General features: G+C 37.7%; 53 protein-coding genes and 2 tRNA genes (2 of these 55 running past the window's edge). 27 read left to right on the plus strand and 28 right to left on the minus strand.

The features are described from left to right. Positions 1-603 carry the 5' portion of an alpha-ketoglutarate-dependent dioxygenase AlkB family protein gene (locus tag G440_RS0107390; protein WP_026450725.1) on the minus strand. It extends 6 nt beyond the left edge of the window, so 603 of the gene's 609 nt are visible here — the first part of the coding sequence; it begins with the start codon at positions 601-603; the stop codon falls past the left edge of the window. 270 nt (positions 604-873) lie between these two features. Between G440_RS0107390 and G440_RS0107395 the strand changes: the two genes are divergently transcribed. Both G440_RS0107395 and G440_RS0107400 read left to right on the plus strand, forming a co-directional pair. Then, positions 874-1,434, plus strand: a complete 561-nt coding sequence (locus tag G440_RS0107395; RefSeq protein WP_026450726.1) for a LemA family protein — start codon at positions 874-876, stop codon at positions 1,432-1,434. Between the two features lie 66 nt (positions 1,435-1,500). Beyond that, entirely contained in the window at positions 1,501-3,240 is a 1,740-nt protein-coding gene (locus G440_RS0107400; protein ID WP_026450727.1) for a DUF2207 domain-containing protein, read from the plus strand. Positions 3,241-3,308: 68 nt separating this feature from the next. On the opposite strand, the gene G440_RS20615 is transcribed toward G440_RS0107400, so the two are convergent. From G440_RS20615 to G440_RS0107415, 3 genes are all read right to left on the minus strand, one after another. Then, the gene (locus G440_RS20615) at positions 3,309-5,735 is read right to left on the minus strand and encodes a T9SS type B sorting domain-containing protein (RefSeq protein WP_169718948.1); all 2,427 of its coding nucleotides are present in this window, start codon (positions 5,733-5,735) and stop codon (positions 3,309-3,311) included. 205 nt (positions 5,736-5,940) lie between these two features. Then, on the minus strand, positions 5,941-6,777 hold the full coding sequence (locus G440_RS0107410) for an ABC transporter permease (protein WP_026450728.1): 837 nt from the start codon (positions 6,775-6,777) through the stop codon (positions 5,941-5,943). Between the two features lie 6 nt (positions 6,778-6,783). Further along, entirely contained in the window at positions 6,784-7,680 is an 897-nt protein-coding gene (locus G440_RS0107415; protein ID WP_026450729.1) for an ABC transporter ATP-binding protein, read from the minus strand. Positions 7,681-7,800: 120 nt separating this feature from the next. Between G440_RS0107415 and G440_RS0107420 the strand changes: the two genes are divergently transcribed. Then, on the plus strand, positions 7,801-8,733 hold the full coding sequence (locus tag G440_RS0107420) for a peptidylprolyl isomerase (RefSeq protein ID WP_026450730.1): 933 nt from the start codon (positions 7,801-7,803) through the stop codon (positions 8,731-8,733). Positions 8,734-8,838: 105 nt separating this feature from the next. Here G440_RS0107420 and G440_RS0107425 read toward each other — a convergent pair whose 3' ends face one another. Beyond that, positions 8,839-9,645 (minus strand): SDR family oxidoreductase, encoded by an 807-nt coding sequence (locus G440_RS0107425; protein ID WP_026450731.1) that lies wholly within the window; start codon positions 9,643-9,645, stop codon positions 8,839-8,841. A 73-nt stretch (positions 9,646-9,718) separates the two neighbouring features. Continuing rightward, positions 9,719-10,309, minus strand: a complete 591-nt coding sequence (locus G440_RS19625) for a thioredoxin family protein (RefSeq protein ID WP_051285209.1) — start codon at positions 10,307-10,309, stop codon at positions 9,719-9,721. Between the two features lie 457 nt (positions 10,310-10,766). Here G440_RS19625 and G440_RS0107435 point away from each other — a divergent pair, with 457 nt between their 5' ends. Both G440_RS0107435 and G440_RS0107440 read left to right on the plus strand, forming a co-directional pair. Continuing rightward, positions 10,767-11,078, plus strand: a complete 312-nt coding sequence (locus G440_RS0107435) for a hypothetical protein (RefSeq protein WP_026450732.1) — start codon at positions 10,767-10,769, stop codon at positions 11,076-11,078. After that, positions 11,068-11,406, plus strand: a complete 339-nt coding sequence (locus G440_RS0107440; RefSeq protein WP_026450733.1) for a tRNA-binding protein — start codon at positions 11,068-11,070, stop codon at positions 11,404-11,406. Before G440_RS0107435 ends, G440_RS0107440 begins: the two co-directional genes overlap by 11 nt. A gap of 68 nt (positions 11,407-11,474) precedes the next feature. Here G440_RS0107440 and G440_RS0107445 read toward each other — a convergent pair whose 3' ends face one another. Beyond that, positions 11,475-11,861 carry a hypothetical protein gene (locus G440_RS0107445; protein ID WP_034259160.1) on the minus strand — a complete coding sequence of 129 codons (387 nt, stop codon included), beginning with the start codon at positions 11,859-11,861 and terminating at the stop codon, positions 11,475-11,477. 2 nt (positions 11,862-11,863) lie between these two features. Beyond that, positions 11,864-12,727 (minus strand): TIGR02587 family membrane protein, encoded by an 864-nt coding sequence (locus tag G440_RS0107450; protein ID WP_051285211.1) that lies wholly within the window; start codon positions 12,725-12,727, stop codon positions 11,864-11,866. Positions 12,728-12,887: 160 nt separating this feature from the next. Here G440_RS0107450 and G440_RS20620 point away from each other — a divergent pair, with 160 nt between their 5' ends. Next, positions 12,888-13,397: a DUF6265 family protein gene (locus tag G440_RS20620; RefSeq protein WP_157417886.1), complete on the plus strand. Its 510-nt coding sequence runs from the start codon at positions 12,888-12,890 to the stop codon at positions 13,395-13,397. A 3-nt stretch (positions 13,398-13,400) separates the two neighbouring features. On the opposite strand, the gene G440_RS0107460 is transcribed toward G440_RS20620, so the two are convergent. The 5 genes from G440_RS0107460 to G440_RS0107485 all read right to left on the minus strand — a co-directional run bounded on the left by G440_RS0107460 (position 13,401) and on the right by G440_RS0107485 (position 21,681). Beyond that, positions 13,401-15,020 (minus strand): SulP family inorganic anion transporter, encoded by a 1,620-nt coding sequence (locus G440_RS0107460; protein WP_026450736.1) that lies wholly within the window; start codon positions 15,018-15,020, stop codon positions 13,401-13,403. Between the two features lie 206 nt (positions 15,021-15,226). Further along, positions 15,227-17,116 carry a glycoside hydrolase family 183 protein gene (locus tag G440_RS0107465; RefSeq protein ID WP_026450737.1) on the minus strand — a complete coding sequence of 630 codons (1,890 nt, stop codon included), beginning with the start codon at positions 17,114-17,116 and terminating at the stop codon, positions 15,227-15,229. A gap of 610 nt (positions 17,117-17,726) precedes the next feature. Then, a complete protein-coding gene (locus G440_RS0107475; RefSeq protein WP_026450738.1) occupies positions 17,727-19,328 on the minus strand; it encodes a phytoene desaturase family protein in 1,602 nt (533 codons plus the stop codon). A 133-nt stretch (positions 19,329-19,461) separates the two neighbouring features. Beyond that, a complete protein-coding gene (locus G440_RS0107480) occupies positions 19,462-19,857 on the minus strand; it encodes a PUR family DNA/RNA-binding protein (protein WP_026450739.1) in 396 nt (131 codons plus the stop codon). A 66-nt stretch (positions 19,858-19,923) separates the two neighbouring features. Next, complete coding sequence (locus tag G440_RS0107485; RefSeq protein ID WP_026450740.1) at positions 19,924-21,681, minus strand: ABC transporter ATP-binding protein; 1,758 nt, start codon at positions 21,679-21,681, stop codon at positions 19,924-19,926. A gap of 210 nt (positions 21,682-21,891) precedes the next feature. Between G440_RS0107485 and G440_RS0107490 the strand changes: the two genes are divergently transcribed. The 4 genes from G440_RS0107490 to yajC all read left to right on the plus strand — a co-directional run bounded on the left by G440_RS0107490 (position 21,892) and on the right by yajC (position 24,871). After that, positions 21,892-22,989, plus strand: coding sequence for a Glu/Leu/Phe/Val family dehydrogenase (locus G440_RS0107490; protein ID WP_026450741.1), 1,098 nt, complete (start codon positions 21,892-21,894; stop codon positions 22,987-22,989). Between the two features lie 85 nt (positions 22,990-23,074). Next, positions 23,075-24,019, plus strand: coding sequence for a transcription antitermination factor NusB (nusB, locus tag G440_RS0107495; protein ID WP_026450742.1), 945 nt, complete (start codon positions 23,075-23,077; stop codon positions 24,017-24,019). A 54-nt stretch (positions 24,020-24,073) separates the two neighbouring features. Next, on the plus strand, positions 24,074-24,553 hold the full coding sequence (locus G440_RS0107500) for a DUF1573 domain-containing protein (RefSeq protein WP_034259163.1): 480 nt from the start codon (positions 24,074-24,076) through the stop codon (positions 24,551-24,553). 27 nt (positions 24,554-24,580) lie between these two features. Further along, positions 24,581-24,871 (plus strand): preprotein translocase subunit YajC, encoded by a 291-nt coding sequence (gene yajC / locus G440_RS0107505; protein WP_026450744.1) that lies wholly within the window; start codon positions 24,581-24,583, stop codon positions 24,869-24,871. A gap of 260 nt (positions 24,872-25,131) precedes the next feature. On the opposite strand, the gene pepT is transcribed toward yajC, so the two are convergent. Further along, the gene (pepT, locus tag G440_RS0107515; RefSeq protein ID WP_026450745.1) at positions 25,132-26,394 is read right to left on the minus strand and encodes a peptidase T; all 1,263 of its coding nucleotides are present in this window, start codon (positions 26,392-26,394) and stop codon (positions 25,132-25,134) included. Positions 26,395-26,820: 426 nt separating this feature from the next. Between pepT and G440_RS0107530 the strand changes: the two genes are divergently transcribed. The 7 genes from G440_RS0107530 to guaB all read left to right on the plus strand — a co-directional run bounded on the left by G440_RS0107530 (position 26,821) and on the right by guaB (position 36,095). Beyond that, positions 26,821-29,685 carry a TonB-dependent receptor gene (locus G440_RS0107530; protein ID WP_026450746.1) on the plus strand — a complete coding sequence of 955 codons (2,865 nt, stop codon included), beginning with the start codon at positions 26,821-26,823 and terminating at the stop codon, positions 29,683-29,685. Between the two features lie 70 nt (positions 29,686-29,755). After that, complete coding sequence (locus tag G440_RS0107535; RefSeq protein WP_026450747.1) at positions 29,756-30,790, plus strand: quinone-dependent dihydroorotate dehydrogenase; 1,035 nt, start codon at positions 29,756-29,758, stop codon at positions 30,788-30,790. Between the two features lie 130 nt (positions 30,791-30,920). Next, positions 30,921-31,535, plus strand: a complete 615-nt coding sequence (locus G440_RS0107540) for a LysE family translocator (RefSeq protein ID WP_026450748.1) — start codon at positions 30,921-30,923, stop codon at positions 31,533-31,535. 61 nt (positions 31,536-31,596) lie between these two features. Continuing rightward, on the plus strand, positions 31,597-32,460 hold the full coding sequence (locus tag G440_RS0107545; protein ID WP_026450749.1) for a hydroxymethylglutaryl-CoA lyase: 864 nt from the start codon (positions 31,597-31,599) through the stop codon (positions 32,458-32,460). Continuing rightward, positions 32,461-33,999 carry a bifunctional metallophosphatase/5'-nucleotidase gene (locus G440_RS0107550; protein ID WP_026450750.1) on the plus strand — a complete coding sequence of 513 codons (1,539 nt, stop codon included), beginning with the start codon at positions 32,461-32,463 and terminating at the stop codon, positions 33,997-33,999. Then, positions 33,999-34,481, plus strand: a complete 483-nt coding sequence (locus tag G440_RS0107555) for a heme-binding domain-containing protein (RefSeq protein WP_026450751.1) — start codon at positions 33,999-34,001, stop codon at positions 34,479-34,481. Before G440_RS0107550 ends, G440_RS0107555 begins: the two co-directional genes overlap by 1 nt. Positions 34,482-34,622: 141 nt before the next feature. Then, entirely contained in the window at positions 34,623-36,095 is a 1,473-nt protein-coding gene (gene guaB, locus G440_RS0107560; RefSeq protein ID WP_026450752.1) for an IMP dehydrogenase, read from the plus strand. Positions 36,096-36,412: 317 nt separating this feature from the next. Here guaB and G440_RS0107565 read toward each other — a convergent pair whose 3' ends face one another. Beyond that, positions 36,413-36,919 carry an OmpH/Skp family outer membrane protein gene (locus G440_RS0107565; RefSeq protein WP_026450753.1) on the minus strand — a complete coding sequence of 169 codons (507 nt, stop codon included), beginning with the start codon at positions 36,917-36,919 and terminating at the stop codon, positions 36,413-36,415. 154 nt (positions 36,920-37,073) lie between these two features. Beyond that, positions 37,074-37,310, minus strand: coding sequence for a hypothetical protein (locus G440_RS0107570; protein WP_026450754.1), 237 nt, complete (start codon positions 37,308-37,310; stop codon positions 37,074-37,076). 218 nt (positions 37,311-37,528) lie between these two features. Here G440_RS0107570 and G440_RS0107575 point away from each other — a divergent pair, with 218 nt between their 5' ends. The 6 genes from G440_RS0107575 to G440_RS0107600 all read left to right on the plus strand — a co-directional run bounded on the left by G440_RS0107575 (position 37,529) and on the right by G440_RS0107600 (position 45,875). Beyond that, positions 37,529-39,484: a peptidylprolyl isomerase gene (locus tag G440_RS0107575; RefSeq protein ID WP_026450755.1), complete on the plus strand. Its 1,956-nt coding sequence runs from the start codon at positions 37,529-37,531 to the stop codon at positions 39,482-39,484. Further along, positions 39,481-40,338 carry a hypothetical protein gene (locus tag G440_RS0107580; protein ID WP_026450756.1) on the plus strand — a complete coding sequence of 286 codons (858 nt, stop codon included), beginning with the start codon at positions 39,481-39,483 and terminating at the stop codon, positions 40,336-40,338. The genes G440_RS0107575 and G440_RS0107580 overlap by 4 nt, the downstream gene beginning before the upstream one ends. Continuing rightward, positions 40,331-41,764, plus strand: coding sequence for a peptidylprolyl isomerase (locus G440_RS0107585; RefSeq protein ID WP_245574838.1), 1,434 nt, complete (start codon positions 40,331-40,333; stop codon positions 41,762-41,764). Before G440_RS0107580 ends, G440_RS0107585 begins: the two co-directional genes overlap by 8 nt. A 16-nt stretch (positions 41,765-41,780) precedes the next feature. Further along, positions 41,781-42,734: an AAA family ATPase gene (locus G440_RS0107590; RefSeq protein ID WP_026450758.1), complete on the plus strand. Its 954-nt coding sequence runs from the start codon at positions 41,781-41,783 to the stop codon at positions 42,732-42,734. Between the two features lie 226 nt (positions 42,735-42,960). Next, entirely contained in the window at positions 42,961-45,225 is a 2,265-nt protein-coding gene (locus tag G440_RS0107595) for an aconitate hydratase (RefSeq protein WP_026450759.1), read from the plus strand. An 86-nt stretch (positions 45,226-45,311) separates the two neighbouring features. After that, a complete protein-coding gene (locus tag G440_RS0107600) occupies positions 45,312-45,875 on the plus strand; it encodes a TlpA family protein disulfide reductase (protein WP_051285217.1) in 564 nt (187 codons plus the stop codon). 10 nt (positions 45,876-45,885) lie between these two features. Here the strand turns inward: G440_RS0107600 and G440_RS0107605 are convergent, their stop codons facing one another. From G440_RS0107605 to G440_RS0107630, 6 genes are all read right to left on the minus strand, one after another. Continuing rightward, positions 45,886-46,470 carry an SET domain-containing protein gene (locus G440_RS0107605; protein ID WP_026450761.1) on the minus strand — a complete coding sequence of 195 codons (585 nt, stop codon included), beginning with the start codon at positions 46,468-46,470 and terminating at the stop codon, positions 45,886-45,888. Between the two features lie 123 nt (positions 46,471-46,593). Next, a complete protein-coding gene (locus G440_RS0107610; RefSeq protein ID WP_026450762.1) occupies positions 46,594-47,289 on the minus strand; it encodes a lycopene cyclase domain-containing protein in 696 nt (231 codons plus the stop codon). A gap of 3 nt (positions 47,290-47,292) precedes the next feature. Next, positions 47,293-47,742 (minus strand): sterol desaturase family protein, encoded by a 450-nt coding sequence (locus G440_RS0107615; protein WP_026450763.1) that lies wholly within the window; start codon positions 47,740-47,742, stop codon positions 47,293-47,295. Positions 47,743-47,823: 81 nt separating this feature from the next. Beyond that, complete coding sequence (locus tag G440_RS0107620; protein ID WP_026450764.1) at positions 47,824-48,666, minus strand: phytoene/squalene synthase family protein; 843 nt, start codon at positions 48,664-48,666, stop codon at positions 47,824-47,826. Beyond that, on the minus strand, positions 48,663-50,129 hold the full coding sequence (locus G440_RS0107625) for a phytoene desaturase family protein (protein WP_026450765.1): 1,467 nt from the start codon (positions 50,127-50,129) through the stop codon (positions 48,663-48,665). The genes G440_RS0107620 and G440_RS0107625 overlap by 4 nt, the downstream gene beginning before the upstream one ends. 141 nt (positions 50,130-50,270) lie before the next feature. After that, complete coding sequence (locus G440_RS0107630; RefSeq protein ID WP_026450766.1) at positions 50,271-51,173, minus strand: MerR family transcriptional regulator; 903 nt, start codon at positions 51,171-51,173, stop codon at positions 50,271-50,273. A gap of 243 nt (positions 51,174-51,416) precedes the next feature. On the opposite strand from G440_RS0107630, the gene G440_RS0107635 reads away from it, so the two are divergent. Next, a complete protein-coding gene (locus G440_RS0107635; protein WP_026450767.1) occupies positions 51,417-51,668 on the plus strand; it encodes a hypothetical protein in 252 nt (83 codons plus the stop codon). A gap of 87 nt (positions 51,669-51,755) precedes the next feature. Here the strand turns inward: G440_RS0107635 and G440_RS0107640 are convergent. Beyond that, positions 51,756-51,838, minus strand: a tRNA-Leu gene (locus G440_RS0107640). A 78-nt stretch (positions 51,839-51,916) separates the two neighbouring features. Continuing rightward, a tRNA-Lys gene (locus G440_RS0107645) sits at positions 51,917-51,989 on the minus strand. A gap of 226 nt (positions 51,990-52,215) precedes the next feature. On the opposite strand from G440_RS0107645, the gene G440_RS0107650 reads away from it, so the two are divergent. Beyond that, positions 52,216-52,734, plus strand: a complete 519-nt coding sequence (locus G440_RS0107650) for a shikimate kinase (RefSeq protein WP_026450768.1) — start codon at positions 52,216-52,218, stop codon at positions 52,732-52,734. Here the strand turns inward: G440_RS0107650 and G440_RS0107655 are convergent. Beyond that, entirely contained in the window at positions 52,726-53,229 is a 504-nt protein-coding gene (locus G440_RS0107655) for a phosphoribosyltransferase family protein (protein WP_026450769.1), read from the minus strand. The genes G440_RS0107650 and G440_RS0107655 overlap by 9 nt on opposite strands. Before the next feature lie 20 nt (positions 53,230-53,249). Further along, the gene (locus tag G440_RS0107660) at positions 53,250-53,636 is read right to left on the minus strand and encodes an RNA-binding S4 domain-containing protein (RefSeq protein ID WP_026450770.1); all 387 of its coding nucleotides are present in this window, start codon (positions 53,634-53,636) and stop codon (positions 53,250-53,252) included. Between the two features lie 79 nt (positions 53,637-53,715). On the opposite strand from G440_RS0107660, the gene G440_RS0107665 reads away from it, so the two are divergent. Next, positions 53,716-54,636: an FKBP-type peptidyl-prolyl cis-trans isomerase gene (locus G440_RS0107665; protein WP_245574839.1), complete on the plus strand. Its 921-nt coding sequence runs from the start codon at positions 53,716-53,718 to the stop codon at positions 54,634-54,636. 93 nt (positions 54,637-54,729) lie between these two features. Here G440_RS0107665 and G440_RS0107670 read toward each other — a convergent pair whose 3' ends face one another. Together G440_RS0107670 and G440_RS0107675 are read right to left on the minus strand one after the other, a co-directional pair. Further along, positions 54,730-55,683 carry a transketolase family protein gene (locus G440_RS0107670; RefSeq protein WP_026450772.1) on the minus strand — a complete coding sequence of 318 codons (954 nt, stop codon included), beginning with the start codon at positions 55,681-55,683 and terminating at the stop codon, positions 54,730-54,732. A 100-nt stretch (positions 55,684-55,783) separates the two neighbouring features. After that, the gene (locus tag G440_RS0107675) at positions 55,784-56,629 is read right to left on the minus strand and encodes a transketolase (protein ID WP_026450773.1); all 846 of its coding nucleotides are present in this window, start codon (positions 56,627-56,629) and stop codon (positions 55,784-55,786) included. A gap of 255 nt (positions 56,630-56,884) precedes the next feature. Here G440_RS0107675 and tgt point away from each other — a divergent pair, with 255 nt between their 5' ends. Then, a protein-coding gene (tgt, locus tag G440_RS0107680; protein ID WP_026450774.1) for a tRNA guanosine(34) transglycosylase Tgt crosses the window boundary here: on the plus strand, positions 56,885-57,671 show its 5' portion. It continues 344 nt past the right edge of the window; only the first 787 of its 1,131 coding nucleotides appear in the window; its start codon is at positions 56,885-56,887; the stop codon falls past the right edge of the window.

A 57,671-nucleotide genomic window follows, 5' to 3' on the forward strand; every position in this document is an offset into this window, starting at 1 on the left:
TTCAATCGTTCTAAAAGTTAAATTAACTCTAGCAGAATTCACTTTTTTAGTAGGTGGTAATCTATGCAGCCAATGGCTTTGCGTGGTGTCTTTCATTATCAAGAGACTTCCGTGTTCCAAATTCAACGAAACCGTTTCTTTGGTTTCTTTATGTTTAAAAGCAAACTTACGTTCGGAACCAAAACTTACCGAGGCTATGGCACCATTCTTTTTTAGATCTTTTTCGCCATCGCTGTGCCATGCCATGCCTTCATCGCCAGAATGGTAAAGGTTGAGGAGACAACTATTAAAAGTTTCGTCACTTTTGTCTTCGATATACTTTTTAAGCTGAAGTAATTCTGGAGTCCATAATTGAGCTTTTTTAGTGACTTTGGAATAGGTGTATTCAAATTTGCGGTCGCCATACCAAGCTACTTTTCGTTTGGTGATAATCTTTTTTCCGAAGATTACAGCTTCGTCATTTTTCCATGGAATGGTATTCAGAAGTAATTCAAAATAGTTGTTGGCTTCTTCCTCAGAAAATATCTTTCCAAAATAATTTACTATGCCATCTTTTGGTAACAAATTTCTTTTATCATCTACTTCAACATTGAATAATTCCATAATTAATAAAACTATGAATTTTCTAAGGATTAGCCTTGAGTTCTTCTTGAAAACAGTAAAATATTGTCGCAACCAATTTCCTATATGTCTACGGCTTGATGTGAATTATAAAATATAATTCTAGTAAAATTCTAAATTACACTTTGTAATTTGGCAGTGCTAAAGCATAAAATATATTATCTTAGTTCTTTACTTTTAAATAGTTAGTTCAATCAGGAAAAATTTGGACAATAAAAATTCAATAATTAACTACCAACTAAATTTGAAACTATGATTACTGTATTAATTCTTATCGGCATCATCGTTTTGCTGGCCTTTTTGCTTGTGGGCATTTTCAATCGTTTTGTAAAAAACAAAAATGTGGTAAAGGACGCTTGGAGCAATATTGATGTTGCATTAAAGCGTAGATACGATCTAATTCCCAACCTTGTAGAAACGGTAAAAGGCTATGCTGCACACGAAAAGACAACCTTAGAAAATGTGATACAAGCCCGAAATGCTGCAATGGCAGTTCCTTCTGGTGAAATAAATGCGCAGATAAAAGCTGAAAACCAACTACAGCAAACCTTACGAAGTATTTTTGCCTTAAGCGAGGCGTATCCAGACTTAAAAGCGAACGCCAGCTTTTTAGACCTTCAGCAAAAACTGAATGAAATTGAAGAAAACCTGGAGCGTAGTCGCCGTTATTACAACGGAACCGTTCGTGAAAATAATACCTATGGAGAAAGTTTTCCTGGAGTTATGTTTGCCGGAATGTTCAGCTATCAACACTTTGATTTCTTTGAAGCAGCGGAGGCGGAGCGTGAAAACGTGAAAGTGAGTTTTGAATAGGGTTCAAGTATCATACTTTTAATAGGTTATTGTGTTATTCAATAGCCTTCATTTAGATTTTTAATAATGATCATTAAAAATGTTATAAGAGACAATTTTAAGTTTCAGTTTGATAAGAAACTGTTTCTTTTTCTCTTTGGAATCCTGTTTTTTCTAAAAGGCTACTCACAGGGTTTTGAGGTAAGTCATGCACATGTGGATATTTTCATTAGTGAGGATGGGTATTTTGATGTTGTAGAAAATTACGACCTCAATTTTACGCAAGCTAAACACGGGATTTACCGAGATATATTAACAGAATACAATCTTTTGACTGCCGAAAAACAACATGAAGAGCGCAAGATTAAAATTAGAAAGGTTAAGGTGCCAGGCCATAAGTTTGAAACTGATCCCGATTTTGTTCAGAAGATAAGCAACAATTTCCAAATCAAAATAGGCGATAAGAATAAAACCATTATTGGGCCACAGCATTATGAAATAAAATACAGAGTTTATAATGCTTTTCTTTTTGAAGATGAACAAATTCGTTTTTACTGGGATGTAAAACCCGATGGTTGGTATGCCTCCTTTCATCAGCTGGACTTTAGCATCCAACTTCCAGAAAATATAGACGCAAGTCTTGATGACTTCTTTATCTATGCCGGTGCAACGGGAGATACCATTGCTAGCAATGATTTTGATGTAAATTATTACAATGGAGTTTTTACCGCAAAAAGTCGCCCTGATTTTCTTTCCGTATCAGGGCAGAGTGTTACTGCATTACTAAACCTTCCATTAAATTCCGTCAAGGAAATAAAACCATTTTGGCCATTTTGGACAGATTATGGTTGGATCTTGCTTCTAGCGGCCTTGCTTTTTGTTTTTTACAGGGTTTGGAACAAATACGGAAAAGATGATAAGGTGGTCACTACTATAAGTTATTTTCCACCCAACGGAGTAGATCCGGCAATGGCGGGTTTTTTGATTGATGACAGCGGTGATACAGAAGATCTTATTTCGCTAATTCCATACTGGGGGTCACGCGGCATCATCAAAATGGAGGAGATTCCGAAAACTAGCTGGTTTGGAAAAAATGATACTAAACTTACCCAATTAAGACCCTTGCCAGTAGGTGCTCCAGATTACGAACAGGAAATATTTAACGGACTTTTCGGCAGTGGATCTGAATCTGGTGAAAATGATGTTTTGATCAGTAGCCTAAAAGATTCTTTTTACACGAAGATGACAGTAGCAAAGTCACTTTTAACCAGTCAGGCTCAAATTTATTACGATCCAACTGCAAAAAAAATGCAGACTTGGAGTATTGTAGGGGTTATACTGATTGGCATTCTACTGGGTATTCTCTTTTTGTTTGTCTGGGGTATATTTGCGGCTCTTGCCGTAATTCCCGTTGCCATTTTTCTATTATTTATGTCGTCGTATATGATCAAGAAAAATTCTAAAGGCAATGAAATGCTATCGGAGTTGAGAGGATTTAAGCAATTTATTAAAGTTGCTGAAGAAAATAAATTGAAAATGCTTATGCAAGACAGTCCCACCTATTTTGAAACCACGATGGGCTATGCGCTAGCTTTTGGGTTGTTTGATCAATGGGCTAAAAAGTTTGAAGCCTTGAATCTGCAACCTCCTAGTTGGTACAGTTCAACAGCCGGTGTGATGACGATGAATAATTTTTCGCAATCATTTTCGAGCTCCATTTCATCCGCAAAATCTACTATGGTGAGCTCGCCATCAAGTAGCTCTTCTGGCGGCGGCGGCGGTTCATCAGGCGGAGGCTTTGGCGGCGGCGGCGGCGGGAGTTGGTGATGGGTAGGTCTACACGAAATATCACTGAATGTTTTTGTGATAACTAGGTTGTAATAAAAGGAAAGGCATTAATAATTCACATAAACCCACCCCACAATTGGGTTTGGATATTTGGCGTCATTCAGTATCAAAACATAATAATAAGTGCCAACGGGAACGAGGTTTCCCGAAAACAATAAGCCTTCAGTGGCAACCCCATTCCAAAAGCCATCATTATTGCGAGCGGTGTGGATTAAGTTACCGTATCGGGAATAGATTTTTAGTTCAAACTTGTCATAGATATTCAGCAGGTTGCTGATTTCAAATTCATCGTTTATGCCGTCATTATTTGGTGAAAATCCTTGAGGAATAAAAGGCGCGCATTTTTCGGTATTTAATTGAAAGGAGGTTGTGGCAAAACAGATGTCATTTTCCAAACGTACATAAATAGTCTGTGGTTCAGTTTCGTTTTGGTATTGGGAGGGGGTGTTTATGGCGTCGGTATTCTCCAAAGCGTTTTCTTGGGAGGTGAAATAACTAATCACATCTTCAGGTGAAGTGCGAATTACTTCATCTTGCACGGTTAGGTCGAAAACTGCCTCTCTAAAACCTTTGTCACATTCCAAAAGATTTGGCAGGTTCGGAATGGGAGGGATGCTTTCAAAAGAAAATATCTGGGTAAAAATGTTGTTATCTTCCCGAAATTCTTCAACAGAACCGTTGCCGTTGCCGTCATCATCCACTACGGCGGTAATAGAAAAATTATTAGGTAACCCTTCCGGAAGGTACAGTTGAATTTCACCGTTTTCGCTACCATCAATTGGAATGCTTTGCCGCGTTTGTGAAAGGCCAAGCAAAACGCTGTCATTATAAAATGCAATATATATATTGGCGGGCAACGGACCGGTAGCTTCCAAATTATAGACTGTAAATGGTAAATTTAGCACTCGACCTCTACATGCGGACACTTCGGCTAAGGTTATAGTTGCATCCGGCAAGGGGCAGGGAATTACTTCAATCGAAAAACTGTCTGTTAAAAAACAATCTGGATTTGACACTCGAATGAAAATAGTCTGCGGATTTTCTGTATTCTGAAAACTTTCTGGATTGGGAATAGGGGCGTTGTTGTTCTGTGCATCTGCTTCGGAAAGATGAAAACTTAAATCGTATATCGGATCTATTTCTGAAGTAGCCTCTGTTAAGTCGAAATATTCCTCTCCAATGCTATCACAGGTTTGCAAATTTTGCAGCCCAGCTATTTCGGGGTTTAAAAGTAAGTGAATGGGTGTTTCGTCTTCATTGTTTTCTTCGTTTATTTCCCCGACAATTCCTGTGCCATCTCCGAGGTCATCAACTACAGCTTTTAAAATAAAATCTGCTTCCAGGTTGGTAGGGACAGAAAATGAAACGATTCCGATTTCTGCCCCGTCAATGGGGATTTCAGCCAAGGTGTTCGCTTGCGCAATCAAGATGTCATTTGCATAAAACGCGACGGGCGTTCCAGCAGGCAACGTATCCGTACTGTTTAAATTATAGACGGTGTATTCAACGCTAAGCTCACGATTCCCACATTCCGTAGTACCTATTATTTCGTCAATTGAAATAGTGGCATCCGGCAATTCGGTATTGAGAACTGTGATAATATTATTTACCATCACGAAATCTTGACCGCTCGTGAGCTGGATGGTCGCTGAGGTATCGCCAGGGTTTATATAATTTGAAATAGGATATACATCTATATCCATATTGTAAAGCGCATTGCTTCCCGTGAAACTATTGGTGCCATTAAAAGCATTGTTCGCCGGATTCAACGGTGGATTGCTTAAAATATTTCCATTGATGCGAAGGGTTTCATTTACAGAAATTCCGCGGTCGCCTTCCCACGCAAGAAAGCCGATTTTAGCTCCTTGGCTGTCTAAAACCATCAAATTATTTAACGTGATTTCAAGAATTTGATTATTTCTGGAAACGCCTTCCAGGCCGTCAAAAATATTCACTTGATTGCTGGGTAAACTTGGATCTTCATAAACCACGGTTACAGCCCAACCTCCAAAATTGGTTCCAGAGCCTGGCGGACTGCAATAAGTTGGAATAATAGCTGTAAGGTCCAAATCTGAAAGGGTATAATTTCCATTTCCAGCATTTATGATTTGCTGGGTTACATCTGCAAAAGCTGCGAAGTAGATATACTCGATGCCGTCGCTTGTAAAAAGAGCGTTGAATGTACGTTCTGCAGTTATTGGAAGCTGATTGAAAGTAACATCGAAATCTCCTGGTCCTGAACCTGCCCAGTATAAATATGCGGCAATTACTTCTTGATTTGGCTGAAGTTGAAAATTGGCACTACTACTGGTAAGGATAAAGCATTGTCCACCGGGGCCATTTTCTTCCGTGTTTAATGTATTTCCGAAGGCAGTATAATCGTAATGTCCATTAAACTGTTGATAGAGTGAAATATCTTGTGATAAAACTTGCAAGGAAGTTAAAAAGCAGAATATGAAAATAAGATGCTTCAAAGATTAGTGAGGTTGATTGGTTGCTAAATATAGCAAAAAATGACGCTCTATTGTTTTTTGAAGGTAGGTATTTACTATCCTAAACTCTTGTGTTACTTTGCGTTTCCTCAGTGGAACTCTGCGTAATAGCTATAACACAAAGGGCCGCAAATAGACACAGGGTTTCACAAAAAAAAGTAATCAAATCATTGGGAAACATTATTTTTTAAAGGTCTCTTTTCTTCAAAATAGCATAAGACCAGTACAGGAAGAGTGCAGTCCAAACCAAGACAATCAGTATGTTTAAAAAACTGACGCTATAATCTTTTGTAAAGCTTTCCCCTAACTGATTTGCCGCAGATTGTATAGCTCCCAAACGGCTCATCGGTTCTTTAATAAGGTTTGCCATTGCATTAAGCGGAAAGAATTGCGAAACCTGATCTGCTATTTCTGTATCCTTAAAGAATTGCCATTTCATCAGTCCGTAAATGAGCCATTCTACAATTTGAATAACAATCAAAAATCCAAGAGCAAAGGCGGAACGCTTCACCAGAACGCCAAGAAAAAGACAAAGGGAAAAGAAGGCAACGAGCTTTATAAAATAGGCGCCAATATATTCCATACCACTAAAAATGATTCCAATTTCAGTATAATCTGAAAATAAAAGTCCTAATATCAAGGAAACTGCAAAAATGAATACTGTTGAAATAACTGAAAAGAGTAGGACTGTGAGAAACTTTGAAAGCAAAAACTCCTTTTTGCTAAGGCCGTCAATTAGGTTTTGTTTTAGGGTTCTATAACTGTATTCGTTACTCATCATGGAAACGATAACAATAGCCAAAAACAATTTTAAGATGGCCGCCATATAGGTGTCAAAATGCCAAATAAACGGGAAGTTGAAAATCCCTTGATCGGCCACACGAAAATGAAAATTGCCAAAGTTGAATTCAATGGAAGCAATAAGGGCAATAAATGTGATGAGAACAAAATATATTATGGAGATAACTTTTGCTGCACGGTTGTAGCGCAGTTTTTGAAGTTCTATGCTTAGTAATCTGAACATGGTAGATTATTTTTGTTTGGTGAGTTCCAGAAATTGTTCTTCAAGGCTTTCCTTGCGTTTTACGAGATGCGAAAGTGTAATTCCTTTTTCAAAAAGAAGTTTGTTTACTTCGGAAGCATCTAGTGGCTCATTGAGATAAACAATTAGGAATTCGCCTTCTCTTTTTATCTTTCCGAAAGCGGGATTTCCTTCCAAAGCGCTTTGGAGCATTTCCATATTATTACTGTGCATCGTGAGGAAGCCGTGACTGGCGTTCATGGCATCTACACTACCAGAATACAGGCTTACTCCTTTTCGAAGAATAACCACATGGGTACAAACTTTTTCCACTTCATCCAATAAATGTGAAGCTAGAAGAATAGTTGTTCCTTGTGAAGCAATGGTTTTAATTATTTCTCTAATCTGATGGATTCCCTGCGGATCTAATCCGTTGGTGGGTTCATCAAGAATCAATATTTCTGGATCGTTCAATAGTGCGGAAGCAATCGCCAAACGCTGTTTCATTCCCAAGGAGAAAGTGCTAAACTTGCTATCCTTTCGATCCAATAACCCGACGAGCTGTAATTTTTCTGAAATCTTTTCCTCAGAAACCTCTTTTATTTTACAAACCAATTTCAGGTTTTGAGTGGCCGTCATATATGGGTAAAAGTTGGGGTGTTCAATGATGGCACCTACTTTCTTTAAAGCATTGTGGGTGGAGGTATTGCCATCAAACCAATCAAAATTGCCTGATGTTTTGTTTACCACATTGAGCACGATACCTAGTGTGGTGCTTTTACCACTTCCGTTCGGGCCAAGGATGCCATAAACGTTACCTTTTTCAATAGTGAAGGACAGATTGTTTACAGCTGTAATTGCGCCAAATTTCTTGGTGAGATTAGTAAGAGTTAGAATATGTTCCACAGAAAAGTTTTTGGTTCCGACAGTTTTCGGAGGGTTGTTTATATGACGAACGGGTTGATGATTTGTTACATTTTTCAATTCAGAATTAACTAACTTTGCACCTCATTTAAAAATAAACAGATGCAAGACGGAATCTACGCAAAAATAACGACAGAAAAAGGTGAAATTCTTATAAAACTCACCTACGATAAAACTCCGGGAACAGTTGGTAACTTTGTAGCCTTGGCGGAAGGGAATTTAGAAAATTCAGCAAAACCACAGGGTACGCCTTATTACGATGGCCTGAAATTTCACCGTGTAATCCCAGATTTTATGGTGCAGGGTGGAGATCCAAAGGGGTCAGGTTCTGGCGGTCCAGGCTACAGCTTTGAAGATGAATTCCATCCAGAGCTTCGTCACGATACTCCAGGAGTACTTTCTATGGCCAATTCTGGACCTGCGAGTAATGGAAGTCAGTTTTTTATTACTCACGTGGCAACACCTTGGTTAGACGATAAACACACTGTTTTTGGAAACGTGGTTGAAGGACAGGATGTTGTTGACAGCATTACACAAGGCGATACGATGCAGAAGGTTGAGATTATCCGTGTAGGCGAAGAAGCCGAAAAATGGAATGCTGTGGAAGGTTTTAGAAGTTTTACAGGTGAAAGGGAAAAAAACCTTGCTAAAAAAAAGCAGCAAGAAGAAGATGAAATAAAGAAAGTTTCTGAAGGTTTCGATCGTACGGATAGCGGACTTCTTTATAAAATGATTGTTAAAGGAAACGGTAAAAAAGCTGAAAAAGGAAAGACTGTTTCTGTGCACTACAAGGGAATGTTAACTGACGGAACCGAATTTGATTCTTCTTATAAAAGAAAGCAGCCAATCGATTTTCCATTAGGGAAAGGTCACGTAATTGAAGGATGGGATGAAGGTATTGAATTGCTGCAAGTTGGTGATAAAGCCCGATTTGTGATTCCTTCACATTTAGCTTACGGTGAGCGTGGTGCTGGCGGAGTAATTCCTCCTGGAGCTACTTTGATTTTTGATGTGGAATTGATGGATGTGAAGTAAAATCAAGGTTCAAAGTTCAAGATTCAAATTTAATATTCAAGATTCAAGAAATCTTCATTTAATTCTTTATTAGCGAGGGAAAATGGAGATTTCTTTCTTTTGAAACTATTTTTTACGACCAACGAAATGCTCCATTGTTTTGTAAATTCCTAAGACGTCGCTCGCAAACCAATCAAATATATTTATTGGCATTATTGCTTGGCCGAACCGTGTAAATCTATAGATATACCCTGGAATGGTCACCATTTTCTTGTTCCTCTCAATCGCTTTTACAATAGTGAGCGCGGCTGCTTCAGGTTCGAGAATTGGAATCTTAGATTTTACGCCATCAAACATACCTGTATTGATATAATAGGGCATTATTGTAGTAACATTTATGTCTTTCCCCAATTGCTTCATTTCCAAACGCAAGCTGTCTGACCAGCCAATTAGTGCCCATTTACTCGATGCATAAACTGACATTTTGGGGTTTGAAATTAAGCCTCCAGAGGATGCAATGTTGCAGATATGTCCAGAATTTTGACTTAACATGTCTTTTAAAAATTCCTTAGCTACATACATAGGTCCAATGGCATTAATTTCCATTGTTTTAGCAATATCTGTAGTGGAATGCTCATTGAAAAATTTACCTACAACGATTCCTGCATTATTGATCAACACATCTACCACACCTATTTCCTTTTTTACTTTTTTTGCTGTTTCTTGAATTTGCTCGGGATTAGATACATCTACTTTGAAGCCAAATAGATTTTGGTTTTCAGAAAATTCTGAAATTGTTTGATCAATATTATCTTGGTTAATATCCCAAATTATCACTTTGGCATTGCGCTCTAGCATTAAACGAAGCATAATCTTGCCAATTCCAGATGCGCCGCCGGTGATTAATACAGTTTTTTCTTTTAAATACTTCATAAATAATAAATCCTAATGAATTTTCTTAAATTAGATTTCAGCAAATTCCAAATTCCGAATCTCGAACCCCAAATCACAGCAAGGTAGTTCCCCCTTCGGGTGTTAGGGGGCTCTTCCACTTAATATTACATCCCATACTCGGTTTTTGATCTTTGCGTTGGGGATTGTTGTTTAAAATATTATCCAAAGCTTCACGAAGGTTGCGACCATTTACGGGAATTCCATTTCCAGGTCTTGAGTTGTCCAATTGACCGCGATATACAAGTCTTAAGTCAGCATCAAAAAGATAGAAATCTGGAGTGCAAGCCGCATGGTAAGCTTTGGCTACTTCCTGTGTTTCATCAAATAAATATGGAAAGGGGTAATCGTTTTTCCTGGCTGTTTCCCACATTTGTAGTGGAGAATCTTGGGGGTATTTTATAATATCGTTGCTGTTTATGGCAACAAAGCCAAAACCAGTAACACGGTAGTCGTTACATATACGCACAATTTCGTCATTAACGTGCTTTACGAAAGGACAATGGTTACAAATAAACATCACCACAGTGCCTTTTTTCCCTCGAACGTCCTTTATAGCAACTGGATTATTGGTTACTGCATCTATTAATATAAAATCTGGTGCTTTAGTTCCCAAAGGAAGCATTTTTGATTCTGTGTTGGCCATATTTGTCTTTTCTAAATAAAATATAAATTTAGCTTTAAAAATACGATTTCGGGCATGTAAAGACGCTGGGCTTTTTATTTCATTGGAAACGTTATTTTAGTGTAGGAGATTCTAGGTTGGTGTATTCAAGCTCGATTCACTTACTAATTTTCATCGCTGAGTCGCAGAGGGCCTAGAGAAATGTTCTTTATAATTCTTGGCAACTTTATGATAAAAATTGCACGCAAAGACGCCAAGCCGTCAAGTTTCTTTAATTTCTCCTAAACTCCTAAACTCCTAAACTCCTAAACTCCTAAACTCCTAAACTCCTAAACTCCTAAACTCCTAAACCCTCCTACGGCGGGCAATCTCCTAACCCCTTCTACAGGCAAACTCCAAAACTTTTTCTATTAAAGAATTTATAAAACTTTGCCGTTACAGAATATCTCCATTAACTTTAAAATCTAAACGAAAAATTATGAAAAACTCTTATACATCACTTTCTGTAGCAATCCAAGATTTACAAGACCAAGGTTTTACTGAAGATTTTAATCTTGTAGGCGAGGGCATAGAATCCAAATCTCTTAAAAAGCAATGGAAAGCCGGGGAACTTGACGTTGTTAAGTTTTACCGCTTTGAAGGAATGACTAACCCTGGAGATAATACTATTCTTTATTTAATTGAAACAAAAGACGGTCTAAAAGGATTACTTGTGGATGCTTATGGCGCAGATCAAGGCGAGATATCTCCAGAAATGATCCAAAAATTGAAATTGCATCATGGTGAATAATCTTAGCTGGTTCGATTTTGAAAAGGTTGAAATGCGCGTTGGAACGATCGTTGAAGTGAATGATTTTCCCGAGGCACGTAATCCTTCCTATCAACTCTTGATTGACTTTGGAAGTGAATTGGGACAACGTAAAACTTCAGCACAGATTACTTCATTATACGAAAGAGAAGAATTGATTGGGAAGCAAGTAGTTGCCGTAGTGAATTTTCCAAAGAAACAAATTGCTAACTTTATGAGTGAATGTCTGGTTTTGGGTGCCGTGGAAGGAAAAAATGTAACGCTATTGCAAACGGACAAACCTGTTGAAAATGGTTTACGGATTTTATGAAAATTGAAGTTAGATAAACTTTAGAATTTCACCGAAGCTAGAAAATTTTTATTTATTGAAAAGAATTATTAGGGAGTACTATATCCTATTACGTGTGCTTTAAGCCTCTTTGATAGAGGTTTTTTGGTAAAGATAACCCATCCGGTTACGGATGATTTTCCTGGTAAGTATTCAAATGTAATTTGACCTTTTTCTTTGTCCGATTCCTCGTCCAACACAACTTCTATCACTACATTTTCTGCGGTTTCGGTTCCTTTGTTAAAAGCTTCAAGGGGTACGGCAAAGGCTTCATCTTTTTGGGAGACTTCTCCCAACACAACCCTTATGTTTGGTGGGGTTTGCTCTTCAAAAATTAATTGATATGCCAAAAATCCCAAAGTGAAACAAACTAATATTCCTGATAGGATACTTATAGCCCATTCCAGCCAATTTCTTTCTGTTTTGCCTTTTCCCATAATCAAACCTGTATAAGTAATCTTCCAGCAGAGGCGCCTAGAGCTGCGGGAAATGCTAAGACTATTGTTTCTGCAATCATTCCATAAAGGGACAATCCACCAAAACGTCCAAAAAACCATAGCATAAATGCTGAGGAAGAAAGAGCGATGGCATACATTATTACTGTTCCTAAAACTGCATCCCAATGATTCTGGGGCTGCAGTACAAGACTTTTAGCTCCTTTAAAATTTAGGTAGTATAACACGGCTCCCCCTATACCAATAGAAAGGAGCGAAATAATAAAGAGCTTATAAACATTGGCTTCCACGGCAATTACCATGACCTCGTCAGTAGGTGCTACGTTGGATGCTATAAGGATGGCGCCACAAAGAGCAATTCCTATTGAACGCACTAAATGCGGATTCCTGGTATTGTTTTTTGACTCTTCTTCATTGGTGTCTTTTTCTTTGGTATCGTTGTTGTCACCGCCCAATTGTGATTTTCCTACCGAGATACCTATGGCCATCGTTATAGCTTCTACCACTATCTTGCCGCTTATTTCATTAAGCGACATATTTGGTGCAATCCTACCGGTAATCCACAAAATAAATATCGTGAGCAAGATGCCCATTCCCAATTCTTCGGCAGATTCCATAAAACCTTCCCAAATGGAATGCTCTCTTCTGATTCCCACGTAATGATTATACACCATCAAAAGCGAAAATCCTACAATAAAATAAATGATTAATTGAAGTGGATTGGCAATGAAACCGGCCCACCAAAGCTCCATAGTATAAAGCATTGGCAAACTGAAGAGTAGTCCACCGGTTATTCCGCGACCATATTCCTTCAGAGATTCATCAATAGGTTTTTTAGTTGTGGTCATTTTAAAAAGAAAATACATTTAAAGGTAATCAAAATCGATTTTTATACTTCTATTTATTGAGGATAAAATTAAGGATTCTGATTACGAAAGTTTAAATGAAAGTAAAGAAAGCTTAGCTTTGTATACTGTAGATTATTTTTCTAACATTTAAATGACTTTTATGAAAAAGTATATTCTCCTCATTTTACTTCCGATATTGATTTATTCCTGTAAAAACAATTCTGACAATGAAAGCGCTGAACGTTTTGTTTCCAATAAAAAATATGAAAAAATAGGGCAGTTAGAATGGCTTCTGGGAACGTGGACTAATGAATCTGGTGAGGAATTTTCACAAGAAACTTGGTCAAAGGAGAATGACAGCACATTTACGGCCTTTAGTTTCACTCAAGTAGATGGTGAAACTGTTTTTGCCGAAACCATGGCGCTGGAACAGAAAGGGGAACGATTGCTATTGACCGTTGCTACAGCTAACGAAAAAGGAGCGTCTCCTGTTGCATTTAGACTTATTCCTTCCGAAGAAAAACAGTTTACATTTGAAAATAAGAGCCATGATTTTCCAGAACGTATAACATATACAAATCCGGCAAAAGATTCGCTACATGCTTGGATTGAAGGCACCGTAAATGACCAAGATAAAAAAGTTGATTTCAGCTTTTCGAGAAAAAATTAAATGCTACAATACTTCGGAATCTAAAGTGTCAGTAACCACATAATACCGCGGATCTTCGATGGAATCTTCAATTATGGTTTCAAATTCAGGATTCCATTTTAGCAAGAGCTCTTTACAATCTGGGCTGAGGTGGGTCAATTTAATTTGTTTTCCGCTATCTAAATATTTATTTGCAATATTTCGAACCGCTTCTACCCCGGAATGATCCGATATTTTAGATTCTATAAAATCAATTTCAATGCAATCTGGATCCGTTGAAACGTCAAACTTACTATTGAAAGCAGTAGTTGAACCAAAAAACAAGGGTCCCCAGATTTCGTAAATTTTCGTACCGTCTTCTTTAAGTCTTTTTCGTGCACGGATTCGTGTAGCGCTTTTCCAGGCAAATACAAGCGCGCTCATAATAACCCCTACCAAGACTGCGATTGCGAGATCCTGCCAAACAGTTACTGCTGAAACGGTTATTAAAACTATGGCATCTGCCAATGGTATTTTATGTAAAATCCTAAAACTGCTCCAAGCGAAGGTTCCTATCACCACCATAAACATTACTCCAACCAATGCGGCAATAGGTATTTGTTCAATTAACGGAGCTCCAAAAAGCACAAAACATAATAGCGCAATTGCTGCCGTGGCACCGGAAAGTCTTCCACGTCCACCAGAACTAACGTTAATAATGGATTGCCCAATCATAGCGCAACCACCCATACCTCCAAAGAGCCCGTTTAGCATATTAGCACCTCCCTGTGCAACACATTCGCGATTACCGCTACCGCGAGTTTCGGTCATTTCATCTATTAAATTCAAGGTCATTAAAGATTCAATCAAGCCAACAGCAGCTAACAAAAATGCGGTTGAAATTATCAGATCCCAATGCCCGTTTAAGGTTTCAAGAAATCCAAAAATCTGTGTTTGGAAAACAGGTAAGGAGCCTTTAAGGCCACTACCTCCTCCGTCGCGAATAAAAGAACCAACGGTGCTCACATCAATTCCTCCAAAAATTGTAATGCATGCCACCACGATGATAGCTATTAATGCGGCGGGAAGTTTTTTGGTGAGCTTAGGTAGGCCGAACATAATACCCATTGTTATCCCAACCAGAGCGAGCATTATCCATAAGTCCGTCCCTGTAAGCCATTGCGGCACAGTACCACGACTTTCCTTAAAAAGGCCTAATTGCGAAAGAAAAATAATAATGGCAAGACCGTTTACAAAACCCATCATAACGGGATGGGGGATTAGGCGTACAAATTTCCCTAACTTAAAGACTCCTGCTGAAATTTGGATTGCTCCAACAAACAAAAGCGTGATAAAGAGCCATTGCAGTCCTAGATAATCAACGGGTTCTGCCAGGGTCAACCCCACTTCATTCCCTTTTTGGATTAAATGGACCATAACAACTGCCATCGCCCCGGTAGCACCTGAAATCATTCCCGGTCTTCCACCAAAAATTGCTGTTACAAGGCCCATTATAAACGCACCATAGAGTCCAACAAGTGGATCAATGCCCGCCACAAATGAAAAGGCAACAGCTTCTGGCACCAACGCCAAAGCAACGGTAAGTCCAGAAAGTATATCGTTTTTAGGATTTTGAGTAAAGGATAATAGATATTTTGCTAGCATTCTGTTTTTTAAAGGGCGGCAAAGATAGGGTTTTCATACCATTTGGAAAGCTATAATGGAAGTTTTGGGGATTTCAATTGAATGATCAATACTTACTTTAAGATGTTGCGTCCTTATTTTATAAATCCTTGAACAATCTTTTTAAGAACAAAACAAGCTGTCCAGAAAGACAGCTCGTTTTTTTGAGGTTCCTAATTTTTTCAAAATTACCCAATGGGCGGGTTGATTATGGATTCCCTGCCAAATAGTACATAATACGGATCGAACCTGTGTCCTGCAGTGGTGGTGGCATCTTGCAGTATTACGTAACCAAACCCGGCAAACAGACGAGGGTCTGAGCCTGCCTGCCTTGCGGAAACATAATCTCCCCATCGGGTGTGGGTCCATGTACTTCCATCGCGGTACCAAACCACATAATCGCCAATAATGCCGACCGCACTGTTGGCGTTCAAACTGCCGCCGCCACCCCAACCGAGGGCAATGCCCACTTCGTTATTTGTATTGGTAGCCAAACATGGATAGCCAAAGGCAAAATCAGGGTTCCAAATTTGCATTTGTTCCACCATGTTATAGGAGCCTATTTCAATTTTAACTAATTGTACATGCGGATGGGGGAAGCTGAAGCCTCCAAACCCACCGTCTCCGCTACTTGCCATCCAGGACATCCAGATTTCGTTTTGTTTTCGCGTGATCCCGATTATGGCATTGTTCGGAAATACTTTTGCAAACCAATTGTTCCCATTGGGCCCATTCGATACACGTGTTTGGTTTGGCCAGTTATTCACATCCACACTTCGCCAAAAATAGGTGTTGGAGTTTTCTTTCCAGCTAAAAACACGGATGGTGCTGTTATCTATGTGGCCGCCCCAGAATACTTCATCTCCGGTATTTTGGGAAACGTTGCTTCCCCACGCCAAAGCCGAATCGCCTGGGTTTGTGTACCAAAAATTAATGGTGGCGGAGTCCCGGATTTCATCCAAGGGAATTCGAACTACCACCAAGCCGTTGTCTGCCGTACTGTCCGGCACAGAGTCCAATACATCAAAACTTAAGTATAACGAATTATTGCCAACCGACAAACTTGGATAATCCATCCAGTCCGTACCCAGATTGAAACTGGCCGAAGTAAGGTCCCAATACGTCCATGCAGTACAATTGCTGTCAATGATATCCTGTGGGCTTGCAGATGCCAATCTATAGGCATTATTCCCGCTGGTCGTCGAACTGTATTGCAAAAGCCAAATAAAGCGGTCGATACTTGGGACATATTGAATTACTTGGTCGCAACAAAATCCGCCAGCCAAGGTATTGGGAAAAATGGTGGTGGGATTGAGGGTCGTAAAAGTTTGCCCACCATCGGTGGAATATTGCACATACCAGTTTCCGGACAGCATTATCACGGGCATCTCCCCATTGTTATTTCTTCCGCTTTGCGCCCCACTTATATCTGCGGCGTTCGCACTTGCTGGCGATACGGTATTGTTAAAAGTATACGTGCCAAAAATCACGGGATCCGGAGCTCCGTCTGCGGCTCCCATTACTTGGGGCTTGGATCCCAAACTCTCTGAGATAAGACCTTTGAATGGGCCTCTTGGCACTTCCAATCCCGGTCTATTATTGGGCGGGCGAGAGGGATTGTCCACTTTTACAATTGGGCCATAGGGGGCATCTTTTACTTTTTTCGGAATAGCTTTGCCTTCAAAACCCTCGTGGGAACCTGAATCGTCTTTTGTGGATTTAATGCAGGGCTTGTATTTACAGATAATCCTGTCTTTATCTTTTTCAGAAGGACAGCATTTTTCCAATTGCTTTTTAATATCTTCCAGTTCACCAATCCTTGCAACGGCGTCTGGCTTTTGGTATTTATAAATTTCCAGGAGTGTGGAGATTTCTTTGAGTAATTTCTTTTGAATCGTCGTTTGCCAATGGAGCTCATTTACAGACTGGCACGTTTGTTTTGAGATCTTCTCCAATTGACAAGTTATGGTTTCAAAATAATTGATCATTGACCCCAAAAGTTGATTCTGGTACTTTGATTGTTCCAACATTTTTTTGAACAACTCAAAACTTTCGGATTTTTTTTCATTTTCTTCCATGGTATTTGGTTTTAATGGATTCGTAAAAACTTTTCGCAAATTGGATTTATGGATCCATTTCCGAATTGAGGAGAGTGTAAGTCTTATAATTAAAAGAAACCTGCAGTGATTGTCAAGCGGCTTATAATGGATATCCATTAGTCGTTCGCGGCACAACTAAAAAGAAATGGATATTTTTTAATTGGGAAGAAATAGTTTCCCAAAAAAATGGGCTTTTAAATGTAGGGAAAATTCACAAATAAACCTATTAAAAACTGATTATTAACAGGTTGCGCAATCGTGATTAAGGAAATAGTTAAATTCTATAGCAAAATGAATTTCCTTATTTTGTCCATTTAATCCTCTATTTTTGAGTTTTGAGTGAAATTTCTTAGAGTTTTCTGAAACATATTCTTTAATTCTTTTTCGCGAGCGGATTCGTGTAGCGCTTTTCTAGGCCAACACAAGAGCGCTTATAATAGCCGCTACCAAGAACGCGATTGCTAGATTATTCCAAACAGTTGCTGTCCAAACAGTTTATCAAAACTATTGCATCTGCTAGAAGTAATTTATATAAAATTCTAAAACTGCTCCAAGCGATGTTCCCTTCACTACCATAAACTCAGGAAGTTTATTGCCTTTGTTGTTCCTTGATTTCTTTAAAAAGCTTCCAAGAACCAAATTTGAGAATTGTGGTTGCACAGAGTAAACCTGAAAGCATGGCTCCAGCAACACCAACTAAAGTAATGTCCTGCCCAGTTAAATACAATCCTTTTATTTGTGTCTTGGGACGTAGAAACGAAAGGGAGAATCTTTCGGGAGAATGCGCCAAACCATATATTTCACCACTTTTGTAATTCGTGAAATTTTCGGTAGAAAGTGGTGTTGAAACTTCGGAAGCAACCACACTTCCTTCAATTTGAGGGAAAAATCGATATAGAACCTTTAGCATTTTAGCTTCAAAATCCTTTTTCAGATTTATATACTCATCTCCTCTTTTCATCCAATTGGTATTTTTATAGGCTTCAAACCATTCCATATTTCCTATGGAAATTGCTTGTATAGTTGCAGTTCCAGGATTTTTGATTTCCCATTCTGGATCTTTAGCGGAAGGGAAGGAGATATAAGCAAAATTCTCTGGAGCATTTTGAATGGTAGATTCTTCAAAAATCTTGTCGATATCATCGTGTTTGTAATACCAAAAATTATGCTTCGGAAGATTTAAAGCTTCACTGGATTTGTTCAAGCCGAGATATAAACAAATATGCGCACTTGCGGGTTTTACATTTTTTAAATTGAATTTACAACCCTTCCTATCTGCTTCTGAAAGTAACTGATTAAAAGTATTGTTTACGCCTACATTGCTGATCACACTTTTGCAGGGAATGAATTTTTCGCCAATTTGAATTCCTTGAACCTGGTTGTTTTTAGTTATAATCTCAGTTACATCTGCATTGATGTAAATTTTACCGCCGTGCGCCGTAAAAACTTCAAGGGTTTTTTTACAAATCTGATCAGCCCCGCCAACAGGATAATAACCGCCTTCCAAAAAATGACCAATTACCATAGCGTGAGCGACGAAACTGCTGTTTTTTGGAGATAGTCCATAATTACCACATTGTGAGCAGAGCACAGCAATTAATCTTTTGTTACCGGTTATTTTGCTTAAAACCTCCCAAGTAGTTTTATTTGAAAATTTTGAATATCTATTTCTGAAAAACCATCCAGCAATCTTACTTAACCACGGCTCAAATGTTTTTTCAAAAAAGAAAGCACTGCCGCGTTTATTTGCTTTTTCTATAAGTTGTAAATACGTGTCGATTGCTTTTTCTTCCATTGGAAAATAGCCTGTTAACTGTTTTCTGAAGTTTTCCTTACCTGCTTTAAAGATATATTCCGAACCGTCAATATTTGCAACGTCGTAAACATCTCCCATAGATTCCCACGCTAAGTTTCCATCGGTTAAAAAGTCGAAAAAACCACGGAGTGAGGAATCTTCACCCATATTGCCCACGTAGTGTACGCCAACATCCCACTGAAAACCATCTTTGCGTTTAAAACTATGTGTAAAACCACCTGGAACGTAATGACGTTCGAAAATTGCAACCTTCTTTCCAGCTTTCGCCAGCCAAGTAGCAACTGTAAGTCCGCCCATGCCGCTACCAACAATAATATGATCCAAACTAGAAAAGTCGAAATTGGGTTTGTAAGCTTGGTAAAGTTTCTTGGACATTATTGATGTTTATGAACTACAGGATTTTTCACTGCGTAAAATAATGAAACTATTCTGAGCTTCCTTGATTTATAAAAATAAAAAACCGGCAACAGGTTTAGCTGTGCCGGTGAATATTTTAAAGAATGGAGGTTTATATATCGTCGAATTCTATGTCAGTAAAAGAACTAGTATCAGGTTCACCAGTTTTTGCAGCTGTTTCAGCGGCTTGGGCTGGTTCTTCCGTTTCTTTTTTGTAATCTTTTTGGTGACGCTCGCTAATTACTTCTTCTCCTTTTTCATCAATTACAAAGTTGATCATCTCTTCAAGGTTGTCCTTAAATTCATTGAAATCTTCTTTATAGAGGTAGATTTTGTGTTTTTTGTAATGGTAAGAGCCATCGTCGTTGGTAAATTTTTTACTCTCGGTAATGGTAAGGTAAAAATCTCCCGCTTTTGTAGACCTTACATCAAAAAAGTAGGTGCGTCTTCCGGCACGCATAACTTTTGAAAAAATTTCTTCTTGCTCCATCGTATTGTGGTCATTCATAATTTCTATATTTTGCTAACGTTTTGCCAAAAATCCAAAAAAAAACGATATAAGCCAAAGTAATAATTACATTTCTTTTTCCAAAAGTTGTTTGGCGTATAGTTCCTTATAGTAGCCTTCTGTATTTACTAATTGATTGTGTGTTCCTTGCTGAATTATTTTCCCTTCATCTAAAACAATTATTTTTGTGGCATTTTTTGCTGAAGAGATTCGGTGACTAACAAGAAGTGTGGTTTTTTTCTTTGAGATACGCTTTAGGTTTCCAAGAATTTCTTCCTCTGTTTCTGTATCTACGGCTGAAAGACAATCGTCAAACAATAAAATCTGCGGATCTTTGATAATTGCCCGAGCTATGGACACCCGTTGTTTTTGTCCTCCACTTAGGGTGATTCCACGTTCGCCCAAAACAGTATCATAACCTTTGGTAAAATCGATGATGTTCTCATGGACCGCAGCATTCGTTGCAGCTTCAATTACTTCTTCATCGGAAGCTTGCTCCTTTCCAAACCGAATATTATTCCGAAGCGAATCACTAAAGAGAAACGCATCTTGGGGCACATACCCAATGCTTTCGCGTAAATCTTCTAAGTTTAGCTTTTTTATTGGCGTGCCGTCAATATTCAACATGCCTTCTTCCACATCATAAAGGCGCCCTATAAGTTCGAGAATAGTTGATTTTCCAGAGCCAGTATTACCAACAATAGCCAATGTTTCACCTGGTTTCACACTAAAGGAAACGTTTTTAAGCGCGGTGATACCCGTATCAGGATAAGTAAAGCTGAGGTTTTGGAATTCAATGGTGCCTTTAACTGGCGTTTTTTCAGTTACATAATTCTCAATATCCGGTTTCGTTTCCATAAATTCATTGATTCGTTTTTGTGAAGCTTCTGCCTGCTGGATCATGGAGGCCACAAAACCTACAACAGCAACTGGCCAAGTGAGCATATTCACATAGATCAAGAATTCAACGATGGTCCCAAATTCTGCAATTTCACCGTTTATATAACGCAATCCACCAATATAAATAACCAGAATATTACTAACACCAATCAGTAACATCATCAAAGGAAAGAATAAGGCTTGAACTTTGGCGAGATCAATATTTTTGATTTTACTGCCCTCGGCAAGTTCTTCAAAATTTTTATTGGTTCTCGGCTCAATTCCGTAGGCTTTTATCACGGCTATTCCGCTGAAACTCTCTTGTGTAAAGGTTGTTAACTTTGAAAGATATTGTTGTACAATCGTGGTGCGATGATTTATGAGAACGCTCAATTTGTAAATGGCCACGGAAAGTATGGGCAATGGTGCAATGGCATATAAGGTAAGGGTAGGCGCCTTATAAAACATGTAGCTGATAACCACAACAAAAAGCGTTATCGTAGTGATACTGTACATGAGCGCTGGCCCAACATACATCCTTACTTTTGAAACATCCTCACTAATTCTATTCATCAAATCGCCAGTTCGGTTTTGTTTATAGAAACCTAGGGACAGCTTTTCGTAATGCTGGAAAACTTCATTTTTAAGGTCGTATTCTACATATCTTGAAACCACAATAAAGGTTTGCCTCATAATAAAAGTGAATAATGCCGAAAGTAATGCCGCACCCAATAGCAAAAGAATGTTGATAAGAAGTTCGTGTTTAACAAGTGCCAAATCGGTTACATCACCGTTCATATATTGTTTCACAATGGTTACAGAATCGCCAATTTTCATGGGCACTACCAATTTAAAAACGGTGGCAATAATGGTGATAAAAACTCCGAGGATAAGGCGTCCTTTATATTTTAAAAAGTATTTATTTAGATATTTTAATTCTTTCATTTATTTTGAAAATTTCTCTTTTTGAAGATTTAAGCAATGAACTTTATGCATTGTTTTATTTAAGAAATAAACAGCTAGTTATGTTTATGTAAGAAAGAAACTAAATTTTTTTAAATTCTTAAATTAGTGGTCTTTACTTTGCGATATTTCTAACAATTAGCTACTTTTGCACCGTCTTTTTAGAGGATCAATAACATAATTAAAAAAGCTATGACATCTGAGGTAATCAATACAAGCGAACTACATAAAATGGACCCGGTTTTTGGGCAATTGTCTTTTGACAATCACGAGCAAATCGTTTTTTGCAACGACAAAGATACTGGTTTAAAAGCAATAATTGGTATTCATAACACCGTTTTAGGACCAGCTTTGGGTGGTACTAGAATGTGGAATTATGCCAGCGAGTGGGAGGCATTAAATGACGTATTACGTCTTTCTCGCGGAATGACTTATAAGAGTGCGATCACAGGTTTAAATCTTGGCGGTGGGAAAGCTGTTTTGATAGGTGACGCCAAAACTCAAAAAACTCCTGAATTAATGTTGAAGTTTGGAGAGTTTGTACATTCCTTAGGTGGAAAGTATATTACTGCTGAAGATGTTGGGATGGCAACAGCAGACATGGATTTAGTGCGTACGGTTACGCCTTATGTAACAGGTATTTCTGAATCTAAAGGTGGAAAAGGAAACCCATCACCCATTACAGCTTACGGTGTTTTTATGGGAATGAAAGCAGCGGCTAAATATTCATTCGGAAGTGATGTACTTGAAGGTAAAGTGATTTATGTTCAGGGAATTGGAAACGTAGGCGAAGGTTTGGTTGAAAACCTTACCAATGAAGGCGCGACAGTATATATATCTGATATCAACAGAGAGCGTTTGGAAGAAGTACGCGACAAGTACAGCGTTAAAATCTACGAAGGAGATAATATTTATGCCGAAAAAATGGACATCTATGCTCCTTGTGCGCTTGGTGCTACTCTTAATGATACCACCATCAACCAGCTACAGACCAAGATAATTGCAGGTGCGGCAAATAATCAATTGGCCGATGAAAAGAAACACGGACAAATGCTTCGCGATAAAGGAATTGTATGGGCGCCTGACTTTTTGATAAATGCTGGTGGAATTATAAATGTATATGCTGAACTTGAAAATTATGACCGAAAGGAGATAATCAGAAAGACAGAAAACATCTATAATACTACCTTGGAAATATTGAAAAAAGCCGATGCTGAGCACATTACATCTTACACTGCAGCATATAATATTGCACAGGCAAGAATTGACGCAAGAAAAAGCGAAAAATAAGTTTCAGTTTTCTGAAAACACTATCTTTGCAGCGCACAGGAATTTTCCTGTGCGTTGTTTCTTAAACCTAGTTCTTTAAAATAATATGCTTACAAGAAGACATATCCGAGTAAAAGTTTTACAGTCTATCTATGCTTATAAACAGACTGAAAACCCAAGTATAAATGTACAGGAGAAATTTTTGCACCACAGTATTGGGCAAATGCAAGACCTTTATTTATTGATGTTGCAATTAATGCTTGCAGTGCAGGACCAAGCAGAAAGTTTTCTTACCCGTTCCCAGAAGAAGCACTTAGCTACGGCCCTTGAAAAGAATCCAAGCCGCACCTTTATTGATAATAAAGTGTTGCAGCTAATTCGAACGAATCCTACTTTTTCTGATATTATTGAAAAGAAAAGACTTGATTACTGGGCGCTAGATGGAGAATATGTAACTATCATTTTCAACGAGCTAAAACAGTTGAACTGGTATAATGATTATCTATCTAAAGAGGAAGCTACTTTTAAGGAAGACCAGGATTTTATTCTAAAGGTTTTCAAGGAAGTGATTGCTCCTAATGAAAAACTATATGAGTATTTAGAAGATAAACGCCTCACTTGGCTTGATGATTTTCCTTTGGTAAATACTGCCATTGTTAAAATGCTAAACAAGCTTTCAGAAAAAAATGCTTCGCTATTATTGGTCCCTGAACTTTATAAAAATGAAGAGGATCGCGAATATGCACTACAACTTTTCAGGAAGGTAATCTTAAACGAGGAAAAACTAAACGCCCAAATAGAGGGGAAAACGCCCAACTGGGACCAAGAGCGAATTGCTGATATCGATTTAATAATCCTGAAAATGGGGATTGCTGAGTTTATGTATTTTCCGTCTATTCCTGTTAGAGCCACCATTAATGAATACTTAGAGGTTTCCAAGGAATATTCAACACCTAAAAGCAGCATCTTTGTAAATGGTATTTTAGACAAGATAGTAAAGGAGTTTTCAGAGGCTGGGCTACTTAATAAAATTGGTCGAGGACTTCAATAAGAGTAAAAAAATCCTTATTTTTGGCGATCTAAAAACATAAAAAATCTTATTATTATGAAAAAATCAGTTTTAATAGTTGCTATTCTATCTGTTTTTGCATTTTCTTCTTGCAAGGATAATGCAGCAGAAAAAGTAAACGAAGAAAACGTAGCTGCAGCAGCAGACCGCGATGCAGAATCAGGGAAATTTCCTGTAATGACATTTGACGAAGAACAGTTTGATTTTGGAACTATCGATAAAGGTACCAATGTAGAGCACGTTTTTAAATTTAAGAACACTGGTGATGCACCTTTAATGATTGTAAACGCTAAAAGTAGTTGCGGTTGTACTGTCCCAGAATATACTAAAGAATCTGTAGCGCCAGGTGCTGAGGGTGAAATGTTAGTAAAATTTAATGGTAGCGGTCAAAACCAAGTTAGTAAAACTGTTACGATTACTGCAAATACTCAGAAAGGTTCTGAAACCTTAACAATTAAAGCTTTTGTAACTCCTAAAGGAGGTGCAGCAGCTCCAGTTAAAACCCCAAATTCTTAAGTTAAAGCTTCGGAATAAATAATTGCTATGGAACAAATACAAAGTTTTTTACCTATTATATTATTGTTTGTGGTGATGTATCTTTTTTTGATACGTCCACAAATGAAAAAAGCCAAACAAGAAAAAGAGTTTGCCGCTCAACTTAAAAAGGGTGATAAAGTAATTACAAACGGAGGTCTTCACGGTAGAGTTTTAGAGCTTAATGACGATGGTACTTGCATCATAGAAAGTGGTGCCGGAAAGCAAAAGTTTGAAAGAGCTGCCATCTCTATGGAGAAAACAGCTAAAATGAATGCTCCAGTAAAAGAAAAGAAATAGGTAACTATAGAAATTTCAAGTTAGAAACACCAAACTCCAAAGAACAAAACTTAGGATTTGGTGTTTTTTTTTTGAATTCGAGTTACGTACATTTCCAATTAAAAAACTCCCTCTCGCTATCTTGTAAATAGTTGAGGGAGTTTTTTTTGGTACTTTTTCTTTTATTCGTTCTTGCCCCATCCCTAAAGGGTGGCAATAATTCTGTGAACAATTAAAATTATTAACACGTTTTTGCTCCCCTTTAGGGCTGGAGGTAAAGCTTACTCTTCTTCACTTTTAAACCTTGAAAGGTCTTCTGCCGTTATTTGGGCAATGTTAACAATAACTTCCACCGCTTTCTGCATACTCTCCACAGGAACATACTCATATCTTCCGTGGAAGTTGTGACCACCAGCAAAAATATTTGGACAAGGTAGTCCCATAAAGCTTAATTGAGATCCATCAGTTCCGCCGCGTATTGGTTTAATAATGGCTTCTATACCAGCTTGCTCCATGGCTTGTTTGGCAATTTTCACAATATACATTACAGGCTCGATTTTTTCACGCATATTAAAATATTGGTCTTTTATTTCAACCGACACCACTTCTTCATCGTGTTGTTCATTTAACTCATCGGCAAGTTGTTGCATCATTTCTTTACGGGCCTCAAAATGATTTTTATTATGGTCACGAATAATGTACTGCATTTTTGTTTCATCAACAGAACCCTTTATATTGTGAAGATGAAAAAAGCCTTCGCGGCCTTCAGTGTGTTCTGGAGTCTCAAGTCTTGGCAAGGAATTGATGTAATCTGTAGCAATATACATGCTGTTGATCATTTTTCCTTTGGCAGAGCCGGGATGAACAATTTTTCCTTTAACAGTAACCTCAGCACCTGCAGCATTAAAGTTTTCATACTCTAATTCGCCCACTTGGCTACCGTCCATAGTATAAGCCCATTCCGCTCCAAATTTCTTAACGTCAAATTTATGTGCGCCACGGCCTATTTCTTCATCTGGAGTAAAACCTACGCGAATCTTTCCGTGCTTGATTTCAGGATGCTTTACAAGATATTCCATTGCTGAAACTATTTCTGTAATTCCCGCTTTATCATCGGCTCCCAAAAGAGTGGTGCCGTCTGTTGTAATCAGGGTTTGTCCTTTGTAAAGTAATAAATCCTCAAAATAATCTGGCGAAAGAACGATGTTTTTTTCTTTATTAAGAACAATATCTTTTCCATTGTAATTCTCATGGATTTGAGGTTTTACATTGGCTCCCGTAAAATCTGGAGAAGTATCAAAGTGAGATACGAAGCCTATAACAGGAACAGGATGCGAAACATTGGAGGGCAAAGTAGCCATGATGTAGGCATTCTCATCAATGCTTACATCTTCCATTCCTATTTGCTTCAGCTCTTCAGCAAGTTTATTGGCAAGATCCCATTGTTTCTTAGTGCTTGGAGTGGTATCACTGTTTGGGTCGCTTTCAGTATCAATGGTAATATAACTTTTAAAGCGGTCAATAATGTGTTGTTTTTCAATCATAACTTTTCTTTTACAATGCAAAATAAAGCATATTCAAAAGAAGAATGACGTGGTTCATTGTATTTTTAATAAATACTTGGTTTCATAACGAATTTATCCCAATTTCTTTATTTTTTGTTAATGCTTTGTTTTTGAATTATTTTCTTATATTTGGGAAATATAATCTAAAATCATTGGTTATTTAATTCCTAATTGATAAATATTTCTGTTTTTGCTCATTTTTAATGAGTAATCAGTATTCGAGTGTGCTGGTAAATAAAAAGTCAAAATAATAAAAAGCTTATTTTGTCTTTTTTTATTGTTGCACATTTTATTGCTAAAACCTTAAAATTGATACGTTCGTTTTTTAGTTGGGAGCTTAATTTATGATCATTCTGAATTCTAATTCAAAGTAAATTCTAACAACTAACCTTAAAACCACTTATTATGAAGAAAAACTACCATTTAATCTTTTTAATGCTTTTCTCTTATTCGCTCTTCGCACAGGATGTTTCTGGAGTTGTAAAAGATGAAAACAACCAATCCTTAATTGGTGTTTCCGTTGTAGTGAAAGGTACTCCAACAGGTACGATCACAGATTTTGACGGTAAATATGAAATCAAAGCCACAACAGGAGATATCCTGGTCTTTTCTTACGTTGGTTATGACACCACGGAGAAGGCCGTTGAAGGGCCTACGTTAGATGTTTCTATGACACCGGGTGTTTCCCTTGGGGAAATTACTTTAATAGGAAGTAGAAACCCTGCTAGAACCTCCGTTAATTCTTTAGTGCCTGTAGATGTTATTGATATGTCTGAACTTGTGACCAGTAGTCCTCAGGTAAACCTTAATCAGATTTTAAATTTTGTTGCACCTTCGTTTACTTCCAATACTCAAACTATTGCTGATGGAACTGACCACATTGATCCAGCTTCGCTGAGAGGTCTTGGACCAGATCAAGTATTAGTGCTTATCAATGGAAAACGGCGCCACACTTCTTCACTAGTTAACGTTAACGGAACATTTGGTAGAGGAAGCGTGGGAACAGACCTAAATGCTATTCCTACTGCGGCAATAAGACGTATAGAGGTGTTAAGAGATGGTGCCGCTGCACAGTACGGTAGTGATGCCATTGCTGGTGTAATAAATATTGTACTAGATAACGCCACTGACGAACTAAAGTTAAATGTTACTACTGGCGCTAACTTCAGTAAAAACGCCAATGAACAAACCGGTGGAGTAGATGGAGCAACAACCAACATAAGTGCAAACTATGGATTAAAACTTGGAGAAAATGGTGGTTATATTAACTTTACTGGAGATTTTGATTACAGAGATGACTATAATCGTATGAAGGAATGGGAAGGTACGGTTTTCAACAAGTATAATACCATTGAACGCTTTGCCTCTAATGATGGATACGATATTTCTAAATTGTTGGATGACGATGTTAGCGACGTCATTAATTACGGAAACCAAGCAGGATTTAACCTTAATCCTAATGCAACTAAGGCAGAACTTCAAGGCATTCTAAGTGCGGACAATACCGATGCTGAATTGGCCAGTAGAAATCAAACCCGAAGTGATTTTAATATGAGAGTAGGCCAATCTGAAGTAAGAGGAGGTAGGTTCTTCACCAACTTTGCCTTGCCTTTAGATGAAAACGGCACAGAGATTTATTCCTTTGGAGGTTTAAGTTCCCGTACCGGAAACTCAGGAGGATTTTATCGTCTGCCCAATCAGAGCCGGACATATACTCCTGCGTATATAAATGGATTTTTACCGGAAATCAATTCCACTATTACAGATCAATCACTTTCGGTAGGTATTAAAGGGAAAATAGGAACTTGGAATGTAGATTTCAGCAATACTTATGGGAAGAACTCCTTCCTATATACCATTAGTAATACCATTAATGCTTCCCTGCAAAATGCGTCGCCAACTACTTTTGATGCTGGAGGTTTTAACTTTTCGCAAAACACAGTAAATTTAGACCTTAATAATTATTATGAAGATATATTTTCTGGTCTAAACGTGGCATTTGGAGCAGAATATCGCCTTGAAAATTATCAAATAACTGCGGGCGAACCAGCTTCATATACACAATATACAGCTCAAGGGGAAGAAATCACAATAGCCAGTCAACAACCGGCTGTCGATTTCTTCGGAAATGCTAGACCAGGTGGATCACAAGTATTTCCTGGATTTGGCCCCAAAAATGAAGTTAATAGAGGTAGAAATAGCGTTGCTGGTTATATTGATTTAGAAGCCGACGTAACTGAGTCTTTCTTGTTGAGCTTTGCTTCTCGATTTGAAAACTATTCTGATTTTGGTTCTACCATCAATTTTAAATTGGCGTCACTATTTAAAGTGAATGATAACTTAAACCTTCGAATTGCCGGTAATACTGGTTTTAGAGCTCCTTCATTACATCAATTGTACTTTAATTCTACTTCTACTATTTTTGATCAAAATGGAGATCCACAAGAAGTTGGAACCTTTGCTAATGATAGCCGAGCTGCAAAATTATTGGGAATTCCAGAATTGAAGCAGGAAACTTCCAAGAGTATTAGTGCAGGTTTCACAGTTAAATTACCCGAAGCCAGAATCAATATTACTTTAGATGGATATTTTGTTGCAATAGATGATAGAGTAGTTTATACTGGTCAATTTGAAGGCCCTGGGACAGGAACGGAGTTGGATAATTTATTATCTCAAGCAAATGCAACGGCAGCTTCATTTTTTGCCAATGCAATTAATACCGAATCTAAAGGAATCGATTTGGTTGTTACGCAGCAAATGAATATTGGAACCAATATGGTGCTAAAGAATGATTTGGCTGCGACGGTATCAAGAACTTATCAAATAGGAGATATTAATGCTTCTCGCGTTTTGGAGGATGCCGGCTTGGTAGATACTTATTTCCCAGAAGACAGCCGTATTTATTTAGAGGAAGCTGTGCCAAGTACAAAAATAAATTTGTCCAATACGCTTAGTATGGGCAATTTAAACTTCTTCTTGCGGAACGTATATTTTGGAGAAGTTACCGAAGCCACTACAGATATTGAATTACAAGAAGTCTTGGGGTCGAAAGTAGTTACAGACCTTTCAGTAGGTTATCATCTGACCGATAGCTTTTTAGTTACTGTTGGAGCCAATAACATATTTGATATCTATCCAGACAGACTTAGCTTAGACATTAATGGTAAGAACAACCGTAGCGATGGACGTTTTGACTGGTCAAGAAGAGCGCAACAGTATGGGGTTGGAGGGCGATTTTTATTTGCCAGACTTAGCTTTTCCCTTAAATAATAGTATTAATTAAAATGAAACATGATGAAAACTACCCTATATTTGGGTAGTTTTCTATTTTTGCCTAGATATGTACAAAACCATCATTCGCCCCATATTTTTCAGCTTTGATCCTGAAAAAATACATCACTTTACATTTTCGTTGCTTCAGTTTTCCAATAAAATTGGTTTGGGAAGCGCTTTCCGAAGTACGTATAAAATTGAAGATTCAAAACTGGAACGTGAGCTTTTTGGATTAAAATTCCCAAATCCCGTTGGACTTGCAGCGGGCTTTGATAAAGACGCAAAGCTTTACAAAGAACTTTCCAATCTAGGTTTCGGCTTTATTGAAATAGGGACCGTGACCCCAAAACCACAAGCCGGAAACGAAAAACCACGTTTGTTTCGTTTAAAGGAAGATTCAGCCATCATTAACCGAATGGGTTTTAATAATGGGGGCGTGGAAGAGGCTGTTGAACGATTAAAGGAAAATCCAGCAGTAGGAGAAAAGGGGCATGTATTAATTGGTGGAAACATTGGCAAGAACAAAATAACCCGCAATGAAGAAGCTGTGAGCGATTATCTAATCTGCTTTGAAGCGCTTTTTGATTATGTGGATTATTTTGTGGTAAATGTTAGTTCGCCAAACACGCCAAACTTGCGTGCCTTACAGGAAAAAAAGCCATTAACGGATTTGTTACAAACACTTCAGAACAAAAATGCTTCAAAACCAAAACGAAAGCCCATTCTCCTAAAAATCGCACCAGATTTAACTGAGGAACAACTTTTGGACATTATCGAAATCGTGAACACAACAAAAATTGATGGCGTAATCGCCACCAATACCACCATTTCCCGTGAAGGCATTTCTTCAGAGAACAAAAAAGAAATGGGCGGCTTAAGCGGTAAACCATTGACAAAAAGAGCTACGGAAGTAATCCGTTTTCTTTCGGAAAAAAGTAATAAAGCATTTCCTATTATTGGTGTAGGCGGAATCCATTCCGCAGAAGATGCCTTGGAAAAATTGGATGCCGGCGCTAGTTTGGTTCAGTTGTATACGGGTTTTATTTATGAGGGTCCAGGCTTGATAAAAGATATTAATAAAGAAATATTGAAAAGGTCTTAGGACGGTAAGGTTGAAGGTATAGTAACAACTCTTTATAACTTTCAAAACGCCCCTATATATTTCCCGAATTCAATAATTTGAGTGTCTTAAGTCTTACGTCCTATAGCGCAGCGGTCTTACGTCAATTTTTATGATAGAAACACTAATTTCATTTTCAATCGCCACCCTTGCGCTCGCCATTTCTCCTGGGCCTGATAATATCTATGTTCTTACGCAATCTTTAGTCAACGGAACTAAAAGCGGCATTGCTACAACTGCTGGTTTGATGAGCGGTTGCATTGTTCACACAACGCTTCTGGCCTTTGGTATTTCTGCAATTATTACAGCTTCGGAAGAACTGTTTTATGCAATTAAAATTTTGGGAGCTTGCTACTTAGTCTATTTGGCATATAAGGTTCATAAAAGTGAGGAAAATATTTCTATAGTTGCAAAGGCTCCAAAAAAATCATATTTACAGCTTTTTAAAACGGGCGTTATCATGAACTTGGTAAACCCGAAAGTACTGATATTTTTTTTGGCATTTTTCCCAGGCTTTCTTTGGAATAAGGAAGGAAATACGGTTTTGCAATTCTATGTTTTGGGAATTATCTTTATGGTGCTTTCATTTATCACCTTTAGCATGATTGCAATGGCAGCTGGGCGAATTTCATCTTTAATTTTGGAATGGAAAAATGTGGCGACTTTTTTAAAATGGATGCAAATATTTGTTTTCCTTGGAATAGCGATATTTATTTTGCTACCGTAAATTTGTTCTTTTTTAAAATTGAAAGATTCCTGCCTTCATAGGAATTACTATCTTTGAGCCAATGCAACACGTAAAAATAATAGAATGTCCACGAGATGCCATGCAAGGTATCAGAGATTGGATTCCTACAGCGGAAAAAGTAAAATATATACAGTCGCTTTTACGCTGTGGTTTTGATACCATTGATTTTGGGAGCTTTGTTTCGCCTAAGGCAATTCCACAAATGCAGGACACTTCAGAGGTTCTTTCAAAACTCGATCTTTCAGCAACAAATAGCAAATTTCTTGCTATTATCGCCAATTTGCGCGGTGCTGAAGACGCCGTAAAACATTCTGAGATTGATTATTTAGGCTATCCGTTTTCTATTTCTGAAAATTTCCAAATGCGTAATACGCACAAAACAATTGCAGAGTCTTTGGTTTTGCTTCAAGATATTTTAAACCTAGCCCATAAAAACAATAAGGAGGTGGTTGCATATCTCTCCATGGGCTTTGGAAATCCTTATGGAGATCCTTGGAATGTTGAAATAGTAGGTGAGTGGACGGAGCGGCTTTCGGCAATGGGAGTTAAAATTCTTTCCTTAAGCGATACAGTTGGTACATCTACACCTGATATTATTTCATATTTATTTAGTAACTTGATCCCCAGATATCCCCACATAGAATTTGGTGCACATTTGCACACCACACCAAACGCTTGGCATGAAAAAGTTGATGCAGCCTATAAAGCAGGTTGCCGTAGATTTGACGGTGCTATACAGGGTTTTGGAGGTTGCCCAATGGCAAAAGATGAATTGACAGGAAATATGCCAACCGAAAAAATGCTCAGCTACTTTACCGCTGAAAAAATTTCGTGTAACATTCACCCAATGTCTTTTGAGAGCGCGCACAATGAAGCAACAAAAATTTTTACCAAATATCATTAAATGAAAAAATTTTTAATTTTAGCTATTGCGGGATATTTTATTTCCGGTTGTGAAATACTTCAACTCGCTCCTGAAGATCCCGTTAAAGGCGCAGGAGCAGTGACACTTAAGTTTGTCCAAATGAACGATGTTTATGAAATTGCCCCTCTAAATGGCGGAGAATATGGCGGGCTCGCACGTGTGGCACATATTCGTGATTCCATTAAGGAACAATTTCCAAATACGTATTTATTTTTGGCAGGCGACTTTCTAAACCCTTCTTTATTGGGAACCGTTAAGGTAGATGGCGAACGTACGAACGGCAAGCAAATGGTCGAGGTGCTTAATGCTATGCAGATTGATCTGGTTACATTCGGAAACCATGAATTTGATCTTAGTGAAAAGGATTTGCAAAAAAGATTGAATGAGTCTAATTTTACTTGGACCTCCGCAAATGTGCGTCACGTTACAGAAAAAGGTGTTATGCCTTTTAGCACAAAATGGGATTACTCCAACGTTCCCACGTCAGATTACTCCACCTTTAATGCCACGGATGCCGATGGTAATAAAATTAAGTTTGGCGTATTTGGCGTTACTTTACCATCTAACCCGAAAGAGTATGTGTACTATGGTGATATTTATACAAACGCAAAACGTGCCTATGATCTTGCAATTCAAAAATCTGATTTTGTGGTTGGTTTGACTCATGTTTCTCTTGACGAAGACATAGAAATAGCAAAACACATTCGCTCCCTTCCACTAATTATGGGTGGTCATGAGCATTATAATATGCTTGAAAAAGAAGGAAGGACCATTATTGCCAAGGCAGACGCCAATGCAAAAAGTATATACGTGCACACCATTATTTATAACTTGCGTACTAAATACCTCTATATTAATTCTGAATTAATGATGGTGACGGACAAAATAGCGCCTTCCGCTAAAGTAGAACGGGTTGTTAACAAGTGGACGGAGCTATTGGATCAGAAACTTAAGGAAGTAATAGAGAAGCCTGAAGAGGTAATATATCACGCGGATCGTCCGTTAGACGGGACAGATACCGCCAACAGAAGCAAACAAACCAACTTAGGAAAGCTTATTGCGCGGTCCATGGCTTATGCTTACAATGACACTGTGGCTGGGGCTATTGTTAATGGTGGATCCATAAGAATTGATGATAGATTAGTAGGTGACATTACCAGTACCGATATTTTTAGAATTCTTCCTTTCGGAGGAAGTGTGCTAAAAGTTGATTTAACAGGTAAGCTTTTAAAAGAAGTTTTAGATTTTGGACAATCGAGTACTGGCGAAGGAGCCTATTTACAGCGATATAATATTTCCAAAAACGAAATGGGTGCTTGGCAAATGGACAATAAAACCATTTCTGACAAAAAAACGTATACCGTTGCCATTAGCGATTTCTTGCTAAAAGGTTTAGATATCCCTTTTTTGACTCCTGAAAACGAAGGCGTTGAAAATATTTATACTCCCGAGGAAAATGAAACTCCTGGAGATATTCGGAAGTCTATTATTTCCTATTTAAGTTCTATTAAAAACTAATGTCTTGGCAGAAAGTTACAAGGACAATTTTCATTTTGGCACTTGTTGCTTTGGTGATAATTCAATTTATTCGCCCAGATAAAAATGCAGAAGGCTACGAAAGTGTCACTTTATTTGAAACCGAAACGAGAACATCTTCAAAAGTTTCCGTTATTCTAAAAGAAAATTGTTACGACTGCCACAGCGCCCAAACCCAATATCCTTGGTATGCTGAAATTGCCCCACTTTCCCTTTGGTTAAGCGATCATATCAAGGAAGGAAAAAAACATTTCAATGTTTCGGCTTGGCAGCAATACTCCATAAAAAAGAAAGATCACAAATTGGAAGAGGTTCTAGAAATGATTGAGGATGATAAAATGCCCCTGTGGTCTTATAGCTTGCTTCACGGTGCTCTTTCCGAAGATGAAAAAACCTTATTATTGCAATGGGCTGGAGTTGCGAGACTGCAGTATAGGCATCAGCTGGAAGTTTCCGTAAAATAATTTTAAAGCAATCCTTAAAGTTAACTGAAGTGTTGCGAAAATAAATAAAGTTTTTATAGTACATTTGCACGCAATTAATCCATTACTACATTCCGATCCTGTCACTTCTGGCGTTAAGCCTCGGATACTAAATTAATTGCTATGATTGCACACGACAACAAAATTATTGGGGAAGGTCTTACTTACGACGACGTACTTTTAGTGCCTGCCTATTCTGAAGTTTTACCACGCGAAGTTTCTATTACTACAAAATTTTCTCGAAACATTACTCTTAATGTACCTATCGTCTCAGCTGCTATGGATACCGTTACCGAAAGTGCCATGGCCATTGCCATTGCTCGTGAAGGTGGTATTGGTGTGCTTCATAAAAACATGAGCATCGAGCAACAAGCTGCCGAAGTAAGAAAAGTGAAACGTGCCGAGAGTGGCATGATAATCGATCCGGTGACACTTCATAAAGAAAATACCGTAGGTGATGCTCAAAAAACAATGCGTGAATATAGCATTGGCGGGATTCCTATTACAGATCAGGAAGGAAGGTTGATCGGTATTGTTACCAATCGTGATTTGCGTTTTGAAAAAGACTTAAAGCGTCCTTTGTTGGAAGTGATGACGCAAGAGAATCTGGTAACCGTTGCACAAGGAACATCCTTAAAACAGGCTGAGATAATACTTCAAAAAAATAAAATAGAGAAATTACCAGTAGTTGACGATCACGGGAAACTTTTAGGACTAATTACCTTTAGAGATATAACCAAACTTACCCAGAAGCCCAGTGCCAATAAAGATCAGTACGGAAGACTTCGCGTTGCCGCAGCTCTTGGCGTAACAGCTGACGCGGTTGAAAGAGCGGAAGCTTTAGTAAATGCACAGATTGATGCAGTAATTATCGACACTGCTCACGGTCATACCAGAGGAGTTGTTGAAGTTTTAAAACAAGTTAAGGAACGATTTCCAGAATTGGATGTGATTGTAGGTAATATAGCCACGGCTGAAGCTGCAAAATATTTGGTTGAAGCTGGCGCAGATGCTGTAAAGGTTGGGATTGGACCAGGTTCAATTTGTACTACAAGAGTGGTTGCCGGCGTTGGGTTTCCACAATTTTCAGCAGTGCTGGAGGTTGCTGCAGCTTTAAAGGGAACTGGAGTTCCCGTAATTGCAGATGGAGGAATTAGATATACCGGAGATATTCCGAAGGCTATTGCTGCTGGTGCCGATTGCGTAATGCTCGGCTCCCTGTTAGCTGGAACAAAGGAATCTCCGGGGGAAACTATTATTTACGAAGGAAGAAAATATAAAGCATATCGAGGAATGGGTTCGGTAGAAGCGATGAAACAAGGTAGTAAGGATCGTTATTTCCAAGATGTTGAAGACGATATTAAAAAACTTGTTCCCGAAGGGATTGTGGGACGCGTGCCTTATAAAGGAGAATTGCTTGAAAGTATGACCCAGTTTATCGGTGGGCTTAGAGCGGGTATGGGTTATTGTGGCGCCAAGAATATTGAAACCTTAAAAGAAAACGGCAAGTTTGTAAAAATCACATTTTCTGGAATTGCAGAAAGCCATCCACACGATGTAACCATAACTAAAGAATCTCCAAATTATAGTAGATAGAGAATTTAGACGGTTGCAGGTAGTTGGTAGAAATCTGACTTATTAATAAAACGTTATAGCGTTGGGGTTTTCCTGACGCTATTTTCGTTTATTATCGCAGAGAAGTTTTATCATAATGAAATAATCGGTGCTTTAAAATAGTGATTTATCACAGCTAATTTTACAAAGTACTTTTTCTGATTGAGGTTGTATATGAAGCCTAATTATTTGCACAGCCTAATTTTGAAGATGGAAAACGGTTTGCCTTGATTCCATAAAAAAAAACGCGAAGCCAGAGACTTTGCGTTTTAAATTTCTTTAAACTAAAAGTTGAATGATTATTCTCCCTCTTCCAGTTTTATTCCAAGCTCCAATAGAATTGGCACGGTAAGGTCATAGTCTGGATCTAAATAAACAAGATCTGGCGTAGTTTGAGTAACTTGGCTGTAGTTCTGTTCTCCGGCAACTTTTTCTAAGGCCACCCCTATCTTCTTGTACAGAGGTTTAAGAGCTTCCGTTTTTTTAATTTCCATAAGCTTTGCCCCATTTTGCCTAAATTTTTGGATATCCTCTTCCATATCCATTATGGCAATTTGTTTTTCTTGCTTTTGTTCTGCGTTTAGTGTTGATTCGCTAGCCTTATATTCGTTCACAAGTATTTTATATGCATCCACTTTCTTATTTAGATCAACATCCAGTGTTTTTCCATATGCGCCCATCTCCTTTTGAACTTGGACCATTTCTGGCATCTTAGACAGAATGTACTCAACATCTACAGCACCCACTTTTCCTTGAGCGAAAGTTGTTAAGCCAATGAAGAGTATAGCAATTTTTAAAAATTTCATGATATTTATATTTAATGATATTATGAGCGCAATATTACTATAAATATTGCAAATAAACAGAGCGCCCTAAACGTTTGTGAAAAATGAACCCTGTATTAACGTATACCATGCATCAGTTCTTAAAATATTTTTTCCAAGTCCATTAATGTAAACCCTAATCATATAGCTGTCCGCGCGTTGGCTTTAAAGTTTCTCTTAGGCTGTCCATTAGGGATTTTTCAACTACCAAAAAAGCAGTATGATGCACGGGGCTTAACTCCTCATCTCCAATAATGGTATTTTGTAATTTTTCTGTTGCAACATACTCACCTAAATGTTTTGCGTGATGCACTGCGATGTGCTGCGCATTTGGGCCGCGAAAATCCCATATTAGTTTTACTCTTTCAGTCATTTTAAATATTTATTTGAAAATAATTTTTTGTTTTAAAAATAAATTAGCACCTTCTTTAGAACTAATGGCGCAAGTTAAATATTTCCAGGAATATTTTAAAAAGCTGGCTACACTATAATTATATTAAATTCGTTTGTCTTTCTGTTATTAGTTCCCAAAGCTTTTTGCTATTTTTGCGACGCTTCATAAAAAATATAAATATTCAATTATTCTATAAGATGAAAAATTTAATTTCTGTATTCATTTTGGCTCTCTTATGCGCCACAACGGTTTTTTCACAAGACAAAAAAGAAGTGCTGATGACCATAGATGGCAAGCCCGTCTATGCAAGCGAATTCAAACGAGTTTATAAAAAGAATTTAGATTTGGTTCAGGACGATTCCAAAAAGGATATTGACGGATACCTTGATCTATTTATTGACTACAAATTGAAAATAGCCGAGGCGGAAGCCCAAGGTTTGGATAAGGAGCCCGAATATAAAAGCGAATTTTTAAAATACCGCGACCAGCTCTCTCGAAGTTATCTTTACGAAGATAAAATCACCGAAGATATGGCGAAAGAAGCCTTTGAGCGCAGTAAAGAACAGATTAACGCGACACATATATTGATTGCTGTAGATTACGAAGCAGTGCCTCAGGATACTTTAAAAGCATATAATAAAATTAAATCTATTCGTGAAAAAGCACTTCAAGGGGAAGACTTTAAAGCCTTGGCCAAAAAATATTCAGAAGAGCCAGGTTCTAAGGAAAGAGGAGGTGAGTTAGGCTATTTTACAGCGTTCTCTATGGTTTATCCTTTTGAAAACGCTGCTTATAATACCAAAGTAGGTGAGATTTCAAATATAATCCGCACCAGTTTTGGATATCATATACTCAAGGTAAATGATAGAAGACTTGCTCCACCTAAGATTGTGGTTTCACATATTATGATTTCCGATAAAAAAGGTGCCAGAGATTTTAACCCAAAAGAGCGTATCAATGAGATTGCGACATTGATTAAACAAGGAGAGTCTTTTGAAAGTCTGGCAAAGCAGTTTTCAGACGATCGAAACTCTGCCATACACAATGGAAAGTTGAAGCCTTTTTCCAAAGGCGATTTACGGTCTTCAGATTTTGAAACTGCTGCTTTTGCGCTTCAAAATCCAGGTGACATTAGCGAGCCAATAAAAACTGATTTTGGATGGCACATCATTCGCTTAGATGAAAAGTTAAAACCCGAAACTTTTGAGCAACAACGGGTAAAATTGGAGAAAAAAGTTGGAGAAGGAGATCGCTCCAAGGTTGTAATCCACGCAGTTAACCAAACCATAAAAGACAAGTACGGTTTTCAGGAAGGGGAAAGTTACTCGCCATTTTTTGAAACCTATTTGGGAGATGATATTTTAAAAAGAAGATGGGTTATGACACCAATTTCTAAAGAACAAAACAAAACTCTTTTTACTATTGGCGATAAAACAATAACTTATTCAGATTTTGCGAAATATATTGAAGAACGCCAAAGAACTGCAAGACCTTATAATACCAAAGAAACCTTATTGAGTGATTTCTATAATGAATTTGAGACAATGGCTTTGAAAAATTATTTTAAGGAAAGACTTGAGGTTGAAGATGAAAATTATGCTGGTATATTAAGCGAGTACCGCGATGGACTTTTGATTTTCGACGTGATGGAAAAAAATATTTGGGAAAAAGGAAAGAACGATTCGATAGGTCTTCAGGAATATTACAATAAAACGAAGGAAAACTACCAATGGAAACAACGTATTGATGCAGATATATATGCTGCCACTTCTCAAATGAGCGCGCAACAGATTCAAAAAATGTTGGCTGAAGGAAAGAGTTCTGATGAAATTAAAGCAACTTTAAACGCAGATGATAAAGTGAACGTTTTGATTACTCGAGGTGTTTTTGAAGTAGATCAAGAAGAACTTCCAAAGAATCTTAAGATAAAGGATGGTACTTCAGATATCTACCCAAGTAATGATTCCTTTGTTGTTGTAAATATTAAGGAAATTATTGCGCCGGGTGTAAAAGCTCTTGATGACGTTAAAGGTAGGGTGTTGAGCAACTATCAAAACGATATAGAAAAATCTTGGATGCATAACTTACATTCAAAATACAAAGTTGAGATAAACAAAAAAACGCTTAAGCGCGTTAAGAAAGAACTTAAGTGATTCGGAATATCTTTTATATTATAGTATTAAGTGCAATATTGGTTTCCTGTGATTATTTCAAAAAGGAAACTGAGAAGAATGTGATTGCCCGTGTGAACGACAAATACTTGTATGAAGAAGATATAAAAGATTTAACCACTGGAAATACTTCACCTGAAGACAGCACGCTAATCGTAAACAATTATATCAATCGTTGGGCTACCCAACAACTGCTCATTGGTCAAGCAAACATTAACTTGTCTCCAGAACAGCTAGAGCAATATGATAAGTTGGTTAGCGAATATAAAACCGATTTACTAACGGAGGCTTATAAAAATGTAATTGTAGATAAACAGTTGGATAGTGTGATTAGCGCCCAAGAGTATGAGTCGTATTACGCAAACAATAAAGAAAACTTCAAGCAAAAGGATATGCTTGTCAAGATGCGGTACGTGCAATTGCCATTGAAATTTGAGGGTTTACAAGCAGTAAGGGAAAAATTAGACCGTTATAATGAAAAGGATAGTGCTTCCTTACACAGTCACAATTATCAGTTTATTACTTCAAACTTTAATGACTCTACGTGGATAAGAAAAGACGTGTTACTTCATGTTTTACCCATCCTAAAGGAGAATAATGACCAAGTGTTAAAAAAATCCAATTTTTCACAATTGCAAGACTCATTAGGGGTATATTTGGTGAAAATTGAAAATGTGCTAAATCCCAATGATACAGCACCATTTTCCTACGTAAAGCCAACTTTGAAACAAATAATTTTGAATAAAAGAAAGCTTGAACTGATTAAAAAATTAGAAAAAGATATTACAAAAGATGCAATTGAAACAAATAATTTTGAAATCTATAAAAATGAATAAATTTTTATTGATAATGCTACTTTCTTCGGCCATGGTGCAAGCACAGGTTGTCTTGGAGCCAGACAGTCTGGGGGTGGTACAGGACAATGATTCACTTATTGTGCAACAAACCATACAACGCGATACTTTAAAGCCTTTTAAAAGGTATAAAGCCGAGGGCGTAAGTGCAGTAGTTGGAGAATTCGTAATCTTAGATAGTGATATAGACAAAGCCTATGTGGAGATGCAGTCACAGGGAATATCTGTTGAAGATATTACCCGTTGCCAATTAATGGGGAAATTGATGGAAGATAAGCTTTACACACATCAAGCGAAACAAGACAGTTTGGTGGTTGCAGATGCCGAAATCAACGGGATGATAGACCAACAGTTACAATATATGATAAGTGAACTGGGTAGTGAGGAAAAAGTTGCTGCCTATTACAGAAAAGATAATATAGCCGAATTAAGGACGGAGCTTTTTGAAGCAAATAAGAGCCTTAAACTTGGTAGAATGATGCAGGATAAAGTAATTGAAAAAGTTGAAATAACTCCGGAAGAGGTAAGAACATTTTTCTTTGCAATTCCAGAAGAAGAACGCCCGGTATTTAGTGCTGAGATAGAGATTGCCCAAATAGTGATAGAGCCAGAAATAACACAGAAAGCAAAAGATGAGGTTATAGCGAGGTTGAATTCTATTAGAGCAGATATTCTTGACAATGGAGCAAGTTTTTCTACGAAGGCGGTATTGTACTCAAAAGATCCTGGGTCTGCTTCCAAAGGAGGTCTTTACGCAGGTGTGACAAGAGATTCTCCATGGGCAAAAGAATTTAAGGATCACGCGTTTTCACTATTGGAAGGCGAGATAAGCGAACCTTTTGAAACGGAATTTGGATATCATATTCTTTATGTTGAAAAAATTCGCGGTCAAGAAGTAGATGTAAGACATATCCTGATGTTTCCAGATGTTTCACAGAAATCTATAGACGAGGCACAAACAGAAATAGAAGATATTAAATCTAAAATAGACTCTGGTGAGATGACTTTTGCTGAGGCCGCACGTAAATTTTCAGATGATAAGGAAACGAGAAATAATGGTGGGCAATTGGTTAATCCTGTCAACTTCGACACGAAATTTGATTTGACCAAAATGGATCCAACCTTAAGTGCACAAGTTTATAATTTAGATGAAGGTGAAGTTTCAAAAGTGTACACTGATCGCGACCGAACAGGAAAAAGTAGTTTAAAACTATTTACCGTTACAAAGAAGTATCCCGAACACCAAGCAGATTATTCAAAGGATTACGAACGCATCAAGCAATTGGCGCTTCGTGAAAAACAAATCCGGGTTATCGATAAGTGGCAAAATGAAAAGATAAAAGATACGTATATTAGCATCAATAAGGATTACCACGACTGTGATTTTGCCGGAAATTGGTTGAAATAAAAATATAGAATACAATATGTCAGACGTTGCAGCAGTTTCACAACTGGTTTCAAAGTACAATGCCCTTAGGCAAGAAATAAAAAAAGTAATTGTAGGTCAAGATGAGGTGGTAGAGCAAGTATTGCTGGCTGTATTCTCTGGCGGTCACGCATTGCTTATTGGCGTTCCTGGACTTGCGAAAACCTTGTTGGTGAACACCGTTGCACAGGCCTTGGGCTTGGAGTTTAAAAGAATTCAATTTACTCCAGACTTAATGCCAAGTGATATCTTGGGTTCTGAAATTTTAGATCAGAACCGAGAGTTTAAGTTTATTAAAGGTCCCATCTTTTCAAATATTATCCTTGCAGACGAAATAAACCGTACTCCACCAAAAACCCAAGCAGCTCTTTTGGAGGCGATGCAAGAACGCTCCGTTACAGTTGCCGGACATAATTACAAATTAGATTTACCTTACTTTGTTTTGGCCACCCAAAACCCAATTGAGCAGGAAGGAACCTATCCACTCCCAGAAGCTCAGTTGGACCGTTTTATGTTTGCCATCAATCTTGAATATCCTTCTTTTTCTGAAGAAGTTGAAGTTGTAAAGCAAACCACCGCAGGAGAAACCCAAAAAGTAAACTCGCTTTTTACTGCGCAAGAAATTATAGATTTCCAGCATTTGATAAGACGAATTCCGGTTGCAGACAATGTAGTAGAATACGCCGTTAGCTTAGTCGGAAAAACGCGCCCGAATAGCAGTACAGCCACAGAAACAGTAAAAAACTATATAGATTGGGGCGCTGGACCTAGAGCCTCACAAAATTTAATTCTGGCAGCTAAGACAAATGCCGTGCTACACGGAAAATTTTCTCCTGACATAGAGGATGTTCAAAAAGCCGCTATAGGAATTCTTAGACATCGATTGATCAAGAATTATAAGGCCGAAGCCGAGGGCTTAAGTATCGAGGATATTATAAAAGGCCTCTTTTAAGAAAACAGTATTTCTTTATATTTCGGAATTTCTTATTTTTTCCTATTTAAAATTCATTATTTGATAATATAATTCAATAGATATTGCTATTTTTTGAATTATACATATCGATAAACCTATTTCATTAAATATTTTTTAATTATTTCAAAATTTTGTAATTTTGCGACACTTTATGTGGACCCTTGTTGGTTGGCATATTACTTCGAAATAACTAAAAATTACAAGAATGGCATTTGATATTGACATGATTAAAAAGGTTTATGCCCAGATGGCAGAACGAGTTGATAAAGCACGTGAAATCACTGGAAAACCGCTTACACTTTCCGAAAAAATATTATACTCCCATCTTTGGGACGGCAATCCAAACAAAGTCTTTCAAAGAGGAAAAGACTATGTAGAGTTCGCTCCAGATAGAATAGCTTGCCAAGATGCAACTGCACAAATGGCTCTTTTGCAATTTATGCAAGCTGGAAAGAAAAATGTTGCAGTTCCCACTACGGTTCACTGTGATCATCTTATCCAAGCTAAACAAGGCGCGGTGGCCGATTTAAAGCGTGCAAACGAAACCAGTAACGAAGTTTTTGACTTTCTTGAGTCTGTTTCCAATAAATTTGGAATCGGGTTTTGGAAGCCTGGAGCAGGAATCATCCACCAAGTAGTTCTTGAAAACTATGCATTTCCTGGAGGAATGATGATTGGTACCGATAGCCATACAGTGAATGCTGGTGGTTTAGGAATGGTTGCCATTGGTGTTGGTGGAGCAGATGCTGTAGATGTTATGGCAGGAATGCCTTGGGAACTTAAATTCCCGAAATTAATTGGTGTAAAATTAACAGGTTCTCTTAATGGCTGGACAGCTTCCAAAGATGTTATCTTAAAAGTGGCTGGTATTCTAACCGTAAAAGGTGGTACGGGTGCAATTGTTGAATATTTTGGACCAGGTGCCAAAAACCTGTCTTGTACAGGAAAAGGAACCATTTGTAATATGGGCGCCGAGATTGGTGCAACAACTTCAACTTTCGGTTATGATGAATCTATGGAACGTTTTCTACGTGCCACTGACCGTGCGGACATCGCTGACGAAGCGAATAAAGTACGAGAACATTTAACAGGTGATGATGAAGTTTATGCAGATCCTGAAAAATACTTTGATCAGGTAATTGAAATTGACCTGGATACCTTACGTCCGCATTTAAATGGTCCTTTTACTCCAGATTTGGCGACTCCGGTTGGGCAACTTGGTGAAAAAGCAACTAAAAATGATTGGCCAATAAAGGTAGATTGGGGCTTGATAGGTTCTTGTACAAACTCTTCTTATGAAGATTTAACACGTGCCGCCTCCATTGCACAACAGGCAATCGATAAAAAGTTAATACCAAAAAGTGATTTGGGTATTAATCCTGGATCCGAACAGATTCGTTTTACTGCACAACGTGACGGACTTTTAGATGTTTTTGAAAGTCTTGGTGCAACAATATTTACAAACGCTTGCGGACCTTGTATTGGTCAGTGGGATAGAAGCGATAGAAAAGGAGAGGAAAAGAACACCATTGTACATTCTTTCAACAGAAACTTTTCAAAACGTGCCGATGGGAATCCAAATACACACGCTTTTGTAGGTTCTCCAGAAATGGTTGCCGCAATCGCAATCTCTGGCCGTCTGGATTTCGACCCAATGAATGACACTTTGCTGAATGAAGATGGAGAGGAAGTGAAACTAGATGAACCTGTTGGTCTTGAACTTCCCCCAAAAGGATTTGAGGTGGACGAGAATGGTTATTTGGCGCCAAAGGAAGACGGAAGTTCTGTTGAAGTTAAAGTAGCTTCAGAGAGTGAACGTCTTGAATTGTTGGAACCATTTGAGCCTATCAAAGATTCTGAATTGCAAGGTGTGAAATTGTTGATTAAAGCTTTCGGAAAATGTACCACTGACCATATTTCAATGGCGGGACCTTGGTTGCGTTACCGTGGGCATTTGGACAATATTTCAAACAATACCTTGATTGGGGCCATTAATGCTTTTAACAAAAAGACAAATTTTGTAAAAAATCAATTCACAGGCGATTACGGCGGTGTGCCAGATGTACAACGCGAATACAAGGCTAAAGGTGTTAAAACTATAGTTGTGGGTGATCATAACTATGGGGAAGGTTCTTCTCGTGAGCACGCAGCTATGCAACCAAGATTTTTGGGTGTAGCGGCCGTATTGGTGAAATCTTTTGCACGTATTCACGAAACAAACTTGAAAAAACAAGGGATGCTAGGGCTTACTTTTTCCAATGAAGCAGATTACGATTTGATTCAGGAAGATGATACCTTTAACTTTGTAGATATTGCTGAATTTGCCGAGAACACGCCATTAACTATTGAGATTGTTCATAAAGATGGTAGCAAAGATTCTATAAAAGTGAACCATACTTATAACGATGCACAAATTAAATGGTATCGTGAAGGTTCAGCTTTAAACTTGATTAAAAAGCAGAACGCTTAATTTAAATTATAAATTCTTAAACCTCAAAGTGTCATTGCGCAACAAATAGCAATCTGACCTTTGAGGTTTTTTTATACCATAAAACTATGATTCCCTTTCTAAAGAAAAATTGGAGCAATATTCTGTTCTTTGTGTTTTTGGCGCTGTTGATTATTCCACAAACCCGTATGCCTATTCAGGTTTTTGTACAAAGACTGGTTTCTTTTTCTCCATCTGAAAAAGCTGAGGACAAACGGGAAACACTTGAAGATTACAACTGGAATCTTAGCAAATTAGATGAAGGAGCCATATATCTATCAGAATCCAAAGGGAAAGTTATGGTCATCAACTTTTGGGCTACTTGGTGTCCGCCGTGCGTGGCGGAAATGCCTTCGTTTCAGAAATTGTACGATAGTTATGGCGAAAAAGTAGATTTCTATTTTGTTACTTCTGAAGGACCCGATAAGGTCAAAAAGTTTATGGATAAAAACGGATATAGCTTACCGATTTTTCTCCAAAGCTATAAAGCTCCCGTAGCCCTTGAATCCAATGCCTTGCCAACCACTTATTTAATTTCGAAATCTGGGGAAATTGTCATTGAGGAAACAGGTGCTGCAGATTGGAATAGCAAAAAGATGAGAGCTTTACTTGATAAGCTACTAGCGAAGTAAAGCACTAAGATTAACCTGAAAAATGATTGTTTAATATTGAGTCCATTTCTTTTCTACCTGCTGCTATTTCTACAACTTCATCCCATAACTCAGTTTTAAGAAGCGACTTTAAGGGTTGAGCTACTTGAGTTATTTTCGGGAAATTCCTTACTAGTACTTTGTCCCAATTTTTATATTGCTTTAGAAGATCATCAGGATAAACTGTTTTACGGCGAGTTCCTTCATTAATTCCTCTGAATGGTAGTGAGACATTTAGATATCCATAATCGTCCGTGAGTTCTTCTCCAGGCTGGATATCGCGGATAGCAATTTCAAAATCGTACGCTGTAGAAAGACAATTGCTTTTAAAACTGTGGTTTACATAACGTCCATAATCCCAGCAAAGCACTAGGTTTCCTTTATTATTTCGATAGCAATAAGTTTCTAGGATATCGCGGTATAGCCGTTTCATTTCCTGATACTGCGCAGGAGTGAATTCACGGTCAAGCTCGTCTAAAGCCCAAGTTATTGTGCCGGCCGGAATAAATTCTTTCGCAACAACTCCATAGCCAATCTCTTCATTGATTAGTTTCAGTTCTGTTTTTGGATGCATCATAATCAATAATTTTTAAGATTAAATGTAATATAAAAACCAATTCAATTCACAAGCTCGAATCAATTGTTTCTATATTTTTCCAATGTTTAGTTGCAAATATTTCAATAGGAAGAAATTCAAAGTCTAATTTTTCAATGCATACTTTTCCTGAAATCGTTCCATCAAAACAAATACAGTAAGTTGCATGCTGAGTGCATACACGCTATCTTCAATAGGAACGGTGCCTATCCGTATCCCAAGATTTTCAGCATCATTATACCACACTACTGGTTCGTCAATCCAACTGCCAGTGAGATATCCATTTATGATAAAAAAGGGTGTCAGAAGGATCAAAAACACTGGAAAGAAAACATTTAAAGCTTCTTTTTTATAATTAAAAACCAAACCTAATAAAATGATTGCATAAGTAAAATTAATTGCGGTGTACCAACGATTGTAATTATAGAGCAGTGTCACAATTAGAATAGTTTGTAACGAAAAGTAAATGATATCAGTAGTTTTATTCGAAAAACGAAACTTGGGAAGTAGCTTTTTTAAGGAATATATCGTAAAAAGACAGGCGTAGGGAATACAAATAAAGAAGAGCCATTCCTCTAACGGAAGCTTCGCGAAAGTGATTCCTAAAAGATAGGTTTCGTTAAATCCCCAAAAGGCGTTTTGTGTAAATATGATATCCCAAGAAACGAAGAAAGCCATCATTATAAATGTAGCTGGAAAGAAGTATTTCCAGAGTTTATAAAACTTTAGTTTAGGATGGAAACTAAATAAGAAAGGAATGCTAAGCGAAGCTAGGTTGAGCAAAAGGTAAAAGTGCCACACATTTTATTTTTTAAAATATTTTAGGGGTGGAAAAAGCATTCCGAAGCATTCTCCTTCTTCCTTACCAAGATGTTTGTGGTGCATTTTATGCGCTCTTCTTATTCCGCGAGAATACCAATTGTTGGCATTTCGGAACAATCTAAACCGCTGGTGTATAAAAATATCGTGAACAAAGAAATAGGCTAATCCATAAGCGAATATTCCCAAACCAATAGGTAGTCCAGCCCAAAACCCATAATAGCTCCAACCCACAAAACAACTAATGCTTACCAAGGCATAAAACAGAAAAAAATAATCGTTACGTTCCCACCAACTGCCGTGATCCTTATGATGATGATCTTTGTGCAGTTTCCACAGAAATCCGTGCATCACATATTTATGCGTAAACCACGCCATAAACTCCATAATACAGAAAGTGGTAATAAATATTAATATCCAGAGAAGCGTTGTCATTGTTATTTGTTAATTCGGTATTTGATATTTCATTTATTAATATTTGGAATCTGTCCTCTGTCATCCAGCACCTCGCATCGATTATTTTACCAAATTTAATTGATATTTCACATAGCTACGCGTTAATAAACCTATTTTTTCAACATTTGGTACACGAATTCGAGCATTTTTTATTTCGGTTGCGGGAGTTTGCTGAAGTTTTTTAAGTAATCTTTTATAGTACCTGTAAGCCACAAATACACCGAGTTTTGAATCGTGTGGCAAAAGCAAGATACCTTGATAGCCCTTGCTGAAGTTTTCTTCAATTTCCTGAATTATTTTTTCTTTGGAAGTTTCATCCAGTGCATTTAGATTGGTGTTTGGAAAGTATGATCTACTCAGGTTTTCAAAATCTTCTTTTAAATCTCTCAAAAAGTTTACCTTTTGAAAGGCCGAGCCTAAATTCATAGCTCCCTCCTTTAATTCATTGTATTTTTGGTTGTCACCTTTCACAAAAACTTTTAAGCACATCAAACCCACAACGTCCGCAGATCCATAGATGTAATCATTAAACTCCTGTTGGGTGGTATAAACTTGTTTGCTTAAATCAAGTCGCATACTGGACATAAAGTTAGCAATTAACGCTTTATCGATATTGTATTTGTGGACTGTTGCTTGAAAGGAATTCAATATGGGGTTAAGACTGATGCGATCTTTCAGCGCGTCTTCTAAGGAGGCTTCAAAGCGATTTAGGAGCAGCTCTTTATCGTATTCATGAAATGAATCTACTATTTCATCAGCAAAACGAACGAAGCCATAAATATTATAAATATCCTGACGAATAGCTGGACCCAACATACGCGTAGCTAGCGAAAACGATGTACTGTATGTTTCAGTAACGTTCTTGCTGCATTTCTCAGATACTATGTCAAAAAGTTGTTTCAAATTTTAGTTTCTTTTTCGATTAATCCCGCTACTAATTTTCCTGAGATAAGCGCGGGTGGCACTCCGGGGCCAGGCACAGTAAGTTGTCCGGTAAAAAATAGATTTTTTACTTTTCCACTTTTTAATTTAGGTCTTAAAAAAGCCGTTTGCAACAATGTGTTTGCAAGGCCGTAGGCATTTCCTTTATAACTATTATAATCTGAAACAAAATCATTTATACAGAATGATTCTCTAAATGTAATGTTTTTTCTAACCTCTTGGTTGGTGATTTTTTCGAATCGTGCCATTATTTTTTCGAAGTATTCTTCCCGAATTTCAGGAGTATCTTCTAATCCTGGAGCTAGGGGAATTAGAAATATACCTGCCTCCTTTCCTTCGGGGGAAACACTTCTATCCGTTTTAGAAGGAAAACTGGCGTAAAAGAGTGGAGATTCAGGCCATTGGGGTGAATCGTAGATTTCTTCGGAATGTTTTTTAAAATCAACATCGAAGAAAAGAGTATGATGATCTACATGCTTGATATTTTTGTCGAAACCGACGTAAAAGAGTAGGGCGGAAGGAGCAAAGGTTTTATTTTCCCAATAGCTTTCCGAATACTGGCGGAATTCTTTTTCCAGTAGGCTTTCGGTATGGTGGTAATCGGCACCGCTTAAAACGAGATCAACTTTTAATTCATCGCCATTCACATTTAGCTTTGAAACATTTCCTTTTTCAACTTGGATTTTTTCAACATTTTGATTGGTTTTTATTACAACTCCTAACTCCTCAGCGAGTGATTTTATACCATTCACTACAGAATACATGCCATTTTTTGGATGAAAGGTTCCAAGTCCGAAATCTGCATAGTTCATAAAACTATAAAAAGCGGGTGTATTGGAAGGTTTCGCTCCCAAAAATAAAACTGGAAACTCTAAAATCGAAATTAGTCTGGGGTTCGTAAACTCATGGCGAACCTCTTTACTTATAGTACCAAAAAACTGCCCGATTTTCTTCATGGTTTTGGTAGTAACCAATTCCAAAGGAGAAACCCCCGGTCTATATACCAAATCTTTTATAGCGATATTGTAGTTGTCCAGGGCCTGCGCAATAAACTTATTTAGCTTAATAGAGCTTCCCGGCTCTTCCTTTTCGAAAGCGGCGCTAATTTTTTCGAGTGTGTCTTCTATAGTGATAAAGTCGTCCTTCCCAAAATAAACGCGATAGGCTGGATTTAGTTTTTCTAATTCATAATAATCTGAAGGAGTTTTTCCGAAGTCTGAGAAGAATCTTTCAAAAACATCGGGCATCCAGTACCAAGTGGGACCCATATCAAATGTAAAACCGTCTTTTTTAAGTTGTCGTGCCCGGCCTCCAATAGTTTGGTTTTTTTCATAAATAGTGACTCTGTATCCAGCTTGTGCCAAATAGCAAGAAGCGGCCAGTGAAGAGAAACCAGAACCAATAACTGCAATATTCTTTTCCATAGTGTTTAACAAAAATACATTTTATTTAAACAAAAATGAATTTTCCAGAATTTATTTTTTGTATTGCAATACTAAGTGTGCTTGTCTAAGAGAAGTTTACTTTAATTTTGAAGTAACTAAAGAACCGTAAATTGTTGAAAATCAATTTTTATGTTTCTTTTCCACTTCACCTAAGAAATGTTTTATTTCTTGAAAGAACTTAACATTTTTTGTGTTTTTAGTATTTCCACCTGATTTGTGGCCTAAAACCCAAAGTTCACAATCCCCTTTGGAACACACCTCATTTTGAAAGTCCTTTAGATATTTTTGAAGGTTATCATTTTCTGGTTGTACCGTAAAGTAGGTTACGAATATTACTTTTGTTTTCGTCTTTAACACGTGAACTAAGCTTTCCAAAGGAATATTGGGGCCTAAAAAAATAGTAGGGAGCCCGGCGGAAAGAAGTTCGTAATTGGCGTATAAGAGACCAATTTCGTGCATTTCTTTATAGGGGAGGTAGAGGGCAAAGATTTGTTTATTATCTTCAGTAGTTTCTATATTCGGTGGTTCCGAAAATCTAATGATAGTGTGTTTTATTTTTTCTGAAATGAAATGCTCGTGCGAAGGATCAATAGTTCCGGAATGCCACAGAATGCCCATTTCATTAAGAAGCGGGATAAATACTTCTGTAAATATTTCAGAAAAGGATTTTTTTTCTAAGAGTTTTTTTAGTGTCTCATCAAATAGCTTCCCGTCAAATTCAAACATAGCCGATTTAAATATATTCAGCATATATTCAGAATCGAGGCCGTTTATATTTTTTTTGATTAAGGCTTGAATCTGTGCTGCATCTAAACTTGCCAGCTTTGATATTTTATGTCCAGCATTGTAGAGGTAGGCAATGTTCAGTAGCTTTTTTAGATTTTCGAGGTCGTATTTTCTGATGTTAGTATCAGTACGGTCGGGCTCAAGAAGATTGTAGCGTTTCTCCCAAATCCTAATGGTGTGGGCTTTCACGTTAGAAAGGTTTTCGAGATCCTTTATGCCAAATTGAGTTCTGACCACAGAATTTTCTTTTTAGAATTAATGGGTTAAAGTAATAAAAAGAAGTGAGACTGTTTATAAAAAAAATAATTTCTTTAAACACATTTAGCTATTTCTAGCTACGAAGTAAATTAGAATTGATCCCATCTTCAGGAGTAAATCTTTATTGAATTAAATTAGGTCGGAAATGATCCGTTTTTACTGGTCACAGCTTTAGCGAATATAGTGTTCTACATTGCCAGCTAACATTAAATTAATTTTAATATGTACCAATTATTTCAAGAGGTTTTCGAGCCTCAAATTAAAATCATTTTTATAAAGATGATGGACAATTCAATTTGGTTAAGAATTCCAAACGAGTTGCAATTAGTGGAAAAGTCCGAAATAGTAAAACGCTCTCAGGATCCTAATTACTTAAAAGTGGAAATGGAGAATCTTCTACTGGCATTTGAAAGATTAGAAAAACCAAATGTTACAAAAAGACGACCAATTAATACAGCTCTTGATGGGATGTAAAAATTGATTGCAGCAATTAGTGTTGCTATAATGTTACTCTAGAAAAGAAAAACCCCAGCTAAATAAGGCTTTAGCAGGGTTTTATCGTACCCGGAATGGGACTTGAACCCACACGTCCTGAGGACACATGGCCCTCAACCATGCCTGTCTACCAATTCCAGCACCCGGGTGGATACTTATATGTTATGTTTACACATCGCAGAAAATGTTGTAAACAAAAAAAGTTAAACCGTGGGCTTAACTTTTTGTGACCTGGCTGGGGCTCGAACCCAGGACCACCTCCTTAAAAGGGAGGTGCTCTACCAACTGAGCTACCAGGTCTTCCTTTTTATGCTAGCCTATCTCTTGGTAGGCGGGTGCAAATATACTATCATTAAATTATACTTTCAAAACGAAATTGAATAAAATTTAAAGAAATTTCAAAAACGCTGAAAAACAGGGGGTCACAAATCCATTTTTTACTCTAATTTTGTGGAATGGATGAAAATATTGCAAAATTGGATGTTTTTTCCATTCTTAAATCTCCAAAACTGAACTTTAAAAGGATATGAAAATTGTATTGATAGGCTATATGGGAAGTGGAAAATCGACTGTCGGAAAGAAACTGGCCGAGGTTTTAGGAATTCCTTTTATGGATTTGGACACTGAAATTGAAAAACAGACGAATACTTCTATTTCAGAAATTTTTTCTAAAAAAGGAGAAATCTATTTTAGAAGAATCGAAAGTGAAGTCTTAAAAAAACTTCTCTCGCAGTCTGAGAGTTACGTTCTGGCTACTGGTGGTGGTACACCCTGCTATGGAGATAACATGGCCTTTATGACGAAAGCAGACCTGATGACGATATATTTAAAAACGCCTCTTGACGTTTTAACCTCTAGGCTGTTTCTTGAAAAAGAAAGCAGACCCTTATTGGCACATCTAAAAACACGGGATGATCTGAATGACTTTCTTAGAAAGCATCTTTTTGAAAGAGTTTATTATTACAACCAATCGAAGTATGTGGTTGAAACTATACCTGAAAACATAGAAGAAACGGTGGAGAAGATAGTTTTAAAACTATTCTAAGATTGCTCTATCGTTATTTTTTTCGAAAATGACTGACACGTTCTCGTTTAATGAAGTTGAAAGCGAAATCCCTTTAAAATCGGCTTTAATAGGATACTTTTTATGATTCCTATCTACTAAGACAGCTGTTTTAAATTGCTTTAAAGGAACTTCCAAGAAATGCTTCACGGCGTATATAAGCGTGGTTCCCGAATGAAGAACATCATCTACCAAAAGAATGGATTTGTTTTTGTATTCATCTTCTTTCAGCGAGGTGCTAACTCCTTTTATCGGATTTTTTTTATCGATAACCACTTCGCAGAGTAAAACCTTTATTGGAGAAATTTTTTCCAACTCCAATTTTATCTTTTTAGCAAGAATAAAGCCATTGTCCAAGATACCAGCTATTACAACCATCTTTTCATCTACATTAGTTTCATAGATTTGATATGCAATACGCTTTATTTTGTGGGCTATTTCTTTTTTGTCTAGAATTACGGTATTTGTTTCTTGCATCTGACGTTTTTTAAATGGTTTTATACTTCGTTTTCGTCATCGGTAGATTCGGTAAAATCGTCCAAATCTCTTCTGTCTTTTTTTGTAGGCCTGCCAACCCCTTTTTTTCTGTAATAGGTTTTGGCATATTGCAACATTTCATTCGTTTCAAAAGCTTCTTTGGGAGTAGCGTCCTTTCGGTAAAGATCGACCAGTTTTGCGCCAACTCTACTTGGGGGAAGATCCAAAACTTCTATTTGATAGTTTATCTGATTCTTTCGTAAGGTAATATTATCACCCGGATAAACATCGCGAGAGGGTTTAACAATATCGCCATTTACGCGAACCGAACCTTTCTTACAAGCTTGGGTAGCTATGCTTCTGGTTTTAAAATACCGAATACACCATAAATATTTATCAATCCTCATATTATTACCCTAAAAACAAAGTTAATGTGGTGTGCAAAAATAGTGGAAAATTGTATCTTGCGGCCTCAAAAACCTAATGATGATGAAAATTAAATACGGATTTGCACTTTTAATTGTAATGCTTGTTGTTACAGTTTCCTGTAAAAAGGATGATGATGATGGGCCGGCGCCGATCCCCCCAAGAGATCGTGGAGAAGAAGCTATTCGGGCTCAAGCAGAAATTGAAGCGTTCCTAGAAACGCATTTCTATAATTACGAAGATTTTGATGCTGATCCAAATAACTTCAAAATAAAGTTCGATACCATTGCTGGCGAAAACGCCTCAAAAACGCCTTTGATTGAGCAAGTTACTTCTAAGGTTGTTAATGATATTTTCGATACAGATGTTGATTATAAACTATATCTTCTAAAAGTGCGTGAAGGTGGAGGAGAACGGCCGCATTTTTCTGACTATACAACAACTACCTATGATGGTAGGTTGATGAATTTAGATTTGTTTGATAGCTCTGTGATTCCGATTAAACTAAATCTTGTGAATGGAAAATCGGCACAAGAGGTAGGGGTCATACGAGGGCTCCAGCAAGCTTTAATAGAATTTAAAGGCGCGGTTGGCGAACCTATAACAAATCCTGACGGTACCTTGTCTTTCGAGGATTTTGGAATTGGAGCGGTGTTTATACCATCTGGCCTGGGTTATTTCCAGTCTTCTCGCGGTGATCTAGACGCTTATGGTCAACTTATTTTCTCTTTTCAGTTATTTGCTTCCGAAGTAGCAGATCACGACGGAGACGGTATTCCATCATATATGGAAGACCTGAACAACAATCAATATTTGTTTGATGATGATACCGACGGAAACGGATTGCCAAATTATTTAGACAACGACGATGATGGAGATGGCAGACTCACTAAGTTCGAAATTGAAATAATTGATGGTGAAATTTTCTTTCCAGATACCAATGGAAACGGTACTCCAGATTATTTGGATGATACGATTTAAGATCTTTCGAAATTAGATTAACAGTATTAAAAAAGCCCCACTCAGTTTGAGATTGGGGCTTTTTTGTGTTTTAACTTGTAACGAATTCCTGCTTTACTTACGCGCCGTTACTTTAGTTACAGCATTTACAATTGCCGCAGCGTTTAGGCCGTATTTATCCATTAGCTGCTCTGGAGTTCCAGATTCTCCAAAAGTGTCTTGAGTAGCTATAAATTCTTGCGGAGCTGGATGCTGAGTAGATAGCAGTCTTGCTACGCTTTCTCCTAGTCCCCCTAAAAAGTTATGCTCTTCAGCAGTGACAACGCAACCTGTTTTTTTAACGCTCTTGATAATTGCTTCAGCATCAAGAGGCTTTATGGTGTGGATGTTTATTACATCTGCTGTTACTCCATTTTCATTTAAGGTTTTGGCAGCTTCTAGTGCTTCCCACACTAAATGTCCAGTTGCAACAATAGTAACGTCTGTACCTTCCTGAAGTTGAACAGCCTTTCCAATTTGAAAGTTTTGGTCTGCTGGAGTAAAATTCGCCACTTTTGGTCTTCCAAAACGAAGGTAAACCGGTCCTTCAAAATCGGCAATAGCAATAGTTGCTGCTTTTGTTTGATTGTAGTCACAAGTGTTGATAACAGTCATTCCTGGAAGCATCTTCATCAAACCAATGTCTTCAAGAATTTGATGGGTTGCTCCATCTTCACCTAAAGTCAAACCAGCGTGAGATGCACAGATCTTCACATTTTTACCGCTATATGCCACGCTTTGTCTAATTTGATCATAAACTCTTCCCGTGGAAAAATTGGCAAAAGTTCCGGTAAAAGGAATTTTTCCTCCAATGGTCATCCCTGCTGCCATCCCAATCATATTTGCTTCAGCAATCCCAACCTGAAAGAAACGCTCCGGATGATTTTCCTTGAATTCGTCCATTTTTAAAGAACCGGTAAGGTCTGCACAAAGTGCGACAACATCTTTGTTTTTCTTTCCGAGTTCTGTAAGTCCGTCACCGAACCCTGAACGTGTATCTTTTTTGCCTGTATCTGTATATTTTTTCATAAGCCTCCCCAACCCCTCCTAAGGAGGGGCTTCTGACGGGTTTGAATTTAAATTAGTTGTTTCATTTTAGTAGGTGTTCCCCTTTCGGGGGTTAGGGGGACTAATAATCTCCCAAAGTCACTGGGTTTTGTGAAAGCGCATCTTCCAGTTGTTGGTCGTTTGGCGCTTTTCCGTGCCAAGCGTGAGTGTGCATCATAAAATCAACTCCGTTACCCATTACTGTATGTAGTAATACGCAGACTGGTTTTCCATTACCTGTCTTTTCCTTGGCTTTTTTCATTCCGGAAATAATAGCTTTTAAATCATTCCCTTTTTCAATATCCATCACATCCCAACCAAAAGCTTCAAATTTTGCCTTTACATTTCCCATGGGAAGTACATGGTCAGTGGAACCGTCAATTTGCTGGCCGTTTAAATCAACACTTACTATTAGATTGTCAACTTTATTTCCGGCAGCATACATAATTGCTTCCCAGTTTTGACCTTCCTGTAATTCGCCATCCCCACAGAGTGTATAAACCAAATGGGTGTCCTTATTGAGTTTTTTGGTCAAGGCTGCGCCAATGGATGCGGAAATACCTTGACCCAAAGAACCTGAGGCAATGCGAATACCAGGTAAGCCTTCATGAGTAGTTGGGTGTCCTTGTAAACGAGAGTTTAAGAGGCGGAACGTGTTTAATTCTTCTACTGGAAAATATCCGGATCTTGCTAGTACACTGTAAAAGACTGGTGAAATATGTCCGTTCGAAAGAAAGAAAAGATCCTCATTCTTCCCGTCCATGGTAAAATCGTCATTGCGTTCCATCAGTTCGTTATAGAGTGCTACGAAAAATTCGGCACAACCTAGTGATCCTCCTGGATGCCCGGAATTTACTTTGTGTACTTGTCTTAAAATATCTCTTCGAACTTGAATTACCAAATCCTCAAGTGCTTTATAATCTGCCATAATTTATTTTGATTTTCGAGTCCAAAAGTAAGGTATTAGGTAAGCTGCACAAAGAAGAACGCTATGCTTTTATTAACGATTTAATCGTTTTGTTAACATAGTTGCTGGAAGACGGATGTTAAAAATCCAACAAGATTCTGTCTTCTGTCGTAGTGCATCCTTCTTCCATCATCAAACATCGAAAATTTTGTCTTTTGGAATTTGGGTTTTGGAATTTATTTAAAGTTATCTTTGCCGCTCAATAAAAATTGCTGAATGCACTTTAAATTAGAAGCCACAGATAAACAAAGCAGTGCACGCGCTGCGACAATCACTACAGATCACGGAGTGATTGAAACACCTATTTTTATGCCTGTTGGCACTGTAGCATCCGTAAAAGGTGTACACCAACGCGAACTGAAAGAAGACATTAATCCTGATATTATTCTAGGGAATACCTATCATTTATATCTCAGGCCCAAAACACCAATTCTTGAAAAAGCGGGTGGGCTTCATAAGTTTATGAACTGGGATCGTAATATCTTAACTGATAGTGGCGGATACCAAGTTTATTCACTTTCGGCCAACAGAAAGATTAAGGAGGAAGGGGTAAAGTTTAAGAGTCATATAGATGGGAGCTATCACGTTTTCACACCAGAGAATGTTATGGAAATTCAACGCGTAATTGGCGCTGACATTATTATGGCTTTTGATGAATGTGCCCCATACCCTTGCGACTACAATTATGCAAAACGATCTATGCATATGACGCATCGTTGGTTGGATCGCTGCATAAAGCATTTAGAGAAAACACCTTTAAAATACGATTACGGTCAAACTTTTTTCCCTATTGTTCAAGGAAGTACCTATAAAGATTTACGGAAGCAATCTGCTGAATATATTGCTTCAGTAGGGGCGGAAGGGAACGCGATTGGTGGACTTTCGGTAGGTGAACCTGCGGATGAAATGTATGAAATGACTTCTATTGTTACAGAAATACTTCCGAAGGATAAACCGCGATATTTAATGGGTGTTGGAACTCCAGTAAATATTTTGGAGAATA

Origin of the sequence: Aequorivita capsosiphonis DSM 23843 (assembly GCF_000429125.1) — a bacterium.
Classification (GTDB): Bacteria; Bacteroidota; Bacteroidia; order Flavobacteriales; family Flavobacteriaceae; genus Aequorivita; species Aequorivita capsosiphonis.

Coding starts and splice junctions, on each gene's coding strand:
- G440_RS0107665 (WP_245574839.1), top strand. CDS start 53,716: ATGATGAAAATTAAATACGGATTTGCACTTTTAATTGTAATGCTTGTT.
- G440_RS20620 (WP_157417886.1), top strand. CDS start 12,888: ATGAAAAAGTATATTCTCCTCATTTTACTTCCGATATTGATTTATTCC.
- G440_RS0107475 (WP_026450738.1), bottom strand. CDS start 19,328: ATGTCCAAGAAACTTTACCAAGCTTACAAACCCAATTTCGACTTTTCT.
- G440_RS0107545 (WP_026450749.1), top strand. CDS start 31,597: ATGCAACACGTAAAAATAATAGAATGTCCACGAGATGCCATGCAAGGT.
- G440_RS0107485 (WP_026450740.1), bottom strand. CDS start 21,681: ATGAAAGAATTAAAATATCTAAATAAATACTTTTTAAAATATAAAGGA.
- G440_RS0107530 (WP_026450746.1), top strand. CDS start 26,821: ATGAAGAAAAACTACCATTTAATCTTTTTAATGCTTTTCTCTTATTCG.
- pepT (WP_026450745.1), bottom strand. CDS start 26,394: ATGATTGAAAAACAACACATTATTGACCGCTTTAAAAGTTATATTACC.
- yajC (WP_026450744.1), top strand. CDS start 24,581: ATGGAACAAATACAAAGTTTTTTACCTATTATATTATTGTTTGTGGTG.
- G440_RS0107675 (WP_026450773.1), bottom strand. CDS start 56,629: ATGGCAGATTATAAAGCACTTGAGGATTTGGTAATTCAAGTTCGAAGA.
- G440_RS0107395 (WP_026450726.1), top strand. CDS start 874: ATGATTACTGTATTAATTCTTATCGGCATCATCGTTTTGCTGGCCTTT.
- G440_RS0107480 (WP_026450739.1), bottom strand. CDS start 19,857: ATGAATGACCACAATACGATGGAGCAAGAAGAAATTTTTTCAAAAGTT.
- G440_RS0107445 (WP_034259160.1), bottom strand. CDS start 11,861: ATGGGAAAAGGCAAAACAGAAAGAAATTGGCTGGAATGGGCTATAAGT.
- G440_RS0107605 (WP_026450761.1), bottom strand. CDS start 46,470: ATGATGCATCCAAAAACAGAACTGAAACTAATCAATGAAGAGATTGGC.
- G440_RS0107490 (WP_026450741.1), top strand. CDS start 21,892: ATGACATCTGAGGTAATCAATACAAGCGAACTACATAAAATGGACCCG.
- G440_RS0107615 (WP_026450763.1), bottom strand. CDS start 47,742: ATGACAACGCTTCTCTGGATATTAATATTTATTACCACTTTCTGTATT.
- G440_RS0107435 (WP_026450732.1), top strand. CDS start 10,767: ATGAAAAACTCTTATACATCACTTTCTGTAGCAATCCAAGATTTACAA.
- G440_RS0107410 (WP_026450728.1), bottom strand. CDS start 6,777: ATGTTCAGATTACTAAGCATAGAACTTCAAAAACTGCGCTACAACCGT.
- G440_RS0107565 (WP_026450753.1), bottom strand. CDS start 36,919: ATGAAATTTTTAAAAATTGCTATACTCTTCATTGGCTTAACAACTTTC.
- G440_RS0107465 (WP_026450737.1), bottom strand. CDS start 17,116: ATGGAAGAAAATGAAAAAAAATCCGAAAGTTTTGAGTTGTTCAAAAAA.
- G440_RS0107635 (WP_026450767.1), top strand. CDS start 51,417: ATGTACCAATTATTTCAAGAGGTTTTCGAGCCTCAAATTAAAATCATT.
- G440_RS0107655 (WP_026450769.1), bottom strand. CDS start 53,229: ATGCAAGAAACAAATACCGTAATTCTAGACAAAAAAGAAATAGCCCAC.
- G440_RS0107420 (WP_026450730.1), top strand. CDS start 7,801: ATGCAAGACGGAATCTACGCAAAAATAACGACAGAAAAAGGTGAAATT.
- G440_RS0107575 (WP_026450755.1), top strand. CDS start 37,529: ATGAAAAATTTAATTTCTGTATTCATTTTGGCTCTCTTATGCGCCACA.
- G440_RS0107660 (WP_026450770.1), bottom strand. CDS start 53,636: ATGAGGATTGATAAATATTTATGGTGTATTCGGTATTTTAAAACCAGA.
- G440_RS19625 (WP_051285209.1), bottom strand. CDS start 10,309: ATGGCCAACACAGAATCAAAAATGCTTCCTTTGGGAACTAAAGCACCA.
- G440_RS0107425 (WP_026450731.1), bottom strand. CDS start 9,645: ATGAAGTATTTAAAAGAAAAAACTGTATTAATCACCGGCGGCGCATCT.
- G440_RS0107440 (WP_026450733.1), top strand. CDS start 11,068: ATGGTGAATAATCTTAGCTGGTTCGATTTTGAAAAGGTTGAAATGCGC.
- G440_RS0107670 (WP_026450772.1), bottom strand. CDS start 55,683: ATGAAAAAATATACAGATACAGGCAAAAAAGATACACGTTCAGGGTTC.
- G440_RS0107450 (WP_051285211.1), bottom strand. CDS start 12,727: ATGACCACAACTAAAAAACCTATTGATGAATCTCTGAAGGAATATGGT.
- G440_RS0107460 (WP_026450736.1), bottom strand. CDS start 15,020: ATGCTAGCAAAATATCTATTATCCTTTACTCAAAATCCTAAAAACGAT.
- nusB (WP_026450742.1), top strand. CDS start 23,075: ATGCTTACAAGAAGACATATCCGAGTAAAAGTTTTACAGTCTATCTAT.
- G440_RS0107535 (WP_026450747.1), top strand. CDS start 29,756: ATGTACAAAACCATCATTCGCCCCATATTTTTCAGCTTTGATCCTGAA.
- G440_RS0107555 (WP_026450751.1), top strand. CDS start 33,999: ATGTCTTGGCAGAAAGTTACAAGGACAATTTTCATTTTGGCACTTGTT.
- G440_RS0107570 (WP_026450754.1), bottom strand. CDS start 37,310: ATGACTGAAAGAGTAAAACTAATATGGGATTTTCGCGGCCCAAATGCG.
- G440_RS0107550 (WP_026450750.1), top strand. CDS start 32,461: ATGAAAAAATTTTTAATTTTAGCTATTGCGGGATATTTTATTTCCGGT.
- G440_RS0107600 (WP_051285217.1), top strand. CDS start 45,312: ATGATTCCCTTTCTAAAGAAAAATTGGAGCAATATTCTGTTCTTTGTG.
- G440_RS0107540 (WP_026450748.1), top strand. CDS start 30,921: ATGATAGAAACACTAATTTCATTTTCAATCGCCACCCTTGCGCTCGCC.
- G440_RS0107400 (WP_026450727.1), top strand. CDS start 1,501: ATGATCATTAAAAATGTTATAAGAGACAATTTTAAGTTTCAGTTTGAT.
- G440_RS0107590 (WP_026450758.1), top strand. CDS start 41,781: ATGTCAGACGTTGCAGCAGTTTCACAACTGGTTTCAAAGTACAATGCC.
- G440_RS0107595 (WP_026450759.1), top strand. CDS start 42,961: ATGGCATTTGATATTGACATGATTAAAAAGGTTTATGCCCAGATGGCA.
- G440_RS0107585 (WP_245574838.1), top strand. CDS start 40,331: ATGAATAAATTTTTATTGATAATGCTACTTTCTTCGGCCATGGTGCAA.
- G440_RS0107500 (WP_034259163.1), top strand. CDS start 24,074: ATGAAAAAATCAGTTTTAATAGTTGCTATTCTATCTGTTTTTGCATTT.
- G440_RS0107625 (WP_026450765.1), bottom strand. CDS start 50,129: ATGGAAAAGAATATTGCAGTTATTGGTTCTGGTTTCTCTTCACTGGCC.
- G440_RS0107650 (WP_026450768.1), top strand. CDS start 52,216: ATGAAAATTGTATTGATAGGCTATATGGGAAGTGGAAAATCGACTGTC.
- guaB (WP_026450752.1), top strand. CDS start 34,623: ATGATTGCACACGACAACAAAATTATTGGGGAAGGTCTTACTTACGAC.